Annotated in this window: 57 protein-coding genes (2 of these 57 only partly in view); 10 read left to right on the top strand and 47 right to left on the bottom strand. The window is 45.5% G+C overall.

All coding sequences use genetic code 11. From position 1 onward, the window contains the following. The 10 genes from CEF13_RS11890 to leuC form a co-directional block, all read right to left on the bottom strand. On the bottom strand, nt 1–234 hold the 5' portion of the coding sequence (locus CEF13_RS11890; protein ID WP_102710881.1) for an ABC transporter ATP-binding protein. Its footprint begins 1590 nt before the window's first position; only the first 234 of its 1824 coding nucleotides appear in the window; it begins with the start codon at nt 232–234; its stop codon lies beyond the left edge, outside the window. Beyond that, complete coding sequence (locus tag CEF13_RS11885; protein WP_102710880.1) at nt 234–2021, bottom strand: ABC transporter ATP-binding protein; 1788 nt, start codon at nt 2019–2021, stop codon at nt 234–236. Before CEF13_RS11885 ends, CEF13_RS11890 begins: the two co-directional genes overlap by 1 nt. A 294-nt stretch (nt 2022–2315) precedes the next feature. Beyond that, on the bottom strand, nt 2316–5990 hold the full coding sequence (locus tag CEF13_RS11880) for a dynamin family protein (RefSeq protein WP_102710879.1): 3675 nt from the start codon (nt 5988–5990) through the stop codon (nt 2316–2318). 11 nt (nt 5991–6001) lie between these two features. Continuing rightward, nucleotides 6002–6274, bottom strand: a complete 273-nt coding sequence (locus CEF13_RS11875) for an NAD/NADP transhydrogenase alpha subunit (protein ID WP_102710878.1) — start codon at nt 6272–6274, stop codon at nt 6002–6004. Nucleotides 6275–6279: 5 nt separating this feature from the next. Continuing rightward, nucleotides 6280–6975 carry an endonuclease III gene (nth, locus tag CEF13_RS11870; protein WP_102710877.1) on the bottom strand — a complete coding sequence of 232 codons (696 nt, stop codon included), beginning with the start codon at nt 6973–6975 and terminating at the stop codon, nt 6280–6282. Between the two features lie 161 nt (nt 6976–7136). Beyond that, a complete protein-coding gene (locus tag CEF13_RS11865) occupies nt 7137–9623 on the bottom strand; it encodes an S-layer homology domain-containing protein (RefSeq protein ID WP_102710876.1) in 2487 nt (828 codons plus the stop codon). An 81-nt stretch (nt 9624–9704) separates the two neighbouring features. Beyond that, nucleotides 9705–10241 (bottom strand): GerMN domain-containing protein, encoded by a 537-nt coding sequence (locus CEF13_RS11860; protein ID WP_102710875.1) that lies wholly within the window; start codon nt 10239–10241, stop codon nt 9705–9707. Between the two features lie 19 nt (nt 10242–10260). Further along, a complete protein-coding gene (locus CEF13_RS11855; RefSeq protein ID WP_102710874.1) occupies nt 10261–11664 on the bottom strand; it encodes an N-acetylmuramoyl-L-alanine amidase in 1404 nt (467 codons plus the stop codon). A gap of 158 nt (nt 11665–11822) precedes the next feature. Next, a complete protein-coding gene (gene leuD / locus CEF13_RS11850) occupies nt 11823–12422 on the bottom strand; it encodes a 3-isopropylmalate dehydratase small subunit (protein ID WP_102710873.1) in 600 nt (199 codons plus the stop codon). A gap of 28 nt (nt 12423–12450) precedes the next feature. Next, the gene (gene leuC, locus CEF13_RS11845) at nt 12451–13866 is read right to left on the bottom strand and encodes a 3-isopropylmalate dehydratase large subunit (RefSeq protein ID WP_102710872.1); all 1416 of its coding nucleotides are present in this window, start codon (nt 13864–13866) and stop codon (nt 12451–12453) included. A gap of 163 nt (nt 13867–14029) precedes the next feature. Between leuC and CEF13_RS11840 the strand changes: the two genes are divergently transcribed. Beyond that, nucleotides 14030–14923, top strand: coding sequence for a LysR family transcriptional regulator (locus tag CEF13_RS11840; protein WP_102710871.1), 894 nt, complete (start codon nt 14030–14032; stop codon nt 14921–14923). Nucleotides 14924–14925: 2 nt separating this feature from the next. On the opposite strand, the gene CEF13_RS11835 is transcribed toward CEF13_RS11840, so the two are convergent. Continuing rightward, complete coding sequence (locus CEF13_RS11835) at nt 14926–15726, bottom strand: carbon-nitrogen family hydrolase (protein ID WP_102710870.1); 801 nt, start codon at nt 15724–15726, stop codon at nt 14926–14928. 124 nt (nt 15727–15850) lie between these two features. On the opposite strand from CEF13_RS11835, the gene CEF13_RS11830 reads away from it, so the two are divergent. From CEF13_RS11830 to mtnB, 8 genes are all read left to right on the top strand, one after another. After that, the gene (locus tag CEF13_RS11830) at nt 15851–16312 is read left to right on the top strand and encodes a hypothetical protein (protein ID WP_102710869.1); all 462 of its coding nucleotides are present in this window, start codon (nt 15851–15853) and stop codon (nt 16310–16312) included. A gap of 86 nt (nt 16313–16398) precedes the next feature. Then, nucleotides 16399–17595: a pyridoxal phosphate-dependent aminotransferase gene (locus CEF13_RS11825; RefSeq protein ID WP_102710868.1), complete on the top strand. Its 1197-nt coding sequence runs from the start codon at nt 16399–16401 to the stop codon at nt 17593–17595. Between the two features lie 332 nt (nt 17596–17927). After that, nucleotides 17928–19034, top strand: coding sequence for a glutamate 5-kinase (gene proB / locus CEF13_RS11820; RefSeq protein WP_243864592.1), 1107 nt, complete (start codon nt 17928–17930; stop codon nt 19032–19034). Nucleotides 19035–19051: 17 nt separating this feature from the next. Beyond that, nucleotides 19052–20302 (top strand): glutamate-5-semialdehyde dehydrogenase, encoded by a 1251-nt coding sequence (locus CEF13_RS11815; RefSeq protein ID WP_102710867.1) that lies wholly within the window; start codon nt 19052–19054, stop codon nt 20300–20302. Between the two features lie 52 nt (nt 20303–20354). Then, on the top strand, nt 20355–21224 hold the full coding sequence (gene proC / locus CEF13_RS11810; protein ID WP_102710866.1) for a pyrroline-5-carboxylate reductase: 870 nt from the start codon (nt 20355–20357) through the stop codon (nt 21222–21224). Next, complete coding sequence (locus CEF13_RS11805; protein ID WP_102710865.1) at nt 21221–22450, top strand: 2,3-diketo-5-methylthiopentyl-1-phosphate enolase; 1230 nt, start codon at nt 21221–21223, stop codon at nt 22448–22450. The genes proC and CEF13_RS11805 overlap by 4 nt, the downstream gene beginning before the upstream one ends. Then, nucleotides 22450–23130 carry a 2-hydroxy-3-keto-5-methylthiopentenyl-1-phosphate phosphatase gene (locus tag CEF13_RS11800; RefSeq protein ID WP_102710864.1) on the top strand — a complete coding sequence of 227 codons (681 nt, stop codon included), beginning with the start codon at nt 22450–22452 and terminating at the stop codon, nt 23128–23130. The genes CEF13_RS11805 and CEF13_RS11800 overlap by 1 nt, the downstream gene beginning before the upstream one ends. Continuing rightward, nucleotides 23130–23783, top strand: coding sequence for a methylthioribulose 1-phosphate dehydratase (gene mtnB / locus CEF13_RS11795; protein ID WP_102710863.1), 654 nt, complete (start codon nt 23130–23132; stop codon nt 23781–23783). Before CEF13_RS11800 ends, mtnB begins: the two co-directional genes overlap by 1 nt. A gap of 60 nt (nt 23784–23843) precedes the next feature. Here mtnB and CEF13_RS11790 read toward each other — a convergent pair whose 3' ends face one another. From CEF13_RS11790 to CEF13_RS11680, 23 genes are all read right to left on the bottom strand, one after another. After that, nucleotides 23844–24845: an NADP-dependent oxidoreductase gene (locus CEF13_RS11790; protein WP_102710862.1), complete on the bottom strand. Its 1002-nt coding sequence runs from the start codon at nt 24843–24845 to the stop codon at nt 23844–23846. Between the two features lie 254 nt (nt 24846–25099). After that, nucleotides 25100–26443 (bottom strand): glycoside hydrolase family 26 protein, encoded by a 1344-nt coding sequence (locus tag CEF13_RS11785; protein WP_102710861.1) that lies wholly within the window; start codon nt 26441–26443, stop codon nt 25100–25102. A gap of 537 nt (nt 26444–26980) precedes the next feature. After that, nucleotides 26981–27658, bottom strand: a complete 678-nt coding sequence (locus CEF13_RS11780; RefSeq protein WP_243864591.1) for a DnaD domain protein — start codon at nt 27656–27658, stop codon at nt 26981–26983. Between the two features lie 25 nt (nt 27659–27683). Beyond that, nucleotides 27684–28895, bottom strand: a complete 1212-nt coding sequence (locus CEF13_RS11775) for an acetate/propionate family kinase (protein WP_102710860.1) — start codon at nt 28893–28895, stop codon at nt 27684–27686. After that, nucleotides 28895–29788 carry a 3-hydroxyacyl-CoA dehydrogenase family protein gene (locus CEF13_RS11770; RefSeq protein WP_424991971.1) on the bottom strand — a complete coding sequence of 298 codons (894 nt, stop codon included), beginning with the start codon at nt 29786–29788 and terminating at the stop codon, nt 28895–28897. The genes CEF13_RS11775 and CEF13_RS11770 overlap by 1 nt, the downstream gene beginning before the upstream one ends. A gap of 130 nt (nt 29789–29918) precedes the next feature. Next, entirely contained in the window at nt 29919–31412 is a 1494-nt protein-coding gene (locus tag CEF13_RS11765; RefSeq protein ID WP_102710859.1) for an AAA family ATPase, read from the bottom strand. Between the two features lies 1 nt (nt 31413). Then, nucleotides 31414–31944 (bottom strand): hypothetical protein, encoded by a 531-nt coding sequence (locus CEF13_RS11760; protein WP_102710858.1) that lies wholly within the window; start codon nt 31942–31944, stop codon nt 31414–31416. Nucleotides 31945–32058: 114 nt separating this feature from the next. After that, nucleotides 32059–32556, bottom strand: coding sequence for a cell wall elongation regulator TseB-like domain-containing protein (locus CEF13_RS11755; protein ID WP_146022703.1), 498 nt, complete (start codon nt 32554–32556; stop codon nt 32059–32061). A gap of 32 nt (nt 32557–32588) precedes the next feature. Beyond that, entirely contained in the window at nt 32589–33890 is a 1302-nt protein-coding gene (locus CEF13_RS11750; RefSeq protein WP_102710856.1) for an amidohydrolase, read from the bottom strand. Beyond that, entirely contained in the window at nt 33871–34527 is a 657-nt protein-coding gene (locus tag CEF13_RS11745; protein WP_102710855.1) for a redox-sensing transcriptional repressor Rex, read from the bottom strand. Before CEF13_RS11745 ends, CEF13_RS11750 begins: the two co-directional genes overlap by 20 nt. Continuing rightward, nucleotides 34524–37430 carry an ATP-dependent DNA helicase DinG gene (dinG, locus tag CEF13_RS11740; protein ID WP_102710854.1) on the bottom strand — a complete coding sequence of 969 codons (2907 nt, stop codon included), beginning with the start codon at nt 37428–37430 and terminating at the stop codon, nt 34524–34526. Before dinG ends, CEF13_RS11745 begins: the two co-directional genes overlap by 4 nt. Nucleotides 37431–37446: 16 nt before the next feature. Further along, a complete protein-coding gene (locus CEF13_RS11735) occupies nt 37447–38154 on the bottom strand; it encodes a hypothetical protein (RefSeq protein ID WP_102710853.1) in 708 nt (235 codons plus the stop codon). A 122-nt stretch (nt 38155–38276) separates the two neighbouring features. Further along, on the bottom strand, nt 38277–38660 hold the full coding sequence (panD, locus tag CEF13_RS11730; RefSeq protein ID WP_102710852.1) for an aspartate 1-decarboxylase: 384 nt from the start codon (nt 38658–38660) through the stop codon (nt 38277–38279). Then, a complete protein-coding gene (gene panC, locus CEF13_RS11725; RefSeq protein ID WP_102710851.1) occupies nt 38587–39537 on the bottom strand; it encodes a pantoate--beta-alanine ligase in 951 nt (316 codons plus the stop codon). The genes panD and panC overlap by 74 nt, the downstream gene beginning before the upstream one ends. Further along, a complete protein-coding gene (gene panB / locus CEF13_RS11720; RefSeq protein ID WP_102710850.1) occupies nt 39534–40445 on the bottom strand; it encodes a 3-methyl-2-oxobutanoate hydroxymethyltransferase in 912 nt (303 codons plus the stop codon). Before panB ends, panC begins: the two co-directional genes overlap by 4 nt. 246 nt (nt 40446–40691) lie before the next feature. Further along, on the bottom strand, nt 40692–41675 hold the full coding sequence (locus CEF13_RS11715; RefSeq protein WP_102710849.1) for a biotin--[acetyl-CoA-carboxylase] ligase: 984 nt from the start codon (nt 41673–41675) through the stop codon (nt 40692–40694). After that, nucleotides 41665–42972: a CCA tRNA nucleotidyltransferase gene (locus tag CEF13_RS11710; protein WP_102710848.1), complete on the bottom strand. Its 1308-nt coding sequence runs from the start codon at nt 42970–42972 to the stop codon at nt 41665–41667. The genes CEF13_RS11715 and CEF13_RS11710 overlap by 11 nt, the downstream gene beginning before the upstream one ends. A gap of 31 nt (nt 42973–43003) precedes the next feature. Beyond that, nucleotides 43004–44170: an N-acetyl-alpha-D-glucosaminyl L-malate synthase BshA gene (gene bshA, locus CEF13_RS11705; protein WP_102710847.1), complete on the bottom strand. Its 1167-nt coding sequence runs from the start codon at nt 44168–44170 to the stop codon at nt 43004–43006. 64 nt (nt 44171–44234) lie between these two features. Then, the gene (gene bshB1, locus CEF13_RS11700) at nt 44235–44933 is read right to left on the bottom strand and encodes a bacillithiol biosynthesis deacetylase BshB1 (RefSeq protein WP_102710846.1); all 699 of its coding nucleotides are present in this window, start codon (nt 44931–44933) and stop codon (nt 44235–44237) included. Then, nucleotides 44930–45352: a methylglyoxal synthase gene (locus CEF13_RS11695; protein ID WP_208414545.1), complete on the bottom strand. Its 423-nt coding sequence runs from the start codon at nt 45350–45352 to the stop codon at nt 44930–44932. The genes bshB1 and CEF13_RS11695 overlap by 4 nt, the downstream gene beginning before the upstream one ends. 29 nt (nt 45353–45381) lie before the next feature. Next, complete coding sequence (gene dapB, locus CEF13_RS11690) at nt 45382–46188, bottom strand: 4-hydroxy-tetrahydrodipicolinate reductase (RefSeq protein WP_102710845.1); 807 nt, start codon at nt 46186–46188, stop codon at nt 45382–45384. 5 nt (nt 46189–46193) lie between these two features. Continuing rightward, nucleotides 46194–46739 carry a tetratricopeptide repeat protein gene (locus CEF13_RS11685; protein ID WP_166742839.1) on the bottom strand — a complete coding sequence of 182 codons (546 nt, stop codon included), beginning with the start codon at nt 46737–46739 and terminating at the stop codon, nt 46194–46196. 54 nt (nt 46740–46793) lie between these two features. After that, entirely contained in the window at nt 46794–47129 is a 336-nt protein-coding gene (locus tag CEF13_RS11680) for a nucleotide pyrophosphohydrolase (protein WP_102710843.1), read from the bottom strand. A 176-nt stretch (nt 47130–47305) separates the two neighbouring features. On the opposite strand from CEF13_RS11680, the gene CEF13_RS11675 reads away from it, so the two are divergent. Further along, nucleotides 47306–48169 (top strand): YitT family protein, encoded by an 864-nt coding sequence (locus CEF13_RS11675; RefSeq protein WP_102710842.1) that lies wholly within the window; start codon nt 47306–47308, stop codon nt 48167–48169. A gap of 3 nt (nt 48170–48172) precedes the next feature. Here the strand turns inward: CEF13_RS11675 and CEF13_RS11670 are convergent, their stop codons facing one another. The 13 genes from CEF13_RS11670 to CEF13_RS11610 all read right to left on the bottom strand — a co-directional run. Beyond that, entirely contained in the window at nt 48173–49042 is an 870-nt protein-coding gene (locus tag CEF13_RS11670; RefSeq protein ID WP_166742835.1) for a sporulation protein YpjB, read from the bottom strand. 42 nt (nt 49043–49084) lie between these two features. Continuing rightward, the gene (locus CEF13_RS11665) at nt 49085–49714 is read right to left on the bottom strand and encodes a DUF1405 domain-containing protein (protein ID WP_102710840.1); all 630 of its coding nucleotides are present in this window, start codon (nt 49712–49714) and stop codon (nt 49085–49087) included. 103 nt (nt 49715–49817) lie between these two features. Beyond that, nucleotides 49818–50687 carry a menaquinol-cytochrome c reductase cytochrome b/c subunit gene (locus tag CEF13_RS11660; RefSeq protein ID WP_102710839.1) on the bottom strand — a complete coding sequence of 290 codons (870 nt, stop codon included), beginning with the start codon at nt 50685–50687 and terminating at the stop codon, nt 49818–49820. Between the two features lie 18 nt (nt 50688–50705). Next, nucleotides 50706–51377: a menaquinol-cytochrome c reductase cytochrome b subunit gene (qcrB, locus tag CEF13_RS11655; protein WP_102710838.1), complete on the bottom strand. Its 672-nt coding sequence runs from the start codon at nt 51375–51377 to the stop codon at nt 50706–50708. A 16-nt stretch (nt 51378–51393) separates the two neighbouring features. After that, nucleotides 51394–51927 (bottom strand): Rieske (2Fe-2S) protein, encoded by a 534-nt coding sequence (locus CEF13_RS11650; protein WP_102710837.1) that lies wholly within the window; start codon nt 51925–51927, stop codon nt 51394–51396. A gap of 241 nt (nt 51928–52168) precedes the next feature. After that, on the bottom strand, nt 52169–52591 hold the full coding sequence (locus CEF13_RS11645; protein WP_102710836.1) for a DUF2487 family protein: 423 nt from the start codon (nt 52589–52591) through the stop codon (nt 52169–52171). A gap of 183 nt (nt 52592–52774) precedes the next feature. Then, nucleotides 52775–52957 carry an IDEAL domain-containing protein gene (locus CEF13_RS11640; protein ID WP_102710835.1) on the bottom strand — a complete coding sequence of 61 codons (183 nt, stop codon included), beginning with the start codon at nt 52955–52957 and terminating at the stop codon, nt 52775–52777. Nucleotides 52958–52979: 22 nt separating this feature from the next. Then, nucleotides 52980–53486: a gamma carbonic anhydrase family protein gene (locus CEF13_RS11635; protein ID WP_102716348.1), complete on the bottom strand. Its 507-nt coding sequence runs from the start codon at nt 53484–53486 to the stop codon at nt 52980–52982. A gap of 104 nt (nt 53487–53590) precedes the next feature. Then, nucleotides 53591–54763: a hypothetical protein gene (locus CEF13_RS11630; protein WP_102710834.1), complete on the bottom strand. Its 1173-nt coding sequence runs from the start codon at nt 54761–54763 to the stop codon at nt 53591–53593. A 193-nt stretch (nt 54764–54956) separates the two neighbouring features. Then, on the bottom strand, nt 54957–55535 hold the full coding sequence (locus CEF13_RS11625; RefSeq protein ID WP_102710833.1) for a histidine phosphatase family protein: 579 nt from the start codon (nt 55533–55535) through the stop codon (nt 54957–54959). Nucleotides 55536–55620: 85 nt separating this feature from the next. Next, complete coding sequence (locus tag CEF13_RS11620; RefSeq protein WP_102710832.1) at nt 55621–56226, bottom strand: anti-sigma factor family protein; 606 nt, start codon at nt 56224–56226, stop codon at nt 55621–55623. Next, on the bottom strand, nt 56223–56819 hold the full coding sequence (locus CEF13_RS11615; RefSeq protein WP_102710831.1) for an RNA polymerase sigma factor: 597 nt from the start codon (nt 56817–56819) through the stop codon (nt 56223–56225). Before CEF13_RS11615 ends, CEF13_RS11620 begins: the two co-directional genes overlap by 4 nt. Nucleotides 56820–57103: 284 nt before the next feature. Beyond that, nucleotides 57104–57671, bottom strand: partial view of a UDP-glucose dehydrogenase family protein gene (locus tag CEF13_RS11610; RefSeq protein WP_102710830.1) — the final stretch only. 725 nt of this gene lie beyond the right edge of the window; only the last 568 of its 1293 coding nucleotides appear in the window; the start codon falls outside the window, past its right edge — the gene reads right to left on this strand; the stop codon is at nt 57104–57106.

Genomic DNA, 57671 nt, shown 5'->3' with positions numbered 1-57671 from the left:
AGGAGCAATCGCTTCATCAATCGCTAGAATGACAAGCGCAGGTACGCCGAGTCGAGTCATCGTTCCTAGAATCATCATGAAGATAACCGGCCGTAATTCCTTCGTATAAGGCTTCATGTACATAAATAAGCGGCGTAATTGCCCCCAGTTAAACGGCTTTTCGATCAGCTCGTCATCCTGGTAGATGAAGCGTGCATTCTTATTCGTAGCCTTAGCTTTGCTGCTTGCGCTCATTATATAGTACTCCCTTTCCGAACATGCGCTTGCAAGGCCGGAGTGGCTGCATCAAGCGGATAGTCTGCATATTGAATGTTGTAAGTTTCACGATAAGGTCCTTGCTGCACGATTAATTCGGCGTGCGTTCCACGCTGTACGATATGTCCTTCGTCAAGCACGATAATTTCATCTGCATGGCGAAGCGACGAAATGCGGTGCGCGATAATAAATGTCGTACGTCCTGCCATAAGCTCCTTGAAGCCTGCTTGGATTTCATGCTCGGTTTCCATATCGACCGCACTTGTCGCATCATCCAGGATAAGAATCCGAGGGTTTTTAATTAAAGCCCTTGCAATGGCGATCCGCTGCTTCTGGCCTCCTGAGAGCCCCATTCCTCGTTCGCCAACAATCGTATCGTAGCCAAGCGGAAGCTCCATAATGAAATCATGTGCTTTCGCGAGCTTAGCTGCATGCTCAATCTTCTCATCCGTAATATCGCGAATGCCGTAAGCAATATTGTCGCGGATAGACGCTGAGAACAGGAACGTTTCTTGGAATACAGGAGCAATTATACGACGCAGGCTGGCGACATCAAGGTTGCGGATATCAATGCCGTCAAGCGTGATTTTGCCATTTTTAACATTGTAGGCACGCATTAATAATTGAATGATCGTCGATTTCCCTGCGCCTGTCGCACCAAGGAACCCGATGACCGAGCCAGCAGGCGCATCAATTACAATATCGGTTAGTGCAGGTGATTTGTCCGGATAATTGAACGTAACATGATCGAAGCGGACATGCCCCTTCACACTGTCGCTGTTCAGTTCAATCGCATTTTCTATATTTTTGACATGGACATGCTCGTTCAGAAGGCCTAGAACTCGTTCACCTGACGCCTTGAACTGCGTGTAGTTGTTAATTTGAAAGCCAAGGCCCCACATCGGTCCAATAATATACCAGATCAAGCTGAAAAACGCGACGAATTCGCCCAGCTTTAGAGATTCATTAATGACGAGAATACCGCCAACTACAAGCAGGATGACAGCGCTTAAATTTGCGACAAGCTCCATAATTGGAAAATACTTCGCCCAAATTCTAGCTGCGCCGACCTGATTCGTTTGATAAGCTTCGCTTCGCACCGAAAACTTGGATACCTCGTGCGTTTCACGCGCAAATGACTTAACTGTGCGAACGCCTGTAATGTTTTCTTGAACCGCTGTTGTTAAATTACTCATGGCTTGACGCATTTCGCGGAATGCAGGATGAATATTTTTCTCGAAGCGAACCGCCGTGTAACCCAGTATTGGAATCGTTACGAGCGTAATGAGTGTAAGCTGCCAATGAATGTACAGCATCATTGCTCCGCCGAACACGATCATGAGCACCATGTTCAAAATTTGTGCAAAGCCAAAGCCGATAAAGTTCCGAATACCCTCTAAGTCTGCTGTCAAGCGAGACATGAGATCGCCCGTCTTCGCTTTGTCATAGTATTGGAAGGACAATGTTTGCAGCTTTTCGTACAAAGCATTACGCATACGATATGCAACCTTATTGCCTAGACGTCCTCCAAAAAATCCATGCAGAAACTGCATACATCCTTTAAATGAAACAACTACTACAACGGTTAATGCGACCATCGGAACCAAATCATACTTCTCTGGCCCAATTACATCATCGATTAAATATCGAAGTAAATTCGGATAGACAAGTCCGAGCGCCGTCGCGCACATTAAGCAAATGATCGAGGAGAACATAATTTTTCGTTCCGCCCAATAAAATGCTTTCAACTGCCTTAATACGTCCAAGTAAATCCATCTCCCCATATCTATTTTATAAGTATGAATGAATATTATCAGCATCGGTCAGGTGGAGCAAACGGTATAAATATGCATATATGTGAGTGAAACCGCTTAAACTGCCGAATTGGAAAATGAAAGAGGGTATTACTCCCAATTGGTCACGAATCGTGACATATATGTGCCAATTGCTCACTTTTTGCACAGAAACACACAATATAAAAAAATGCTTTTGCAAGGCAACTACTCCCTGCAAAAGCATTCAGCTTTAAATGAGATCATATGTTTGATAATCGTTTACATTTAGAGATCAATGAACGCCGTATAAAGCTGTTTCAATTCCTCCAAATTAGCGGTGCCCGAAAGTGAATTTCGTTTGCCTTCCGCATAAGCAAGCATATCTTTCTTCAGATGGTTTCCAGCTCCGTAAGCGGCTGTTTTCCATATATCTTCATATAGAGCCGTCCAAAGAAGAGTTTGCTCACCTATCCAGCTGTTCAATGAAGGAGCAAGAAGAGCTTCCAGCTCCTTGCGAAGCAAGGCTTTGCCGTCGCTTTCGAAGAAATGGCGAGGCGATTTAAATCGGCTCCACAGTAGCTTGGCATCAATCGTGTCCGCTTCCCATGCTGCTGGTTCATCGGGAGTAGGGAGCGCTGCTGCTGTATATGGCACAGCACTGTATGAAGCAATCGAAGCTTCAAGCCCTTTCGCGGTGCTGTCATATTGCTTCCCAAGCAAAGTGTGTACGCCCCTCTCCATGCGCAGAGACGTCGCAAGCATTTCCTGTGCGAGCTCATGCTGGATGGAACGCTGAAGCTCCAACCAGGAGGTCCAGATCGCTTTGCGCAAATCACGTCCGTCATCCTGCAGAGAAGAAGGATTAAATGCCAAATTGTAAAACTCGCCGAAGCGGTACTGAAGCCGCTGTACGACATAATATAGAAGCTCGCTAAGCTCCTGCTTTAACTGCTCAGGCATCATTCCGCCTTGCAAGGCGGCTATGCTCTCATCGGCTTGCTTCACGGCTAGATGAAGCTCAGCAAGCTCAGCTTCTCTCACCGCGGCATTGCCTTCAGCGCTCTTTAGCCAGCCGGCTAAGGTAGCTGCTGCACGCTGCAAGTCCTGTTCCGCCGCATCGATTGCAAGTCGTCCAAGATCATTCTGAATAAAGGATAGGAAAGATTGCTCAAACGCTTCAATACCCGAACGCTCCAGCAGCTCTGCATTCCCATCAACTTTCCCGTCAAGCGCTTGAAGGCTTGATACAGGGAACAGACGGGGATTGCGAATCGCATGCTGCAGCAGATTCGATTCCACATGCTTTAACACGCCTTCAAGCTCTTCCTGATCAGCTGCTAAGTCAGCGGCATTGACTAGGAAAAACATTTTGTCCAGCTCAAACTGATCCTTCACCCGTCCTAGCTGCATCAGAAACTGTCGATCCGCTTGGGAGAACGCGTGATTGTAATATGTTACGAACAGGACGGCATCCGCATTCTTAATATAATTAAAGGCTACTCCTGTATGTCTCGCATTGACAGAGTCCGCTCCCGGCGTATCCACCAGCACAATTCCTTGCGCGGTTAGAGCGCAATCGTAATGAAGCTCGATTTCGCTGACAAAGCAAGAACGTGATTCCTCCGCTACATATCGCTCGTATTCTGCTTGATCCACCGACAGCTGCTGACCGAGCAGCGCTTCATGCTGCTCCCAGCCAGCACGGGCTGCGCGCAGGAAGCTGTAATGCGGACGGCCGCCAGCCACGATAGAATCGGGGGACAGACGGTCAATCGCCCGCATTAGCGCTGCCGCGTCCGGAAGCTTAGTCGCAGCGGCATCCTCGCCGAGCAGCGCTAATGAATAGCGCACATCGTCCTCGATAGCCGCGCGCGACTTCATCACGATGCGTGCGGTGCCATGCCCGTGCTCAGCCGTAGGCGGCACGAGTCGGTTGATCGCTGCGGTCGTCGGATTCGGTGAGACCGGCAGCACCGGCTCACCGATCAGCGCGTTCGCAAGCGATGACTTGCCGGCGCTGAAGGCGCCGAACAGCGCGATCGTAAAGCGGCTGTCCTTCAGCCGCTTAGCTTTGCCCTGCATAGCCTGCGCAGCCGCCGCCATCGCCGCATGCGGCTCCAGCAGCTCTGCCGCGCTCGCTAAGCGCGCCGCTGCGCGGTGCTGCTGCGCAAGTGCGGCTCCGCCGCCGAGAGCGCTCTGCCCTGCGGCAGCGCTTCCGGCAGCGGCGCCCATGCCGCCGCTCGCGCGCGTCTTCGCCGCCGCTCGCACAGCCTTGGCCGCTTCAGCGGCTTCGCCAGCTGCCGCAGCAGCGGCACCCCGCACCGGTGCTTCGCCCGGCGCCGGCAAGGCCGGCCTTGCCGGCGCATGCGGCATCGCAGCTGCCAGCCGCGCCTCATGCTGCGCAGCTTGCTCTGTCAGCGCTGCGAGCGCATGAAGAGCATTAGCCTGCGCGCCAAGCGCCGCAAGCTGCTCTCGCGCCCGTGCGGCTTCTGCTTCGCCCGCCGCCGTGGCGAACTCTGTCAGCGCATCAATCAGCTCAAGCGCGCGCTGACGATAAACCCCTTTCACATCCGCGGCCAGATCGCGGGAATACGTCATCGTATATTCATTCCCGATGACTGCTCCAGCCTTGACACGCTCCACGAGCCAGTCAGACTCAGGCAGCCAGGCCAGCTCACTAGCTAAAGCTGCTTCCAGCTTCTCGCCATCATAGCCGATACGCTCCGCCTCGACCCGAAGCAGATGCTTCACATGCCAATCGATAGATGCGCTGATCAGGCTGTTCAGTTCCTCACGGAATACTTGCAAGCGCCGCTCCTGCTCAGCCGCTGTCTTAGCCCCCGCGAACAAAAGGCCAGTCTTAAAACCTGGTTTACGGCTCTCTAGGAAGGACTGAGCCAAATCACGCAAACCCGCAGGCGTTATATTGGCATTGTCGAGCAGCTTTTGAAGCTCTTTGCTTAAGTTGGCACGATAAACTTCATTCTGTTCCTCAACTTTGCTAATAAATGATCGTAATCCAGCTATTTCACTCGTTATGAGAGCAGCTTGTTCATCTCCTCCAGCCAGATCCAGCAGCCGATCACGTTCAGGCTCATTGTGATGATCGCGCCATTTCACATGCTCCGCTGCCAATTGCCGCAGCGATGCGTCAACACTATACGCGCAAAGCGGCTCTCGAAGCTCCTTCAATTGATTCAGCAGCTCCAGCAGCTGTTCCCATTCCTGATGCGGATGCTCCGGCTCGCGCGAAGTCAAATATACGATCCCTGCCGGCTCCAAGTGCCAAGCATGGAACGCATCCTCAACGCTCTTGCGATAACTTGCGAATGTAAGCTCCCGCTCACGATGTTTGTCAATTTGATTAACGATAAAGTATAAGGGCTTTCCCCAATCCTTCAACTGCTTCGCGAATGAGAAATTAATTTCGGATTGCACATGATTATAATCCATCACATAGAACACGACATCAGCAAGATGCAGCGCCGATTCCGTGGCCATTCTGTGCGCGTCATCGGTTGAATCAATTCCCGGCGTATCAAGCAGCACCGTATGATTCCCCAACGTATCGCTAGGATAAATAATAGATACAGAAGTAAATTGTTCGCCGTCTACGCAATAGCGATCCAGCTCATCGATCGGAACCTCGGCGTTGACCGCAGCGCCGTCGCGCATAATCTCGACAGCCGCATAGGCCCGTTCACCGCCTCGAATCGAAACAACGTTCGCACTTGTCGGAATCGGACTGGAAGGCAGCAGCTTTGCCCCACATAACCGATTGATTAAGGTTGATTTACCCGCCGAGAAATGTCCACAAAAAGCAACAGTAAGCCGACCATCGGTCAGCTTACTGTCAAGTTCTTGTGCTTGCTTTGCATGTAATGTATCTCCAGCAGCTTGCATGATGCCAGCTGCCTCGAATATAGCTCCCGCTATGCTTTGCACCGTCACTTCAGTCATCTGGCTGCTCCTTAAACGGCTTCCACTTCATTAGACGGCATGCAAATTTCAAATACATTGCCGTGTTGAAGGATCATAATATTACGCTGCTTATCTCTCATAACAACAACCTCTGGCTTAATGCGCATACGCTCAATGTATTGATCCGGCACATCGCCTGATCCGCTTACAGTGATGCCTTCAACGACTAAATCCTCATGCTCCTCAGGTGGTGATTCAAGCACTTGCTCGTAAATGTCAGAAAAAAGCTCAAAATTGTTTGTGTACACGGAAATACAGTTCATCTTCATCATCCTTCATTGGCTATTTTAGGTTTCATGCTCTTATTTTTTGTTTTAAATCCTGGCTTCATACGTAGCTTTCCTTCTTTGCACAAATCAAGCAGCGGACAGATCGGACACTGCGGGCTTTGTGCCTTACAATGATATCGACCAAAAAAGATAAGTCTATGATGTGTCAGCGTCCATTCCTCGCGCGGGACGAGTTTCATCAGCTTCTTCTCAACTTCAAGCACCGAATCCGTTTCCTTTGCGAACCCCAATCGCTTAGACACGCGATCCACATGCGTATCGACTGCAATGGCGGGAACACCAAACGCATTTGACATTACGACATTTGCTGTCTTGCGACCAACCCCAGGCAGCTCCGTTAGACCTTCATGGCTTTCAGGCACAGCCCCATCATATTTATCAATTACAATGCGGCATAGCTTTTGTATATTGGAAGCTTTACTTCGAAACAGACCGATGCGGCGAATATCCTGCTCCAATTCCTCAAGCGGGACGTTTAAGTAATCTTCGGGACGCTTATATTTTTGAAATAGAGTCGCCGTCACCTTATTAACTGTTTCATCCGTACATTGCGCAGACAAGAGCACAGCGATCGTAAGCTCGAATGGATTGCCGTGATTTAGCTCGCAGTGCGCATCTGGAAACATGTCCGCGATTATGTCCAGCACATGACGCATTTTCTGTTTCGCATTCATCGTCCTCTCCCCTAATCTAACACTATCGTTCAAAGTGTAGCGAAATTTGTCACGCTTAGCAACCGAAATCAAGCATATTCTATAAAAAAACTGCCCCTGAGGGCAGTTTTTTCACAAAATATAAATATCTTGAGGCCATTTCCCTAAATTTGGTTCTCTTTTTATTGCTTTACAATCGCAACAGCATTGTTTCTAAAGCTGTACACCGTAATGGCATCGCCAGCCTTGAAATTGGAAATTAATATCGCATTTCCGCCTTGCGTATATTTGGTGCTGCTCGTTACATTGAAATAATTTCGGTTATCAGAGCTAGTAACCTTCTCTGTCCATATTTGACCCGCGTTTGCATCATAGCTTGTGAATACGCGGCTTTCACCTACAGCAGCCGTAAATTGAATTTTGTTGTCATTCGTTTTAATGACTTCAACGTAATCGCCTACCGTTAAGAGGCTCGTATCCGCTCCTTGCGTAGTTCCCTTATTAATAACGAAGCCTTTATCTTCATTATAAACAATAGATTGTCCGGCTATATTCATTATGGCAACACTGTTTTTAGATACGGACTGTATGCGGCCAAATGTGACGTCAACCGTTTTAACCGTTGTAGCCTGAGTTCCTAAATAAGTCGCATCAACAATCGTACCTGGCAAAATCTGTTCGATGGTCAACTTAGCGCCAGCTTCATTGATCAGTTCTGAATTCAGAACCGGCAAATCAAAAGCAGCCGTTGTATTATTTTTCACACGAAGCCTTTTATTTATCGTATCAATGGAAATAACCTCGTATTGAATATTGCGATTTGCTTTAATGGTCGATACCCGGTCTTGATTCGCATTCAGCTCCAGCGTTAACAGTTCTCCAACCTTCAGATCACTGAAAGAAGCATTGGTTAAACCCGCAACCTCAACGTATGCTGCATTATATGGCAAGGAAACGTTCGCTCCGCCATCAATTTTTAAAGTAATTAAATTAGAAACAGAATTCAATGAAACTAATGTTCCGACATACTTGGTTACAAACTGCAAGGATACAATTGAATTTCCAGTATACGTAATGACAATTTTCCGGTTTTGAGTTAGCAAACTAGCAGCAGATGATAGAGAAATCGCATTGCCGCTATATTCAATTTTGGTGCGATCGTTGAAATATAATGCCTGCGCATTCGCACCGTTTGCATCTACAATCGTCAACAGTTTTTTATCGTATACGAAGCTTATGATTTGAGCTCCAGCGAGCGATTTCGCATTTCGATTAGTCACTTTAATTTTTGTTACTTTATCATCTGCGTTGAGCGTCAGCTCAACCTCATCCGCTTCTTTGATCAAATCAGAAATCGATGCAGCAGCTATTCCATTAATTTCAACCGTTACGGTGTTGGCCATAAATTTAGAGAGCAGGTTTGCACCCTCTTTTATCGTAATCAGCTCACCGTCCGTACCATAGAATGTACCTGCAGCAACAGTCGAGTTCGACTGTGCTGATGCAATGATTTTCAGAGCCATTGGCGTTTCACGGAAAGTATCCTGAACAATGCTGATTTGACTGTCTCTCTTGATTGCATTTAAGGCAATCGCTTTGCCTTCAGTGTCGACAACGACAAGTGAATCATTATAATTCACTTCAACCGGCTTATTATCTACCCAAACATACAGCTTCTTTTCAGATGGAATTACACGATCAAGTGTACCTGTCCATGTTTTGGAATAGGCTTTGTCGCCCTGCACCTCAACATACAATGCCTTTCCGTCTTTGGCGATAACGGTTATATCACCGTATTCGAGAAGCTGCTGCTTCGTAATGGGGGTCTCTGAATTATAATGATAATACAAAGTATCCGAACCAATCGCATAAGTTGTTTCTTTCTTATCACTGTAGACAGTTAGAGATGTATCCGTAATACGAGACACAATCCCACTCGTTTGCCCTTCATAATTAACAGGGTAAAGCTTTTGAGCGCGACTGAACATGGTTGCTAGGCTTGCTCTATTCACATCAGCTTTTGGATCAAATTTCACTGTCGTTACGCCTTTTACAAGCTCCAATTTTGATGCTAGGTTAACATACCCTTTGTAAAGCGAGTTAACCTGAGCCGCATCAGAGAAAGTGGATGCCGCATTCTGCATGCTAACAGCTTCGCTGTCTTTGCCGATAGCGCGAACCATCAGCTTCGTTACCCATTCGCGTGATGCAGGCTTTGTTCCCCAAGCCACTTTCGTATTCTTGGAAGCTAGATCATACTCTTCGCTCTGATCCAGTAATCCTTCTTGAAATGCCAACAAAATATAGGATTTGAAATAATTGCTTACTTTAAAAGAATCCGGAAATCCAACGCTGCTGTTTTTATCTACTTTATTGGCTAATCCCGCAAAACGGAGCGCCATAAGCACGGCCTCTTCTTGCGAGACGCTTTTGTTCGGACTAAATATATATGTATTGCCTGCAGCAGAATAGCCTTCAATAATGCCTTGCAGGGCGAGCTTTGCGATATGCTTCTCCGCCCAATGACCAATGCTTATGTCTGTAAACGGGGTCGTCAAAGCGGCTGCAGCAGCAACAGAATTTCCAGGAATAGCCATGCCGCTGCCTGCAATTAATGATACAGCAAGAGCGCCTATTACGATTTGTTTGCTTGTCTTTTTCAATGTCATAGATGATTTTCCCCCTGAAATTTTTTAATGACTTCAAAAGCAGCAAAAATAACCGCTTCTGAAGTCATCATGATCGTTGTCTTATTGTTTCTTCATTGGGTGTTCCAGCTCTACATGTCCCATCAAGCTTTCAGTCTCTTCACCATCAACTAACAATTCAATAGCTTGTACAAATTCGAATTGAAACAATGTTTTTTGAAGGGTGTCGATAACGAATAGCTCACCTGGAGCACCAAGTCTTGCTTCATCCGGCAAATGGATATCCAGAGTGACCTTGCCATCAGCCAGCTCAACCGAATTCACTTCAATTGGCTGCCATAAAGATGCTGTATGATCGCCAGCATCCTGCTGCAGCGCGGCGATCGCTGCCTCTACAAGATCCTTATCCGTTTCATAAGTAAGCTTCACTGATTTCTCTACTGTTTCAACTAGTTCTGTATCGGTTAGATATATAATAGCCTCGCGTTCTTTTGGCGCCGCAGTCGCTACCGGAGATGGTGAAGGCTCATTAATTGCGCTTCCCGTTTGGTTTCCAGGCTTTCCTTGCACGCCACAGCCCGCAATCGCTGCAGATAGAACGAAAACAGCAAGCAGCCCCTGTGCTTTGAATTTTTTCATTACACTGAACACCTGCCTTCTAATTTACTTTTAAAAATTCTTTAATTCCTGCTACCAACGCTGTCGCAATTTTCGTTTGAGATGCATCATTATAAAGCATAGTTGCATCTGAAGTATTCGTTAGGAAACCAGCTTCGATCAATACGGCTGGCATAGTCGTATCTTTAATAACCTTATAAGCGGCTGTCTTAACACCGCGATCTTTAATCTTAGTCGCAGAAATTAAATGCTTATGAATAATTCCAGCTAATGCAGAGCTGTTGTCGCGATAATAATACGTTTCTGTGCCTGATACTGTGGCTGCGGCAGAATTAGCATGAATAGACAAAAACAAGTCAGCCTTAAGCGCATTCGCGAATTGAACTCGTTCTTCTAAAGTTGGATAAGTATCGCCTGTTCTCGTCAAATGAACCTTGATTTTCGACTCTTTCTCCAGTAAAGTCTTCATTTTCAATCCGACGCTTAATGTGAATTCCTTCTCCCAGCGATTCAAAATACTTTTCGCACCGGGATCAGATCCTCCGTGTCCTGGATCAATGACAACATTTAATATTCCTGTGTTAGCAGGCGGAGTCACCGGGTCAGTAATAACTGGCGGTTTCACTGAAGTATCCCCATCCCCAGGCAATTCGGAAAGAGACATGAAATCCAGCCGGAATTCGCCTAAGTTTTCCGTCAATGTATAGCCTGTATCATCGCCGATTAGAAACACTACCCGAGCAATGTCAGGCGATTTGGAATAAAGGGAATACCGATAGCCCGTTAAATACGTGCTGTCTGTTACGGAAACCTCTACTTGTCCATTCAAGAATAAGGAGGACAAGCTAGACGAATAGTTTGTTGCCGGAAAATCAAAAACGATCCGTTTCGGATTTTCGAGATACATCGGTTTGTTTGTTTTCACTGTGCCTTCATAACGAATGGTGACGCTGTTGGCGCCGTCGAATGAAAAATCAGTAATCGTGCCGCTTGATTCTTCTGGAATAGAAACGGCTGGTTTCTCGTACATATGTACTTCCTTCTCCGTGTTCTTCCACTCTACGTTTAGTCCGAACTGCTCGCCGACAAAGCGCAGCGGAACCAGCGTCTTTCCTTTCACAACCATGATTGGCGTATCCATCAGTACGGATTGATCATTGACAAGAGCTTTGTTGTCATTCAGCTTAAGCTTAATAACGTCCTTCCCATTAATGACCGTTGCCGTTTTGGCTGTGTTGTCCCAACTAATTTGATAGCCCAATCCATCTGATATCGTCCGCATCGGAACAATTGTTGAATTATTAACAATTTGCGGAGCGACTTCCGATTTTAACAACAGACCATTCAAATAAAGCTTGGGGACGACCTCTGCAGCATGTCCTACAGCGGTGAACATCGTGAAAAATACCGACATAAACAACATAATGGATACAAATTTCTTCATTTCCCACCTCGATGACTGATATTGCCCGCATCGAATGAGTGCATTCGACTAATACAGACGTCAATATAGACGCAGCTTGTCAGAAAAAGTTGCGTTTATAGGAAAAAAAGGACAATCCGCCGTAGCCGGCTGGACTGTCCTCTTATTAAATGTGTAAATTAGCCAAGACGAGCCGCATGCTTTTTCTCGTAAGCTGTAATTTTATCCTCATGCTGAAGCGTCAAGCCGATATCGTCAAGACCTTGCAGCAAAAACTGACGGCGATGCTCATCAAGATCAAATGCAATAGTTAAACCATGATCATCCGTAAGCTGCTTGTTTTCCAAATCAACATTCAGCTTATAGCCCTCATGCTTCGCAGTGCGTTGGAAAATCTCTTCCACTTGCTCTTCACTAAGCTTAATAGGCAAAATGCCGTTTTTGAAGCAGTTGTTATAGAAAATGTCCGCATATGACGGTGCAATGATAACTTTATAACCATAATCAAGAATAGCCCAAGGTGCATGCTCACGTGATGATCCGCAGCCAAAGTTTGCACGGGATACGAGCACAGATGCTCCTTCATAGCGCGGCTTGTTTGGTTCGAATTCTGCGTTTACTTCACCATTCTCGTGAAAACGCCATTCGAAGAATAGAAATTGACCAAAGCCGCTGCGCTCAATGCGCTTCAAAAATTGTTTAGGAATAATGGCGTCAGTGTCGACATTGACCCGGTCGACCGGGGCGACGATGCCTGTAAATTGTTTAAACGGTTCCATACCTTATATACCCCTCTCTCACGTTCAATTAGTTCAACACTTCGGATTTAATTTCCCAATCGCGTACATCGTAGAAGTGGCCTTTTACCGCTGCGGCTACTGCCATTGCAGGCGATACTAGATGCGTACGGCCACCACGGCCTTGACGGCCTTCGAAGTTACGGTTAGAAGTGGATGCGCAGCGCTGGCCCGGCTTCAGAACGTCCGGGTTCATAGCAAGGCACATGGAGCAGCCTGCATCGCGCCATTCGAATCCTGCTTCTGTGAAAATTTTATCCAAGCCTTCCTTCTCAGCTTGAATTTTGACACGTCCCGAGCCCGGAACAACAATTGCCGTTACACGATCGCTTACTTTGTGGCCTCTAGCAATTTCAGCGGCAGCGCGTAAGTCTTCAATACGGCCGTTCGTACATGATCCAATAAATACATAATCGATTTCGATTTCGTTCATTGGCGTACCTGGCTTCAGATCCATATATTCTAGCGCAGCTTCAGCTGCTTTGCGCTCATTTTCAGTAGGCAGGTCAGCAGGGAATGGAACTTTTGCTGTAATGTTTGTTCCCATACCCGGGCTAGTTCCCCAAGTTACTTGCGGAATAAGAGCATCTACATCGAAATGAACAACTGTATCGTACTCTGCGCCTTCATCCGTAGTAAGCTGCTTCCAAGCCTCAACCGCTTCCTCGAAGTTAGCTGGCGAGTATTGGCGGCCGCGGAGATAATTGAATGTCGTTTCGTCCGGTGCAATTAGTCCGGCACGAGCTCCCGCTTCAATGGACATGTTACAAACGGTCATACGCTCTTCCATAGTCAAGCTTGTAATAGCCTCACCAGTGAATTCAATAACGTAGCCTGTTGCAAAGTCAGTGCCGTATTGCGCAATAACGCCAAGAATAAGATCCTTTGCCGTTACGCCTGGTTTACGTTTGCCGTTGAAGCGAACCTCAAGCGTTTTTGCTTTCGACTGCTGCAAGCATTGAGTAGCCATAACGTGCTCTACTTCGCTCGTACCGATACCAAATGCCAAGGCGCCGAAAGCACCGTGAGTTGAAGTATGGCTGTCTCCGCAAACAATCGTTTTGCCGGGATGAGTAAGTCCTAGCTCAGGCCCCATTACGTGAACGACACCTTGATCAATACTGTCCAGATCAAACAGCGTAACGCCGAAATCTTTACAGTTTTGAGTTAGAGTATCAATTTGCTGCTTGGAAATCGGATCCGTAATATTGAAACGATCCTTAGTCGGTACGTTATGATCCATCGTTGCGAACGTTAGGTCCGGACGGCGGACTTTACGGCCAGATAGACGCAAGCCTTCGAAAGCCTGCGGCGACGTAACCTCATGCACGAGCTGCAAGTCGATATAAATAACGCTTGGTTTTCCTTCTTCTTGATGAATGACGTGATTGTCCCAAATCTTCTCAAACATTGTTTTTTTCGCCATTAAATTCACCCCATCGTTTCATTGAATCTTCTGCATTTCTTAACTGAATCTACTATAGCATTTCCTTCTTCATTGATCCAAGATATAATATCTATAAGGTCTATAGATAATAACTATAACGAAATATAATATTACAACTCTATCAATAAAGGAGCTCCTACTCATGGAACTTAGACAGCTCAATTACGTTATTCAGATCGCATTAGAAAAAAACTTTTCACGAGCAGCGGAGAAGCTGCATATTGCACAACCTTCCCTTAGCCAGCAGCTCTCGAAGCTGGAGCAGGAGCTTGGCGTGCTGCTGTTCCGCCGAACGACCAATTCCGTTGAATTAACGCAAGCAGGCCAAGTGTTTGTCAATAAATCGCAAGCAATACTCGATGGCGTCGAGCAGTTGAAGCAAGAAATGGATGATATGGCTCAGATGCGGCGCGGACGTCTCGTAGTTGGCACGCTGCCGATTACCGGATCACATATATTGCCCCTTGTATTGCCTGTATTCGGTGCTCAGTATCCGCAAATCGAAATTGTTCTCGTGGAGGATACAACAGCCAAGCTGGAACAGCTTACCGCAAGTGGCGGTACAGATATAAGTCTGCTCTCCCTCCCGCTTATAGACAGCTCGCTGGCATGGGAGCCTTTTATGGAAGAAGAAATTTGCTTGGCTGTTCCCAATCAGCATCCACTTGCCTCGCGTGAAGGCTCGATCGACCTTCCTGAGCTTCAGGAGGAGCCCTTCATTGTACTCAAACGAGGACAAGGCTTCCGTCAAATTACTGTCGACTTATGTGAGCAATCCGGCTTCTCGCCCCGAATCGTATTCGAAAGCAGCAATATCGAAACCGTTCAATCCTTAGTTGCAGCCGGCATGGGAATTGCTTTAGTACCGCAAATGCTAACTCGTGCAGAAGGTTCTGAATTCACACCTACCTACTTGACCTTGACGACTAAACCGACAAGAACGCTCGTTATTGCAAGCCGCAAGGGCAGATATTTATCCAAAGCAGCTGATGCTTTCATTCAGACCTTGAACAAAACCGTTAATAACTTCAGATAAAGCTAGGCATTATAAATCGAAGGCCTGCGGTCTTCAAATACCGGAATTTTCGACCGAACCGCATCAACGAGCGCTAAATCGATTGTTGCATATAGGATTGTTTCTTCCTCGCCAGCTTCTGCAACGACCTCGCCCCATGGATCAAGAACCATGGAATGGCCGAAGAAATTAGAATTCCCGCTCGTTCCCATACGATTGCAGGCAATAACGAACATCTGATTCTCAATGGCACGAGCTGTAAGCAGGGTACGCCAATGGTGCAGGCGCGGATGCGGCCATTCTGCCGGTACAAACAGCAGCTTTGCCCCATCCAGTGCCAGCTTGCGGGCGAGCTCAGGGAAGCGGATATCATAACAAATCATCATTCCGGCCTCTGTGCCTTCTATATTGATCTTGCCAAGCTTGTCTCCTGCTGTTAAATATTTTTCCTCTTCCATTAAACGGAATAAGTGAATTTTTGAATAATCAGCAACTACATTTCCGCTGCGATCGAAGGCGTAGATGGTATTGAGCACGTCGCCTTCCTTCACCTCTGCAATAGATCCGCCAATGATATGAACCCCATGCTTTCTGCTGAAAGCAGACAAAAAGGATTGGGTGCGCTCCCCATGTGAATCTGCGATGGTTTGAATTTCTGTCAGCGCGTAGCCGGTATTCCACATTTCAGGGAACATGATCACATCCGGCTTCTCATCTTGGTTAACCGCTTCCTCCAGCATCTCATTTAGCTTCGCAAAATTGGCCTCAGGATTACCCGCTTCTATATGCATTTGCAGCAATGCAAGCCGCAATTTGTTATTCATTCGCTTTTCCTCCAAATATAAATTAATTTTTTCCTAATCATACCGTCTCATGGTTCTGTGTCAAGATGGGAACCGTAAGTACGAAGCCTTTCCCACTTTACGATAAAAAAGGAGAATGTCTGTCATGATTCCGAAACGACTAACTGCAATGCTCATAGCTTGCTGCTCTCTATTCTTGTACGCACAGGCTATTTCCGCTCATCCAGCAGCTTCTAGTTCTACTTCCGACACTGCACTCAAACCGGTGCAAGTATTTGACGTTGCAGCCGGTAAAGTTACAAAAACAGTTGTTAACGACCCTTCTATTCAAGAACAAGCTTCCGCTTGGATCGGCTCCGTCACCGGATTAGCTCCGCAAATTTCGAATGATGAAAGCTGCAGCTATGTGTTCCGAGTGCCGCTGGAGAAGGAAGCAACCATTAAACACAATGATATTTCAGTAACATCCGATGATCTTTTTCTATTCTACTGCAAGGACAAGCCGCCACTGCTGCTCATGTTCGACCATAAACGCAGGCCGTATTTATTTCTATTCAATGCGGATATAAAACCATTTATTCAGAAGATGGGAGTTAATGCTTCATAGGCAGTCCCCTTCTCTTCCCCTCCTATTCATGCTACATTAAAGCTATTGCCTATAAATAGCGATTTTGTCATGTGGAGTGTGAAAGTATGAAAACGCAAATCGGTCAACATCTAATTCAACCTGCAGATCGGATGAATATCCTTCCGACGCAATTTTTTGCTAAGCTGGTCGCCAAAGCGAATGCTCAGACGGCCAAAGGACGCGATGTAATCAATTTGGGACAAGGCAATCCGGACCAGCCGACCCCTCCCCATATTGTTGCTAAGCTGCAGGAGGCTGCAGCCAATCCTTTGTATCATAAATATCCACCTTTCAGCGGCTATCCTTTTCTTAAGGAAGCAGTAGCGAAGCGGTACAAAGAAGATTATAACGTAGATCTAGACCCTGCAACGGAAGTTGCGATCTTATTTGGCGGAAAAACCGGCCTTGTAGAAATTAGCCAATGTTTGCTTAATCCAGGCGATGTCTGTCTCGTACCTGATCCAGGCTATCCAGATTACTGGTCAGGTGTAGCTTTAGCAGGGGCAGAGATGTCATTTATGCCTTTGACCGAGTCGAACAGCTATTTGCCGGATTATGAAGCTATCAGTCCGGAAATAGCACAACGGGCTAAGCTGATGTTCATGAACTATCCTAACAACCCAACTGGTGCGGTAGCAAATCCTGCATTCTATGTGCACACGGTTGAATATGCCCGCAAGCACGGCATTGTGGTGGCAAGTGACTTTGCATACGGAGCAATCGGATTTGACGGCAATCAACCGATCAGCTTCCTGCAAACACCAGGCGCGAAGGAAGTTGGCGTCGAGTTTTACACCATGTCCAAGACGTATAATATGGCTGGCTGGCGAGTTGGCTTTGCACTTGGGAACGCTGAGATTGTAAGGCTCATCAACTTGATCCAGGACCACTATTACTGCAGCTTGTTTGGCGGCATTCAAGAAGCAGCCGCGCTCGCCTTAACCGAATCGCAGCAATGCGTTGCTGATCTAAATGCAATGTACGAAAGCAGACGCAATGCCTTGTACAGTGCACTTGATAAGATCGGCTGGAAAGCAGCTAAGCCAGGCGGTTCCTTCTTCTGCTGGCTGCCAGTCGCACCCGGACACACCTCGGAGTCATTTGCTGATTTGCTGCTGCAGGAAGCGGATGTTGTTGTCGCTCCAGGTGTAGGCTTCGGAACGCATGGAGAAGGCTTTGTGCGCCTAGGACTGCTAACGACTGAAGACCGTCTTCAAGAAGCGGTTGAACGGATCGGCAAGCTTAATTTGTTTAAAGCATAATCAAGCGTTTGCCTCGCTTTACAGCAATTGGGGATCGTGCTATGCTTAGTAGAATTGAACATGAAACGTGATGACGGGACTAGTAAGCATGAAGGGTCGCGATCAGAGAGTAAATTCCATGGGCTGTAAGAATTTACCGAAGGCCGCTTGCTGAACCTACCTCCGAGCGGTCGGCGATGAGCCGGACAGCGCCTTCTGTTATAGGCTTAAGCTGGGTGATTTTCTTTGTGATGATCATCAACAAAGGTGGTACCGCGGAAGCAAAGACTTTCGTCCTTTATGGACGAAAGTCTTTTTTGTTGTCACGAAACAAGCATAGGATGGGATTAATGATGTCAGAACGTGTAGTCGTAAAAATTGGCAGCAGCTCGCTTACGTCCGAGGAGGGCGGCTTAAACCGCGAACGAATTCAATATTTCGCTGCTGAGCTAGCTTCCCTGCATCAACAAGGTGATAGCGTCATGCTAGTTACATCAGGCGCTGTTGCCGCTGGTTTTCGTCAAATCGGTTATACAGCGCGGCCTAAGCTTGTTCACGAGAAACAAGCAGCAGCTGCGGTCGGCCAGGCGCTTCTCATGCAAGCCTATGAAGAAGCCTTTAGCCAGTATGGTATTGTTGCGGCGCAGATCTTGCTCACACGAGCTGATTTCTCTAACCGCCGTCGTATCCAGAATGCGTTGATGACCATTGAAGAGCTGCTTCGGCTTCGGGTTATCCCTATCATTAATGAAAATGACACAGTGGCAACCGATGAGCTTGTTCTCAAATTCGGAGACAATGATAACCTCTCCGCTCTCGTTGCAGCTATGACAAAAGCGTCAAAGCTGGTCATAATTACGGACATGGATGGCTTATATACAGAAGACCCGCGCATAAATCCGCAAGCCGTAAAGATCGATCGCGTCGATTTAATTTCAGAGGACATCATGAAGCTTGCAGGCGGTGCCGGCTCTTCTGTCGGAACCGGCGGAATGCGCTCAAAGATTGAGGCAGCTCGTATCGCTATGCGCGGCGGCGTTCACGCATTTATCGGAAAAGTACAGCAGAACGGCGATCTAGCGCTTGCTGTCGAAGGCAGCGGCAGAGGCACCTATTTCGACACCAAACGAAATAGCTTGCCGATGAAGAAGCAATGGCTTGGCTTCCATTCCATGCCGCAAGGACGAATTTCTGTAGATGACGGCGCAGTAACAGCTTTACTCGAAGGCGGCAAGAGCCTTCTACCTGCTGGCGTTACCGATACCGAAGGCGAGTTTCACCCAGGTGATGTCGTCGAGGTAACGAACCGTCTTGGAGAAACGCTTGGCCGAGGTGTTGTTAATTATGCAGCATGGCAAATTCAAGCAGTTGCAGGCTTAACAACGAAGGAAGTCAGACGTCGGGTGGACGTTTCCCGCATTGAAGTCATTCATCGGGACGAATGGATATCATTGAAATAATAAGGAGGAATTTATCAATGACCAGTGAAGTGATACAAAAAGCGACTTTGGCTCAGAAGGCCTCAGCTATTATGAATCGATTGACGACAGAACAGAAGAATACCGCTCTTATACATATGGCAGATGCGCTGCTCGCCGAGCAGGCTGCTATTATTGCTGCAAATGACCTTGATATTGAGCGCGGGCGTGAGCAAGGCACCAGCCCCTCCCTCCTAGATCGGCTAGCGCTGAACGCTGAGCGTGTTGCGGCCATCGCAGAAGGCTTGCGTTTGATCGCTGCGCTTCCTGATCCGGTTGGTGAAATGCTTGAGCAATTTGAACGCCCGAACGGTCTTAAGATTGAGAAGATTCGAGTACCGTTAGGCGTGATTGGCATGATCTATGAGGCACGTCCTAATGTAACAGTCGATGCCACTGGCCTTTGTTTAAAAACAGGAAATAGCGTCGTGCTGCGCGGCGGCTCTGCAGCAATCGAGTCTAACCGCAAAATTGTCGAGGTGCTCAAAAATGCGCTTCAAGCTACAGCGATGCCAGCTGATGCTATTCAGTTAATTGAGGATTCCGATCGGGCTTCCGTCAATGAAATGCTGAAGCTGAACGGCCTGCTTGATGTTGTCATCCCTCGCGGAGGCGCATCGCTTATTCGCAATGTTGTGGAGAACGCCACAGTTCCAGTAATTGAAACAGGCGCTGGCATTTGCCATACCTTTATCGATGCAAGTGCCGATTATGAAATGGCGGCAGACATTGCTTTCAATGCAAAAGTTCAGCGCCCTTCCGTATGTAATTCGATGGAGACACTTCTTATACATGAGACTTTCGCGGAATCCCATCTGATTAAACTTGCTGAGCGCTTTACTCAAGCAGGTGTTGAGCTGCGCGGCTGTGAACAGACAGTTGCAATTATTACCAGCGCTAAGCTTGCTTCCGATGAGGATTACAGCACAGAATACAATGATTACATTATGAATATTCGGATCGTACCTAATCTCGATGCAGCTATTGATCACATCAACCGTTTCGGTACGAAGCATTCCGAGTGTATCGTCACAGAAGACGCGTCAAATGCGGATCGCTTTATTCAAGAAGTTGATGCTGCTGCCGTATACCATAATGCTTCTACCCGCTTCACAGATGGCTTTGAATTCGGATTTGGCGCTGAGATAGGCATCAGCACACAAAAGCTGCATTCGCGTGGACCGATGGGACTACCTGCGCTGACATCTACGAAATACCGTATCTACGGCAATGGACAAATTAGAGGTTAAGCGTAACTCCCAGATCAACGAGAATTAAACTTATGTAACGGAGGAGAACGACATGTCCCTTATAACGCAAACCAGTATTCAAACGCTAAAGCTTTGTTTTTACGGCGCTGGCTCTATGGCCGAAGCCGTTGCGAAAGGCTTAATTAACGAAAAGCTGGTTGATGCGAGCCGCATTTCCATGCTGAACCGTCAAAATGCGGATCGCCTTCATACGCTTCATGAGGTGTATGGTGTGCAAACTGTTCTGCAAGGCTCAAGCAATGAAACGTATTTAAGTGAATCCGATATTATATTTCTAGCGATGAAGCCGAAGGATGCGGCTGAAGCCATAGCCGCAATTAAGCCTTTCGTATCGCCTAAGCAGCTTATTATTTCGTTCATTGCCGGCCTATCCATTACTTGCATAGAACAGCTGCTCGGCGGCCAAATTCCGGTTGTTCGGTCCATGCCGAATACATCCAGCACGATTGGACTTGGCGTAACCGGCATTAGCTATTCCGACCATGTAACGCCGCAGCAGAAGCTGATTACTGAAGCTATTTTCAAATCAATCGGCATTAACGCGGTTGTCGATGAGTCTCTTCAACAAGGGATAACCGGTGTTTCCGGAAGCGGTCCGGCTTATGTTTATTATTTCATGGAATCCATGATTGAGGCGGCCAAACAGCTCGGCTTTGCATCGGAAGAAGCGAAGGAGCTTGTTGTTCAAACGGTGCTGGGCGCGGCAGAAATGGTTCGCGCTACAGGTGAGGAGCCTTCTGAACTGCGTCGCAAAGTAACCTCTCCAAACGGTACGACACAGGCTGCAATTGAGCTTCTGGATAACAATCATTTCTCCGAAACGATTGTTAAAGCCGTATTTCGCTCTGCTGAACGTGCGGGCGAGCTGGGCGCTGCCATCGAAAGGAGCTTAAACGAATGAATGGAGTATGTATAGCTACTTACCGATCCTACGATGATAAAGCAGATTTCAATAAAAAAGCACTTTCCATAGCTGTTGGTTTGACGGTTGGCAGCTGGACAGAGCTGCCAGAAGCTCAAAAAGCCGAAATGGAAAAGCATCTTGGCAAAGTACTATCCGTCCATGTACATGAACCGGCTGATGCCGATCCAGGTGAACGGTATGCGGATATTCAAATTGCTTATCCCGATATTAACTTCAGCCGTGATCTGCCTGCTCTGCTCGTTACCGTATTCGGCAAGCTTTCAATGGACGGGAAGATCAAGCTGCTTGATCTTGATGTATCCGAGACATTCGCTTCGGCATTCCCTGGTCCCAAATTCGGGCTTAACGGCGTTCGCGACATACTTGGGGTTCATGATCGTCCGCTGCTGATGAGTATTTTCAAATCTGTTGTTGGATATGATCTGGCTAATCTACAGGATCAGTTCTACAAGCAGGCACTTGGCGGTGTAGATCTGATCAAGGATGACGAAATCTTGTTTGAAAACCCGCTTACACCGTTAGAAAAGCGTGTCGAGGCTTGCATGGATGCTGCTCGCCGTGCGGAAGCTGAAACGGGCCAGAAGCTGCTTTATGCGGTTAACTTAACTGGCCCAACGTCGCAGCTTGCAGCAAATGCTCGGAAAGCAATCGATGCAGGTGCTAATGCACTTCTGTTTAATGTGCTGGCGTATGGTTATGATGTCCTGCATGAGCTAAGCAGCGACAAATCGATTCAAGTGCCGATTGCTGCACATCCTGCGATGGCCGGCGCTATGTATCCTTCTCCGCATTATGGCATAGCTGCATCCTTGCTTCTAGGAAAGCTCATGCGTCTTGCCGGAGCCGATCTCGTTCTCTTCCCGTCGCCTTACGGCTCAGTCGTTATGCCTAAGGAAGAGAACTTAGCTGTCAAAGACGCCTTGCTAGCTCCGCTGCATGGCTTGCGCACCAGCTTCCCTGTTCCGTCTGCTGGCATTCATCCCGGACTTGTGCCTTTAATTCTGAAAGATTTCGGTACAGATGTCGTTGTGAATGCAGGCGGCGGCATCCACGGTCATCCTATGGGGACGGCAGCAGGCGGACAAGCTTTCCGGCAGGCTATCGATGCAACATTGAACGGTGTGCCATTGCGGGACGCAGCAGCACAGATTGGCTATGAGCCGCTGCAGGCCGCTATTAATGCATGGGGAGTCAAAGAATAATGAATGATAACCTTACAGCTAAGAAACGCATCGTTTTTTGTGATTTCGACGGAACAATTACAGTTAATGACAATATTATAGCGATTATCAAACATTTTAATCCAGATGGCTGGGAGAAAATTGCGGAGCAAACGATCTCACAGGAGCTCACAATTAAGGATGGAGTTAGCCAGTTATTCCGCCTCCTCCCTGCTTCTATGCAAAAGGAAGTTATTGATTTCAGCATATCCAATGCACGAATCCGTGATGGCTTCTCCGATTTTCTGGATTATTGCAAGGAGCAGCAAATCGAATTTTATGTAACAAGCGGCGGCATCGATTTTTTTGTTTGTCCGATTCTTGAGCCGTATGGCATTCCAAGTGACCACATCTATTGCAATAGCAGCGACTTCAGCGGAGAAAGAATTGAAATATTATGGCCGAATCCGTGTGATGAGCACTGCAATAATGATTGCGGCATGTGTAAAACAACAATTATGCGCCGTTTTCCATCGGATCAATACGAGCGTATTATTATAGGTGACAGCGTGACCGATTTTGAAGGTGCGAAGCTCGCTGATGTCGTTTTCTCGCGTTCCCACTTAACCGTGAAATGCACAGAGCTCGGCCTTTCGCATCATGAATATGAAACATTCCACGATATCATCAACTATATGAAAGACGAAAGGAAGACGTCTTAATGAGTTTTCAACAAATTGCTTTAGAAGATAAACAACGCGCTTTATTCGAGCTTCGCGACGTCAAGGAGCTGTTCGCCTCACGTGGATGGTTTCCTGGAACAAGCGGCAATTTATCGATCCGTGTTGGCGACTTCAAGCCCGAAGAGTTCCAGTTTGCCGTTACAGCAAGCGGCAAGGACAAAACCGTTCATACACCGGAAGACTACTTGTTCGTGGACCAAGATGGCAAGCCATGCGAGGCAACACGTCTTAAGCCATCAGCCGAAACGCTTATCCACTGCGAGATTTACAAGCTGACTGGCGCAGGCGCTATCTTCCATATCCATTCTGTATTCAACAGCGTAATTTCCGAATACTTCTGGGATCGGAAGTCCGTTCCGGTTGATGGCGTCGAGCTCATCAAAGGCTTTAACATTTGGGACGAAGAAGCACAAATCGAAATTCCGATCGTATCGAATTTCGCCCATATCCCTTCTATCGTGCCTGAGATCACCGAACGTATCGTCCCTCATATTCCTGGTATCCTCTTGCGCAAGCACGGGATTTACGCGTGGGGTGCAAATGCTTTTGAAGCGAAGCGTCATCTCGAAGCGTTCGAATTCATTTTTGAATATGTGTACCGTCTGGAGCTTTTGCAGCGCGGCTCTAAATAATCGAGTAGGTAGGGGGCGACTAGCCCCTACCTCACACACGCAGCATGGGGTGGAATGAATTTATTTCATTTTAATGACTACCTTTCCTTTGGCACTTCCGCCTTCAAGATATTTCAACGCTTGCGGTGCTTCTTCGAATTTAAATACCTTATCAATAACGGGCATAATGTGGCCTTCTTCAATGAATTTCTTGATTTTCTTTAATTGAGCTCCGTTCGGTTTCATAAAAAGGTAATGATAGCTCGTCTGAGTTTTCTTCTCAAGTGCTGTAAGCTTATGACTTACGATCGATAAAAGGGTTGTTTTCAACCAGCCTAATTGTGCTTCTTTACCAAATCTTGCGTTTGGCAGGCCGGAGATGGATACTATTTTCCCATTTAGCTTCAGTACCTGAAATGATTTTCTCAAGACAGTGCCCCCTAATGTATCATAAACAGCATCATACCCTGTAAGCAGTTCTTCAAAATTCTCTTTTCTGTAATTAATAATACGATCGGCACCCAGTGATTTGACCAGATTATAACCTTTATCGCCTGCTGTAGTGGCAACATAAGCGCCCATTAATTTGGCCAGTTGGATGGCAAAAGTGCCTACGCCGCCAGATCCAGCATGAATCAAAATTTTTTGGCCTTTTTGAAGCTTCAAAATATCGTAAAAGGCTTGATAAGTCGTCAGTCCAACCAGTGGTATCGATGCCGCTTCTTCAAAGTTCAAATTGCGCGGCTTCAGTGAAATATCATCCTGATGAACAGCTATATATTCGGCTAATGTCCCGATTCGACTTTTGCGGGGTCTCCCATAAACTTCATCTCCGGGTTTAAACTCATTTACCCGGTCACCTACCTTGACAACAACACCAGAAAAATCATTCCCCAATATTAAAGGCATATCATACTTCAGCAGAAATTTTACTTTTCCTTCTTTTACTTTAAAGTCGATAGGATTTAAGCTGGCTGCGTGAATTTCCACCAGCACATCATGTTCTCCGATGTCAGGCATTGGCCTTTCTGTCATCAGTAAGGGTACATCTTTTCCATATTTCTCGATGATCATGGCTTTCATACTTATCACTCCTGCTATGATTATTGGTTTAAACATATAAACGTATAGTGCATAATTTTAAATTTTCGAGTTTAGTTTCAACTTTTGAAATTATTATACGTGTACTTCGTCTGCAATGGAATTTAATATCATTTTTTGATATTAGTCACCCCTGCTACATTATAAACAGCCGAATAAGGAGCTTGTAGCCGCGGGGAGCAATAAAAAATAGAGGATAATCAGCTCATGTTTAAGCCAATTATCCTCTATCCGATTTACTTTTTCACCAAATAAATATTGGTCTCTTCTTTTAATTGTTCCAAATTAAGCTTATAGCCGAAATATTCCGCAACCTCGCGTAATGGAAGTCCCTGAATGACGTCCGGCTTGAGGTATCCGACACGTTTCACACTGCCTGATGTGAGTGTATATGTTTTGCTCTTGATGCCATCGGAGAGCGTAACTTGATTTTGTTTTTTGGTGCTTTTCAGACGAAGATAATTTTGGTAAAAAGAAAGATCAACATATAAACTCCCGTTTTTATAAAATAAAAAAGTGCGGTAAGAATAATTTTCCTTGCGTGGTTCTTGCACTAGAGCGCCTGCTATATCCGTCAAATAGTGTGGATTTTGAATGGCTTTGTTATAAACAGCTAGTACGTTTTTATCACTGGTAAGCGAATAATCATTAATTTTCCGACCAGCTGGCGCGTTAACCAGATTATTGACATCAAAGTAGTATATCGATTTCACACGCGGGTATTTAGTTGGAAGCACGTTGTATAGTCGTGCAATTTTATCCATTGCAAAATTGACGTGGTATTTTTTGTCGGTGATCGTGTAATGGGTCACGCCAAACTCAGATATTTGGATCGGCTTGCGATAACTGAACTCTTTGTACACATAATCGAGCAGCTCCAATGGGTCCTCTTTGTCCGCTCGCTGATTAATATCATTGTTATGGTACATGACGTTATAGATGTTGACGCCAACCCAATCCACATATTCATCACCAGGATAATACTTCATCATCGGTTCTTCAGGAAAGGTGAAGACCGTCCAAGTCATCATAACATTCGGCGCTGTTTTGCTCATAACGCTGTGAACCAGCTTCCACTTCTGTTTGTACAGCTCTTCTTTTCCTTTGCCAGAATATTCGGTCCAAGTGCCGTTCATTTCACTAGCATAGCGCAAAAAGATAGGTACCCCAGATTCTTTGGCGTCGAGTGCAAATTTCCTCAAATAGGCATTATCTTGTACATCCTGCAGGCCATTGTTCGGTTCCCAAGCGATATGCGGGAAACCACCCGCTGCCTTAACCTGCTCCACCCATTCTTTTGGGAAAGGACTTCCATAACCAACATAATAGAAATAACTGGCATGCTTTTTCTTTGTCCAGTCTGTAAATGTATCGATGTTGGCTTTAATCGTTTCATCTTGGATAATATATGCTCCCAAGTAAGCTCCTTTGATCGGCTCATACTTCGAAGGATTCTTATTGATTTGAGTGGTGTAGATTGTGACCTCTTTCGCATTAAAGCTTGCCGCCCATAGTGATGACGAGGTTGATAGAAATAGTATCGTGCCTAGTACTGAAGCTATCAAGGATTTCCATTTCACCTATATTTCCCCCTAGTTGTTTTTACAAACTCTAGGGAATTATACATAGTTTTTGAGATGAATACAATAAAATTTAACAAAATAATATATATTTATAGTACGTTACATTCCAATAATAAGGCATAATTTTCTCTAATAGCTTAATTCTTTAAATCAATGAACAGAAGCTAGTTGTAATAGAATTTGGCTAACGATTAACTGGAAAAGCAGCAGTTAATTTCGATCGTAGCAGCCGTTAGAGATCATTTAGCTGTATAAGCTCACGTTAATTCCAGCGATATCTTACAATTTACGATGAATTGCCAAAATTAGCTGTAGTAAATACATGTAAAAACAAATAATCGAGGCCAATAGAAGGAATAAATGGAGTTTATACAGTTAATTGATTTGGATGTGATCTCATTTGATATAGATAAGGAATATTCTAGGATCCTCCGAAATAGTAGGGGCAAGTCTAATCGAATAGCAATGGGCGGCCGGGTTTGAACGCATTACATCCAAAAAGTCTATCCAAAAAAAGAAGCTAAGCCCTTCGGCTTAGCTTCTCCCACGAAATTTCTGCGAATGAGCGCGTGCTTCATCTGCATTTGTTACTCGATTGCGACTCCACTCAATTAGTATGCGGTCAATATAGCGCAAGCTCAGCTTGCCGGCAAACACCGCCTCCTTAAGTGCGAAGCGGATGATCTCATCTGTGTAACGGTCTTGATCAAGCCAGCCTGAGATCGTCTCGCATTCCATAGGTGATAACAATCGACCGAGCTCTTGCTCGAACACGCTGAACAAATCCATTGCCGATGCAGATTGTGGCTTCATAGGCTGACGATCTGCCTTTTTCATCTCCCGCTTCTGCTCTGCTGTTAATTCGGCGGCCTTCAGCAGCCAGCCGCTCCAATTATAGCGTTCGGACTGCATGCCTGTCCCGCTGTCAACATAATCATCAATCGTCAGAAATCCGTCCTTTATCAGACGGCCAAGCGAATGGCCAACCTCTCGAACCGTAAGCCCCATCCGTTCAGCTAGTTCCTCCGGCGTCGGAAAATCAGTCAAATCCGCTTCCATATATACCATGATCTGCAGCATAAGCATCGCTTCTGTATCCGATAAATCAAGCTGGCGATACGTGCGCAGCAGCATAGCGGACACGTGAACGCCGCCCTCTTGCAGCGCAGCTGCCATGCCATGCGAATACGCCTTCCAAATCTCGTTGTTCAATGCCTGCTGCCTCCTATTTTTGCCTTTATTGCAACTTTACTTGGTTTACAATCCTATACGTATCTCTCGCAATGAGAAGTTCCTCATTCGTCGGAACGACAAGCACTTTCACGCGGGAACCCTCTGTTGATATTTCGCGAGCATCCTTGCGGCGCTCAGCATTTCGTGCGTGATCAAGCTCAACCCCAAGGAAGGAGATGCCCTCACAAACCGCTTGACGGAAGACGACGGAATTCTCGCCTACACCTGCTGTAAACACGAGTGTATCCAGTCCATTCATTGCCGCTGCATAAGCGCCAATATATTTCTTCACACGATATGTGTACATGTCAAAGGCGAGCTTAGCGTTTTTGTCCCCTTCATTCATCGCTTCTGTAACCTCACGCATATCGCTGCTTATCCCCGAAACGGCTAACATGCCGCTATGTTTGTTAAGCATAGAATTTACTTCGCTCAATGTCAATTCCTCTTTGTTCATAACGTAAGGCACAATAGCGGGATCCAGATCGCCGCTTCTTGTTCCCATCATTAGACCCTCGAGCGGCGTCATTCCCATGCTTGTATCGAGTGATTTGCCATCCAATATTGCGGCTAAGCTCGCTCCGTTGCCGATATGGCAAGTAATCATTTTGAGCGATTCCAGCGGCTTTTGTAAAAATTCAGCAGCTTGATCGCTTACATAAGAATGCGATGTTCCATGGAAACCGTACCTGCGCACCTTATGACGGCGATACAAAACGGTTGGTATCGGATATAAATAAGATGTATTAGGCATCGTTTGATGAAATGCAGTATCAAATACGACGACTTGCGGAACATCCGGCAAAGTCGTTTCAACAGCTGTAATTCCCATCATATGAGCAGGATTATGTAACGGCGCTAGATCAAACAGCCTGCGAATTTCATCCTTGACCGCTTGAGTAACAAGGACAGAGCTGCTGAATGCCTCACCGCCATGTACAACACGGTGACCCACTGCATCAATTTCATTCAAATGGGTAATCGTTCCAAACTCAGGATGCGTCAACATTTCGGCTACGCGCTTAACTGCTGTAACATGGTCTAATATTTCACTAACTTCGCGAACCTCTGGCTTATCAACCGGATAATGGGTAACAATAGATGAGTCCATTCCGATCCGTTCAACATTCCCGCTTGCAAGCACTGATTCATTACTCATATTAAAGAACTGATACTTAAGCGAAGAACTTCCTGCATTTATGACTAGTACTTTCATTAGATTCGATCTCCATCCATATCGTATTTGAAGAAGCCGGATCCTGTTTTTGCGCCGAGCTGTCCTGCGCGCACCATCTTTTTCAGCACAATAGACGGACGGTACTTCAACTCGCCGTATTCTCGGAACATCCGCTCCAAAGCAGCAAGAACAGAATCTAATCCGAAGCGATCGCACATTTCAAACGGTCCATGATGGAAGGAATACCCAATGCGCATGGCATTATCAATATCCTCTGCTGTCGCAACACCTTCCTCCAGGACATGCAGTGCTTCATTTATTAATAAGCATATAAGTCGAGTTGTAACGAAGCCTGGGGATTCGAATACCATGACCCCTTTTTTCTGAATAACTTCCTCGACGAAATGTTTGGTACGCAAGAAAGTCTCATCGGATGTCTTTAGTCCCCGAACAATTTCTACCAGATCAATTTTAAAAACAGGATAGATGAAATGCGTACCAATTACACGATCCGGCCTTCCGGTTACGCTTGCAAGCTCAGTTAAACTAAGCGTGGAAGTGTTGCTTGCCAGGATGGCTTCCGGTCCGCAAATTCGATCAATGGCTTCGAACACTAATTTTTTACTATCCAAATCCTCAGATATCGTCTCAATCACGAGTTCACAGTCGGCTAGTTTCTCATAATCTAAAGAAGTCTCCATTCGGTTCATCATAAGCTTCTTCTCTGTTTGAGTTAGCGCCCATTTCTCGATTTGCTTGTCCAAGCTTATTTCAATCATTTGCACACCGTGCTCAAGACGTTCTTGTGAACGCTCGATCATGATGACCTCCAACCCCTTGGAAGCAAGCATTTCTGCGATTCCCTGCCCCATCGTTCCTAGTCCAACGACTCCAACTTTTCTTATATTCAATGTATATGACTCCTTTGGCATGGTGATATAGCCCCTTATAACCTATTGAGGGAAAATCCTATCAAAACCTCTTCATTTCTATTATAACGGATTTCAAGAAAAAAAGAAGACGGAGCAGGACTCCGCCTTCAAATTGTAATATGTGAACAGATTATGCAGCTGTGTGTGCTTTCAGAAGACGTCGGAAATGTTCCCCGCTTAATGTTTCTTCAAGCAATAAGGTTTCCAGCGATTTTGTAAATACATCACGTTTCTGTTCTAATAACGTTTTGGTTTGAACCATCAGCTCGTCCAGAATGGAGCGATTGATGTGCGCCCATGCTTCCTTCGTCATCATGGATGAATCCACGATGCCTAAATCCGTTAACCCCGACTCTACTAATGTTTTGACGATATTGATAGATTGCTCGAAATCGCCCCGCGAGCCCGTACTTCTATCGCCATAAAACATTTCTTCCGCCGCAGCGCCGCTCAGCGCGATCATAATTTGTTCATTTAGAAATGGCTTTGTATAAAGATATTGATCCGCCTGCGGATTGTGACGAACGTAGCCTAAAGCTTTTCCGCGCGGTGAAAGGGCAACCTGAGATACACTGCCTGGGCGAACCAGCTCAGCCATAATGGCATGGCCCAGCTCATGCAGAGCAACACGCTCACGCTCTTCTTTTGTAGATTCACGATCTGTTTTCTCACCCATCATGACCTTGTCGATCGCCATTGTCAAATGCCGCTCCGAAATCATATCATCTTCAAAGCGCAGTGCATAGATTGCCGCTTCGTTCATGACACTTTCAAGCTGAGCACCAGAGAAACCAAATGATTCAGAAGCAATTCGATCTAAATTAACGTCTTCAGCTATAGGCTTATTGTTAGCATGAATGTTCAATATATGCAATCTGCCCTTTTTGTCTGGCAAATCAACCTCGATTTGACGGTCAAATCGGCCTGGGCGAAGCAATGCGCTATCCAGCATCTCCTTGCGGTTTGTAGCTGCTATCAGCAAAATTCGCGGTGATTCATTGGCATGTATGCCATCCATCTCGGTCAACAGCTGATTAAGCGTTTGATCGTATTCACGCTGCTGACCGCCGTCCCTCTTACCGCCAATAACATCAATTTCATCGATAAAAATAACCGCACTGCTCTTTCCAGCTTTGTTCGCTTTCGTACGTGCTTCCTTAAACAGATCTCTTACACGTCCCGCACCAACACCGACATACATCTCAACGAACTCGCTTCCTGAAGCTGCTAAGTAAATGGAATCGGTATATTGAGCTGCAGCTTTGGCAAGCAGCGTTTTCCCTGTTCCCGGAGGACCGGATAGCAATATGCCTTTCAACGGTCTTATGCCCAGCTTAGCAATTCGCTCTTGGTGTACAAGAAAGTCCAGCGCTTCTACAAGCTCCTGTTTAGCCCGCTCCTGCCCTCCGATTTGTTCGAAGGTAAAGGGAGTCATCTTCGCATTGGAACGCCCCTGTTGTCTTGGCAAGGCCGTCATCTTACCTCTGCTTCTGGCAGCGTAGACGACAGCAAAACCCAAGACACCCATAAGGAGTACAGGCACTACATTCAGTCCAATATAAATTAAAAAAGCAATTAGGACAGGAATAAAGCCGATTATTATTTCAGGCAAGTATTTACGCATATTACCACACCTCCATTTGACCTGGAGTACGAGGCAGAACTACATATTTTACTGCATCTTTATTTTTAATTGTAATATATACATTCTTATTATCCATCTCGGACGAAACAGTTACATCTTTATACGATTTGGCTGCATCGCTCATAGCCGTTGGTATTTCGGAATAAGCCTTGTTCTCCATAGCTTCGGCAACCTTGAATAAGGAAGCATACCATAGATCATCCAACTGCTTGTTTGGTTCTGTCTTAATATCAAGCTTAAGACGTCGGTCACCGAACACATCTTTTCCGTTTGCTGAAATAGATTCATAGATTTCTCTAATATTAGCTCCCGGTGCCAATACAACTTCAATAGTCACTTGGTCACGAGTAATAACTGGCTTTGTAGAGGAAACAACACCATCCATATTTTTAAAGGCCTGCTGCAATGGTGCAGCGATCGCCACTTGATTATAAATAGTCCACCCACCGAAAAGAACCAATACACTCACTACAGCAACAACAATTATAGGTATCATACGCGGTTTCTTCACTGATCCAATCCCTCCCGCTGCTATTTTTGTCTACAATAGTATATCACAATTGCTATACGAAAGTATAACATAAATAGCTGCAAGATTCGCTGTGTAAAAATAGGAAACGGAGCCTTACGGCTCCGTTTTGGCTGGCAGACGATAGCTGTTAATAAAGCTGCCGCTGTCAAATGCATAGAAATCATAGAAATAATGCTTCGAACGCTCGCCAGTGCTGTAATAGATTTCCCACACTGGCTCATCATCCAATAAACCTGGTTGGATTCTCTTAATTGTTGCATCAGGCTTGGAGGAATGGAATGAATCCTTTAAAGCTTGCCTGGAGATGCTGTCAGCTTCTTTAATAATCTTCGGTTCCATGTCATCCGCAATCCAAACAAATACATTTTGATTATCTTGATCTATTCCTTTAACAATCCAGCTCTTTTTATTCCATGCATGTGTGTAAACAGTCTCAACGCTTTGAAGCTGTGCAGCTTCTATCGCTTTCGTTTTCGCTTCGTTTGTTGCCGCCCAAGTTGCCGTCTGTATCTCGCGATAGTAAATACCGAACGCAGTACCAATGACCAATAAGGCAGCTACAATTACAAATATCCACCGATGCAGCGTCATGAAGGAACGACGTTTTCTAGCTGTTGAACGCATTACGCTTTAAGCAAGCGATCGAAGCTTGCTTGCGCCTCGTAACGAATTTTTTCTTCATCCAGCAAGGTGCATGAACCATTCTTCACTACTTGACGGCCATTGATCCACACATGCTGCACATCACGTCCTGATCCCGAATATACGAGATGAGAAACAATGTCCGTCTGCGGGTAGAAGTGCGGCTGCTCGATATTAATCGCTATAAAGTCAGCCTTCTTCCCTACTTTTAGACTGCCGAGCTCATCCTGCTGCCAAATAGCCTTAGCTCCATATACAGTGCCCATCTTCAATGCTTCCCATGCAGGGACTGCCGTAGGGTCACCTGAAATGCCCTTGTGAAGCAATGCTGCGAAGCAAATTTCTTCAAACAAATCCAAATTATTATTGCTTGCTACACTGTCTGTTCCAAGCGATACGGTTACTCCGGCACGAAGCAAATCAGGAACACGGGCAATTCCGCTTGCCAGCTTAAGATTGCTGACAGGATTATGAGATACATGTACTCCTTTGGCAGCAAGCAATTCAATTTCTTCATCGTTTAAGTGAACAGCATGTGCTACTAGCGAAGGACGCGAGAAGAAGCCGAGACGGTCCAAATGCTCTACAGGACGTACACCATAATCGCGAACATTCTGCTCTACTTCCGCTATCGTTTCCGACATATGCGTATGCAGCGGAAGATTATAATCATGAGCAGCCTGAACAAATCGCTCAATATATGCAGGAGGGCATGTATAAGGAGCATGTGGGGAAATCATCGTCGTAATCCGACCGTTTGCTTTGCCGTTCCAGTCACGGGCGAAGGCAATCGCTTCGGTAAGCTTTGCCTCTTGAACATCTGCAGGACAAAGCCCAATGACACCGCGTGTCAAAACACCGCGTATTCCGCCTTCCTCTACCATTTGCGCAACCTGATCCATTCGATCATACATATCGACAAACGCAGTTGTGCCGGAACGCAGCATTTCCACAATTGCAAGAGCACTGCCTGCGCGCGTGTCCTGATCCACATATTTGCCTTCCATCGGCCACATCTTCTGCTCCAGCCATACTTGTAGATTCTGATCATCAGAATAACCACGCAATAAGCTCATCGCTGCATGGCCATGTGTATTAATAAGGCCCGGCATAAATGCTAATTTGCTGCCGTCTATTTTTTGAACATCCTCAGACAGCTGCTGCGGTGCTTCTACTCCTAAATAAGTAATACGATCATCCTTAACAACCATATGTCCTTTGAATGACGGATTTGCTTCATCCATCGTAATAAACAAACCGTTCTCAATCCAAATCTGACTCATCCTGCACATCTCCTTCTCTTACTAAATAGTAGGCTAAGCTAAGCAATTCCTTAGTGAAATCCACATTATGTATCCTGATCTCGTCCGGTACTCTTAGAACAGCCGGCGCAAAATTGAGGATTCCCTCAACGCCTGCTTCTACAAACTGATTGGCTACATTTTGTGCTTCAAAGGCCGGCACCGTAATAATGCCTATTCGGATTTTTTGCTCCGCTACGGTTGAAGCTAGCTCGCTCATTGGAAGGACGTTTAAGTTATTAATGCTGGATCCGATTTTGCTGGGATGCACATCGAATACAGCAGTTATTTGCATATTATCCTTCGAGTACATATTGTAATTGCACAAGGCATGCCCTAAATTACCCGCTCCGACTAGAGCTACCTTAATCGTTTGATCTACTTTTAAAATTTGCCGAATTTTTTCAATTAAATAATCAACGTCGTAGCCTACACCCTTTCGCCCAAATTCACCGAAATAAGCTAAGTCCTTCCGAATTTGGGCTGGGTTTAGATCAAGCTTGACGCCTAGTTCTTGCGATGACACCGTTTGTACCTCACGATTATGCATTTCTTTCAATACTTGGAGATAAATCGGCAGCCGCCTTACGACAGCTTCCGATATTTTCGTTTGCCTCATCGCTTCTCCTCCTCTGAACTCGGCGCATCTTGAATTGTAATTGGCTCAACCAGGCTGTCATCCTTCAACCATTCACGCATCCTCAAAATCATTTGATCCGTATGCATCGTTTCAATTTTGGGACCGGGCAACGAATATAAGAAATGCTTTCCATAAAACGTATCAATTACTCTCGTGTCGTAGATGATAACGATTCCTTTATCCTGCGTCGTCCGTACAAGCCGCCCAAAACCTTGTTTAAAGCGAATGACTGCTTGAGGGATAGACAGCTTCATAAAAGGATTTTGTTTCTGCCGCTGCAGCATCTCAGCCTTTGCCTCTGCCAGTGGATGGTTTGGCGGCTGAAACGGAAGTCGTACGATCGCTAGACAAATGAGTGCCTCACCCGGAATATCGACGCCCTCCCAGAAGCTGCTTGTTCCGAGCAGCACAGATTCCGGTGTTTGACGAAAGCGTCTGGTCAATTTAGTGCGGTTCCCGCTGTCTATTCCTTGTCCTAACACTTGTATCCCTGCCGAGCTTAGCTGCTCCTTAAGGGGCTCATACACCTGCTTCAGCATCCGATATGAGGTGAACAGCACCAGCATTCTGCCTTTTGTCTCCTTAGCAGCATCAGCTAACGATTTCACAAGCATTTCTAAATATGCAGCATCTACTCCTGCACCCTTTAGAACAGGAAAATTGCGAGGTATGACAACAAGCGCTTGATCACGATAATTGAAAGGAGAGGGAAGCTGTACCGTCTTCAATCTGCCTTGCTCTTCGTAGCCAGTTAGGCCAAGCTGCTCTTCTGCGTACTGGAATGATTTCTGAACGGATAAAGTGGCTGAAGTGAGCACAATGCTTTCTTTTACGTCAAAGAAATACTTTTGCAGCTGCGCGCTTACATCAACGGGTACGCCGTAAAGCTGAACAGAACGATAGCGATAGACGCTGCTCGCTTCAATCCAGAATACCGATTCGGCAAGCTCAAGCTTAATGAATATGCGAAGCTCATCCTTCACCCGCGTTAAATCGCGAACAGCACCGTTAAGATCCGTAATAATAGCTTGCACAGCAGGATCATCGACGCGATCCTTTATATCGGTAATCATTTTATCAACGGTTCGAACGACCCGATTAAGCTCCGTATGAACATTGCCTTCAACATTAACTGCATCCTCCCAAGTAGCTGGGAGAGAGTTTTTCTTCAATCGGCATACCGATTGTCCATTATCGGTTGGACCGTCCGATGAGGTAGCCGTAAAATTGTAAAACATCTCGAATAGCTTATCCCAATGCTCCTTCACTTCATTGAATACCGGAATTACAGTATCAATAGTTTCCAGCCATGAGGCTTGATGTGCATCATCCTCGAATAGCAGCTTCTGGCGAAGAGCCGGCAATAATCCTGAACGATTATCTTTAAATAAGCGCTGTACGACATGCGTCAACGAGAAATAATTGATCTGCATGCCCAGATGCTTGCCCGCAACCTCTTCTACATGATGTGCCTCGTCAATAATAAGATGAGTATAAGCAGGCAGCAAACGATGATCGGCTTGAATGTCTGTGAATAGCATGGAATGATTCGTAATTGTAACATCAGCAATATTGGCCTCATGTTTCGCTCTATGATAGAAGCAGCGTTTAAACCACGGGCATGCACGATTTAAGCATGAGTCAGAATCACTCGCTACAGTTGACCAAAAATCTGCCCCTTTATTGCCAAAGTTAAGCTCTTCTTGATCGCCTGTTTCCGTCTCGCCAAGCCATACAACCATTTGCGCTGCTGTGACGGTATCTTCTATTGGAGATACCAGATCCTTGGTATTCACTTTGCCTTCAAACTTACGTAAACATAAATAATTGCCGCGTCCTTTAAATATCGATGCTTTAAACGGAAATGGCAGCACGTCCTCAAGCAGCGGCAAATCCCTTTGTCTAAGCTGCTCCTGCAAATTTATCGTATGTGTGCTGACAACAACCTTCTTCCCGTTACGGACACCGTAATAAAGCGCCGGTATGAGATATCCGAGTGATTTGCCTGTACCCGTTCCTGCTTCAATTAGAAGGTGCTGATTGTTGTCTAGGGCGCTGTATACCTCGTGAAACATGGCAACCTGCGCTTCTCGTTCTTCGTATGACTCAAATTTCTGTTCAAATCTCAGCTTCACATCAGCCAAATAATTCTCGAATGATACATCCGTTAAAGGCTCGCTATTGCTGCTATCAGCGCGTGGCGGCTGCTCATCTGACCATTCTCTAACCTTCAACGCAAATTGGTTGAAATAGTCGTACTCATTGGATTCAAATACGGTACGTATTTCCATTTGCTGCTGTGTATGCTTAATAAGCCAGCTTAAGTCGCTATCGTCATCCACAAGCGCGGATAGCCGCTGCAATGTAAGCAGCGGCATCTTGCGAAGCTTTTGGAGTGATTCAATCAATATGAGCGCGGTCGCCATTGCATCGCTATCCGCACGGTGATGCTGCTCATGCGTAATGCCGAATAGCTCAGAAACGGCTCCAAGCTGATACGTATTAATGGTAGGATAAATAATACGCAATAATTCAATTGTATCCAGCTTGCGGCCCCCAAAATTTCGGTAGCCGCAGCTTCTAAGCGCCTGATTAAGAAAGCCGGAATCAAACCCGACATTATGAGCGACGAGCACAGCACCATCCATTAACGTAAGAAGCTCAATAAGCACCTCATTAAGGGTTGGGGCATCCGCAACATCCGAGTCCTTTATTCCCGTTAATTGTGTAATGAACTCCGGTATTGAGATGTTAGGCCGAACAAAGGAGCTGTACGTGTTGATGATTTCAAGCTCATCTGAAACAATGACCAGCCCAACCTGTATGATGTCATCCTCCGTGCTGTGTCCCGTCGTTTCTAAATCCAATACTGCAAATTTCATTTATTCCCCGATCCTCTCACAAACAGCACAGCTCCGTGCTTCCGAAATATAACGATAAATGCTTAGGCGTTTCTTGACATGATTTCAAATTACTTACTGGATCCTTGAAGCTCGGATAAATTTCATGCGCTTTAATAAACAATTTCTCCGCTTGCGCTAAATTGGTATGCACCGCTTGAATGCACCCTAGCGCATTATAGCCCATCGCAAGCCATTTAGGAAAGTCCGTCAAAGCGATTAGTAATTGAAAATGCCTTTGCGCCTCGTTCCAGTTCTGAAGATGCATGTAAGTCATACCCAGGAATAGTCTCGCCAAATTACATTCCGGTGCTTCATTAACTGCCATTTGAAATTGTGAAGCTGCTTGTGCAAACATAAATAACTTATAATAGCCTTGTCCCTTGGATATAATAGCTGCCAGCTCATCCGTAATTTCCAAATCTGAGATGTTGCAGGTTGAAACAGAAGCAGCATGAACCATTAATGGCTGTTTCTTTACTTCCTTCGCATTCACAGCTGCCTCAGCAAGAACATTCTGTTGATCCTTGAAATCGGTGAACTTCTCTTCGAACTCAAGCCATTGTTCAATAAAAGTGTCACTTACACCTTTAAGCTCTTTCATTTGCAGCTCATACAGCTTTTTTTCTTGTTCTCCTGCACCATTGTACTGTTCAATAATTTGATCAAGCATGTCATTCATCGAAGAAAACATATGCTGAAACATACCGCATCCCGCCTTCGCCAAAGAATTGAGGAGTGTTATGATCATTTTTTGTTTTATCGCTGCTTTTCATTCGGGATGTCAGCCTTTACATAATGCAGGGATTAACGCGCTGTTTAATCTAATTAAAGGATAGTGGAATGAAGCTCTTGATTCAGCATGTGCAAAGGCCGATTTTCTTCATTCAGAATGGTAATAATTGGTTTGTGTTCTCTTGCCTCCGCATCGGTCATCAACGCATAAGAAATAATAATGACCTGATCGCCAGGTTGAACTTGCCTAGCAGCGGCACCATTTAAGCAAATAACGCCCGAGCCTCGTTCACCAGTAATGACATACGTCTCGAATCGAGCGCCATTATTATTGTTAACAATTTGGACCTTTTCATTTTCCCATATGTTGGCCGCATCCATCAAGTTCTCATCAATGGTAATACTACCTACATAATTCAAATTCGCTTCTGTCACGGTTGCCCTGTGCAGTTTGGATTTCATCATCGTTCTGAACATTGTCATTCACCTCCATTGCATGCAATAAGCGATTATCTATTAGGCGTGTATTTCCAAATTTGACCGCTAATGCTAATATTAATGATTGATTAAGCGAACTTAAAGAAATGCTGGCTTCCGGTTCCTGCAGGCTTGGATAAAGCAGCAATTCTGCATAATCCAGCACTCCGTCTTTCGCCTGAGCCAAATAGTCCTTTACATTAGTCAGCAGCTGCTCTGATGTCATATCGGATTCTTTCGACCATACCTCAGCCTGCTGCAGCGTTTTGGACAAGACTACCGCTTGCTGCCGTTGTTCAGCAGTTAAATAAACATTGCGTGAGCTTAGTGCAAGCCCATCCGGCTCTCTGACAATTGGACAAGGAATGATTTCAACAGGAAAATTAAGATCCTTCACCATTTGCTGTATAACGGCCACCTGCTGAGCATCCTTCATTCCAAAATAAGCACGGGTTGGCTGTATCAAGTGAAACAGCTTGCTAACTACCGTACCGACCCCATCGAAATGGCCTGGGCGCGAAGCCCCGCACAGACGATCTGTTATGCGATTAACAAGAACCGTGGTTAATGGCTTCTCGGGATACATTTCCTGTACAGATGGCATGAATACAAGATCCGTTCCATATTGCTCTGCTATAGCCAAATCACGTTTCTCATCTCTTGGATAACTGTCCAAATCCTCATTGGGACCGAATTGAAGCGGATTTACGAAAATACTAAGCACTACGACATCATTTTCCAGCTTCGCTTGTCGCAGCAAGCTGGCATGACCTTCGTGCAAAAAACCCATTGTTGGAACAAATCCAATCGATTTATTTTCTTTACTTAGCTCAGTCAAATGCTGTCTTAATTCCTGCTTCGTTCTGCAGATGTTCATGAGCGGTGAACTCCTCTCGCTGCTGTGTCTGCTTGAACATCGTTATCTTTATCCGCATTGTTCGAGCCGCCGCCATATAAGCTTTGAACGGCTGCAGGCGGTGCCGAGAATACGTGCTGCTCTGACGGAAAAGCTGCTGATTTAACCTCTTCCACATACGTATGAATCGCATTTCTAATCGTTGTTCCAATGTCAGCATAGGTTTTCACAAATTTTTTCTCGAAATAAGGCGATGAATATTGCAAAATATCATGATAAACAAGAACTTGGCCGTCACAATAGCGCCCAGCGCCAATTCCTATTACCGGTATGGAAAGCTCTTTGCTAATCAGGGCTGCCAGCGATTCTGTCACGAGTTCCAAAACAATACTGAATGCGCCAGCCTGCTCTAATGCTTTCGCATCGTTAATTAATCGTTCAGCTTCCTCATCCAGCTTTCCTTGAACCTTATATCCACCAAGCTGATGAACCGATTGCGGTGTAAGACCGATATGTCCCATAACCGGTATACCCGCCTTAACAAGTGCAGCGACATCCGATGCCATATCTGCGCCGCCTTCAAGCTTAACCGCCTGCGCGCCGCCTTCTTGCATAATTCTTGCAGCATTTCGAAGCGTTGATTCGCGTCCGATACCGTAAGTCATGAATGGCATATCGGCCACGATGAACGTTTGCTGAGCCCCTCGCGCAACAGCTCGTGTATGATAAACAATATCGTCGATTGTTACAGGAATAGTCGTATCGTAACCAAGAACGACATTTCCCAGCGAATCGCCAACAAGAATAACGTCAATCCCTGCTTCTTCAGCAAGCTTTGCTGAAGGATAATCATAAGCTGTTAATACGGAAATCGCATTGCGTTCCTGCTTCATCTTCTTCATATTCGTAATCGTCAGTCGTTTCCTCATCAGCCTAATCCCCCTATTCAATATTAGGATAAACACAAAAAAACCTTTTAGCCGCTGCTAAAAAGGTCCCCAAACTGAAAAGGAAACGATTGCTTGTCGTGCTTCCTTCTGTCTCGGTCCCTACGGCTCAGAGCAGAGTGTGCATTCCCATTTATTCGCCTTGCCTTGTACATTACCAGTGCAGCTTCATTCGAATGCCGCCTGATAATTATAGTTTAACAAAAAATAAGCATTCCGTAAACGGAATCAATGACTCGCCAGCGGCTCTCCCATTTCGGCAGAAAAAACAGGCTTTATGGTGCCATCAGCAAGTTCAACTAGAATGGCTCCACTGCTATCAAGTCCAGTTGGCTTGCCGATTATTTCCCCTTGCGGCGTTATTAGTCTTGTTGCCTTGCCAAGTGAAACCGACAGAGCCTCCCACAACGTAATAATAGGATCGAAGCCCTGCTCTTTGTATAACATATAAAGCTGCTCCCACTCTTTCAGAAATGCTGCAATAATATCGACGCGGTCCCATTTCTTCCCGCCTGCAATGGATAGCGAGGTTGCCTTTTCCAATATTTCTTCAGGATAATCCTCTTTATCCAAATTAACGCTAATGCCAATACCGGCAATAACATAACGGAGACGCTCTTCCTCAGCAGAAGACTCCAACAATATTCCGCTAATTTTTTTCCCATCAATAAGCAAATCATTAGGCCATTTAATACCAATGGGCAGTGAAGTGATTCGTTTAAGACTTCTGCATAGTGCAACTGCGGTCAATAAAGTAAGCTGAGGGGCGAAATGGATCGGAACAGATGGACGGAGAACCATACTCATCCATATGCCTTTACCCTGCGGCGACACCCAGCTGCGGCCCATACGGCCTCTGCCGTTCACTTGCTGCTCAGCTATAAATAATGTTCCCTCGGCTGCACCCTCTTCGGCAGCTGACCGGGCCAGATTTTGAGTTGATTCAACAGAGTCAAAGTGCTGAATTGCTTTGCCGAATGTATTGAATTGCATTTGTTCCCTTAAATCTTTGATAGAGAGCTTGTCCGGCACACTAATCAAACGGTAGCCTAGCCGCCTAGAGGCTTCAAATCGATAACCGGCTGCTTCAAGCTTGCGAATTTGCTTCCATATCGCTGTTCGGCTTACGCCTAGCTTTTGACTAATAAGCTCCCCGGAAACATATTGATCTGGATGAGCTTCGAACATTTGCAGCAGGGATTCATTTTTCATATTGATGTTTATGCACCTCATTATCCCATAATAATACTTGTTCCAGCAGCGCCGTTTTGTTATTAGCAAGCTCACCGCTTGCTGCCATAAACAACAAACGATTCAACCAATCACTTACCCACGGTCCGGCTTTTCTGCTCAGATGTGACGTAAGATCTTTGCCGCCTATGTCAAGCTTCTTCAGCGTAGAAACGGGAATTGATTTCATCCATTCGTTCAAACGCGCTAGACGCTCAGTCAGCTGCCTCAGAGACGGTGCTCCAATGACCTCCACAGCCTCTAACCATTCTTCAGCTGTTGCTTCACCATATTGGATAACTGTTTCAATCCAGGCTTGTCGAAGCTTAGACTCGTCGTCTGACTCTAGAAACGGATACATCCGGTGGTGAGCAGCTATAATCGCCGCAATAGATTTGCTGCGATGGTTTGAGAACCGCAGCACACGAAGAATATGTGCAGCTGCATCGTTTGTCAGCTTCAAACCTATGCCAATTGCAGCCCAGCGCAAATCGACAGCATGAAGCTCATTTAATCTGGCAAAAGCTTTCGCGAATGTTGGGAATCGGTGTATCCCTCTTAAATAATGATCAGACTCACTCGGAAACGGCTCCTTCAAATGCAGCAATAGTCCTGAAGCAGCTATGAAATGCAGCGCACGCACCGGCGCCTCACCCGCTACCATTTTATCCAATTCTGCTCCTACGCGTTCCATTGCAACATATTTCAACAATTCACGATGCGAAATAATGGCCTTCCACGTCTCAAAGGCAGGAGTAAGTCCATATGCACCAATAAAGCGTATCGCTCTAAGCATGCGCAGCGCGTCTTCTTGAAAGCGCGCATCCGCATTTCCAACACAGCGAAGGATACGTCTTTCTAGATCGAGAAGGCCTCCGAATGGATCCTGCAGCTCTCCGTCCTCCGTCATCGCCATCGCATTCATTGTGAAATCTCTTCGCAGCAGGTCTCCTTCAAGCTCTGTAATATAAAGCACGCTTTCCGGCTTGCGATGATCCTCATATGCCGATTCCTGTCTAAATGTAGTTATTTCATAGCCTATATGCTCATGAATGACTGTAACCGTGCCATGTTGAAGACCCGTCGGAACACAGTGCTCGAATAATTCAAGCACCTGCTCTGGACGGGCCGAAGTTGCAATATCAACATCCTTAACGGGCCTGCCGAGAACGGTGTCCCGTACGGAGCCTCCTACAAACACAGCTTGGAATTGATGTTCTGCCAGACGTCTTATGATTGGCAATGCGGTTACAATCGGTTCCGATAAAGAAAGCTTCATACGCGGCACCTTCACTCTCAGCCGTTATTCCTTATGTCTCGCTGCATACAGGAATGGGCAGATCCGCCTCTATTCCAAGTACACGATAATAAATCTGCTCGTATTCAGTCGTAATGACATCATTGCAGAACTCATTTCTAGCTCTAAATAAACATGCTTCCTTAAACTGCGAATGCAGCTTCTCATCAAGAAGCAGCCTCTCAGCATAAGCAGCCATGCTGTCCACATCACCAATTGGTGATAAGAAACCCGTTTCCCCGTGCGTAATGAGCTCTGGAATTCCTCCAGCATTCGATCCCACTGTTGGAACACCGCATGCCATTGCTTCAAGCGCTACCAGTCCAAAGCTTTCTTTCTCGGAAGGCAGGAGCAGCAGGTCGGCCATAGAAATCACCTGAGCAACATCATCCTGCTTCCCTAGGAAATGAACGCGCTCCTCCAGACCAAGCTGCCGTATGCGGCATTGAATTTTGGAAAGCTCAGGCCCTTCTCCAACGAGCAACAGCTTGGATGGAACCGTTTGCGATACTTTCGCGAATATATCTACAACATCGCTCACTCGTTTAACCGGTCGAAAATTTGAAATATGCATCAAAATTTTCTCATGCGGCTCTGCATAATCCTGCCGGAGCGAGGTAATATCTCTAGGATAATAAACTCGTTTATCGACAAAATTGTAAGTTAAATCAATCGGTGTCGTGATATCGAGCAAATTTCTTGTCTCTGTAATTAAATCATTTGAGACCGCTGTTACTGCGTCGCTCTGATGTATCGCTAGGCGTATTAAATCTTTAAGGGACTCATCCTGCGCGAGAACAGTAATATCTGTACCATGCAGCGTTGTCACCGTTTTGAGCCCATCACCGTTCATCTGTTTAGCTATGTAAGCACAAACAGCATGCGGGACAGCATAATGCACATGAAGCAGGTCCAACTGCTGCATCTTGGCAACCTGAGCCATTTTGCTTGCTAAAGCTAGGTCATACGGTGGATATCGAAATACGTAATAATCATTTACCTCGACTTCATGATAGAAAATGTTTTTATGGAAATGTCCAAGCCGGAACGGAATGCTGTGAGTAATAAAATGAATTTCATGTCCGCGTTCAGCAAGCAGCTTGCCTAGCTCGGTTGCCACGACACCCGATCCACCCAAGGTAGGATAACATGTTATGCCAATCTTTAGTTTTCTAGCCATTCTAGTCGCACCTCCTGTGTTCGTCACGTGATCCTATTATATTCAACAAGAGCTGTACGAATTGTCAAAATAATTTTACGGCATGCGGCCGTTTGATAGCAAAGCCCTCGGCATACAATAAACCATTCGCTTGTCCCAGCAGCGAATCACGCGCTTCGACACGTTCCACATAACGGTTCGTGAGCGGAGTAGCTACGCGATCTGCGCCAGCCGCGGCCGCATCGAATTGTGATCGATATGCCAGAAGCGAATCACGCTTCATCTGCTGAAATTCGCTAATATCTACGATTAGCGATACTTGATCAACATCATTTATATAATAATAAATAAGCTGCTCTACTTGAACTGCAGGCAAATCCGGCATATATCTTCGAAGCTTGGCGTTAAACACAGCCTCTTCAATCATTCTGCTGCATGCCACATGATCTGGATGACGATCTACCCAGTAGGGCGCGAATACAACCCGCGGCTTCCATTGGCGGATTTCTGCAACAATTCGTTCAATCTGATTGTTCGAAGAAACAAGGCCGCGGTCAGGCAGCCCCAGATTAGTTCGTGCGCTAATTCCCAATACACTAGCAGCCTTAGCCGCCTCCTGCTTTCGCAATTCAACCGTGCCATTCGATGACATTTCTGCTTCCGTAAGATCGCAAATGCCTACGCTGAGACCAGCTTGTACATGCTTGGCAATCGTCCCGCCCATACCAATTTCCGCATCATCTGCATGTGCGCCAAATACGAGGATATCGAGAGCTTCGCTCATTCTTCGATACCTGGCTTATATTTATGCACAAGCTCGCGCCATGCGAAATCTCCACGCTCCAACGCCTTAACAAGCAGCTCGGCAGTCGCAACATTAGTCGCCACAGGAATTCCTTGCACATCACATAAACGGAGCAAGGCAATAATATCCGGCTCATGAGGCTGCGCCATCAAAGGATCGCGCAAGAAAATAATAAGATCCATTTCATTCTGTGCGACTAATGCTCCGATTTGTTGATCTCCTCCAAGCGGGCCAGACATGAAGCGGTGTATCGATAGGCTCGTCTGCTCCATAATACGAGTTCCTGTCGTACCTGTTGAATAAAGCTTGTGAGGAACAAATACCTTCTCATAAGCGATAACAAAATTAACGATTTCCTCTTTCTTCCGATCATGCGCAATAAATGCAATATTCAACATGCAGATCCCCTCTCTCGCTGCGAATCAAATTAGTCCATCATATGTTCAAAGCCATAAATCAAGCCGCTATAATTCATAACCTTTTTGATCGCTACATTAACACCTGGCATATAGCCTGCTCGATCATAGGAATCATGACGAATTTTTAGTGTCTGTCCATAACCCCCGAACACGACCTCTTGCTGCGCAAATACGCCTGGCAGTCTGACGCTATGTATACGGAATCCATTGTAATAGCCGCCGCGCGCCCCTTCAATAACTTCCTCTTCTTTCGGATTGCCCTGTCTAAGCTCTTGACGGACCTGCGAGATCAGCTCGGCTGTTTTAATGGACGTGCCTGAAGGAGCATCCAGCTTTTGGTCTCCATGATATTCAATAATTTCTACATGAGGCAAATATTTAGATGCCTCTGCTGCAAACTTCATCATTAGAATCGCTCCTATAGAGAAGTTTGGTGCAATCAGGCCACCAATGCCTTTTTCCTTGCAGAGCTCGTCCAGCTCATCGATTTGCTCCGGTGTAAAGCCTGTTGTCCCAATAATCGGACGTACCCCGAACGCGATCGATGTTTTCGTATTGCCGTAAGCTGCACTTGGCACCGTGAAGTCAACCAGCACATCCGCCTTTGAATGGCTAAGCGCATCCTCAAGGGTAGGGCTGACAATTACCCCTGTATTCGGTTTACCGGCAAATAAACCCGCATCAACAGGACCAGCTGAAGGAGCGACGGCAGCTACCAATTGAAGTGTCTCGTCCTCCAGCACCATTTTTACAACCTCGCGGCCCATTCTCCCGCTCGCGCCGATTACTGCTACTCTTATTTTTTGTGTCGTCATGCTTATCACCTATTCCTTTTTCTTTTACGTGCTTTTATGCCGCCCTGAAGCATTCGCCGTTTTCGATTCACATCCGCAAATAGTCTTCGAGCCGCCGAATGGCTGGGATCAAGCCGCATCGCTTCTCGCGCATTGATTGTCGCTTTATCATATTGTTGAAGAGAGGCATATACAACACCGAGTGTATAAAATGCTTGAAAGCTGAGCGGATCCATAATCGACGCTTTAATTAGTATTTCTACGGCTTCCGTCAGTTTCGGCGGATTAGCAGCTAACAGCAGATCGGCATCCAGGAGCAGCAGCCTTGCTTCAACTGTCTGCAGATGATAACGGTATTCATCATGCTCAGGATCCAGCCTGAGCGCGTCCTCAGCATGCAGCTTCGCTTTGGCCCATTTGCCGCTTCGCGCGCATGATACGGAACAAATATGATGAAAAGACGCTTGATCAGGTTCAAGTTCAATCGCCTGCTCAAACCAAAAAATCGCTTGCTCGAAATCGCCGTTAAAGATGAATTCGTAAGCCTTTTTAATGCAGCTCTCCCCATCCATCTGTCCATCCTCCTTGTACACAGGTTGATGGTACAGCATATGTAAGGTGCTTGTTTACTGTTCGGTCAATTTCTTGGTCCATCGATTTGCATCTCGTGTATTAAACTTATGCATAACTTTATTATGTGCTTCAGTTAAATCAATATTAAGCGAATTAGCGAAGCAAGATAGAATAAACAGAATATCACCAAGCTCCATTTCCACGGAATTATCCGCCTCATCCGCCTTTTTGGGCTTTTCGCCGTAGAAGTGATTTACTTCCCGTGCAAGCTCGCCCACTTCCTCAGACATCCTCGCCATAAGAGCGAGCGGACTGAAGTAGCCTTCTTTAAACTGAGATATATATTCATCCACTTCTCGTTGAATATCCGATAAAGATTTCTGTGACATTGATCTGATTCCTTTCTGCCTTTAGCTATACAATCCTATGTTAACGTAAACGGCTATTTAAAATCAATGTTTTTCGATCAGCCTAATTGAGCCATACTATACAATACAAAATTCCTTATGTTTACCCATTAAACAATTGGAAGCCTTTGTTAAACAATGAAGTTAGGAGTGCTACTATGAACCGCACGCTTGAGCAATTGCGCATCATTGTCCCTATTCTAGTCGGCACAGCGATCTATGCATTCGGATTGCATTATTTCGTGCTTTCCAATCAATTAATGGAGGGAGGCGTCACTGGAATTGCCGTTCTGCTTAACTACGCAGCAGGGTGGCCGCTGAGCATTTCTACTTTAGTATTGAATGTCCCTTTGTTTTTTCTTGGCTGGAAGGCGCTCGGCTCCGGTCAAATGCTTTATACTTTGGTAGGGATCGTTTCATTGTCAGGCTTTCTGGCGCTGATGGAGCAATTGATTAGCCGCGAATGGCTCATTCCATTCCAAAGCTCTAATGATTACATGCTAGCAGCTTTATATGCTGGCGTATCGCTAGGCACTGGCCTGGGGATCGTATTTCGCTTTGGGGGTACAACCGGCGGCGTTGATATTGTGGCGCGTATTATCACTCGTGCGAAGGGCATCAGTATAGGTCAAATAATTTTATCCTTTGATGCCGTTATTATCGGTATTTCGCTGCTTTATATTTCAATTGAAAAGGTGCTGTACACATTAGTAACCGTATTTATTGCCTCCAAGATCATTGATTTCATTCAAGATGGCGCCTATGCAGCCAAAGCCTTCTCCATCATCTCAGAGCATGGAGCAGCTATTGCAGAGCAAGTGACGAAGGAGCTTGATCGCGGCGTAACTTTAATTCCGGCGAAGGGAGCCTTCTCTGGACAACAAAAAGAGGTCGTCTATTGCGTCGTTCAGAGACAAGAAACTCGCCGTCTCAAAACGATTGTGCGCAATATCGACCCGCTTGCTTTTATTGTCATAAATGAAGTGCATGACGTGCTTGGCGAAGGCTTCAAAGTAGAGTAAGGATTAAGGAAGCGGCTTTATGCCATAAGGATTTAATTTATATTTTCTCCACCCGGAATAAGCAAGAACAGCAGAAATAACAGTCCCAAGCAATAATGCCCAGCTGATGGGATTAGCCGAAGCTATTGGAGCAGCTGCAGGCATAGCCGCCGCTTGCAAGCTCTGGTCGTACAAACGCATAATAGATTCCTTCACAGCCTTCAACGATTGATTGACCATCGATTTATTCGCTGCGCCTGCTGTGTTCGACTCCAAGAGCAAATTCGTATAACGAATGCGCTCCTTCAGCTCAGCACCGTGCCTGCTTCCATATAGAAGATTAATGACAGGCTCAATCCGTTCAGCGTGCTCTTGTAATTTATTCATCGTTGCACGCGCAGCTGCTGCCGCATCTCCCGTCTGACGCTTCCAAGCCTTCTCTGTAAGCGATAGGTCCTCCATCATAATGGTTTCATATTGCAGCCATAATGCATGTTCAGGACGCACGAGCGCATCTACAGCAAGCTTAATTCTAGCCGCCTCCTGCATCCAGCCTGAGCTAACCTGCCCGCTTGCAAGTTTTTTCTGAATGCTGCTTGCATCCTTAGTGATGGATAACCATCCTTCACGTTTTCCGGCTGCGTACTTTAAATCACCTTCAACCATACGCTGAAGCTGCTGCACCTTTAAGTAACCTGCTTGGCGATTATTCGTAAATGCAGCTTCATATAAAGAATTAGCTGTCTCGTCCAATTGATTCAGCTGTTCATAATAGCTGGAAGAAACAAAAAATGAATGTATGCTTGGGGCCGCTGTACTGCCCCAGACTGAACTTGCTGTACCGATCATCATGACGATACATATGACGAATGGAACAATAAATCGTATCTTCATGGACATCCCCCCATAAATCACTTTATGAGGGGATGTCCAAGGTTATACCTTCTTTCTATACCGCCATACAACTAATGCTGCGGCTAAGCTAAAGAAAGATAAGCAGTATGTAAATGTGCGAACCGCAGGCAAATCATCATAAAGCTCGCTCGCGAGATAAGGGAAAACATCATACGTATAATCCACAGTATCATTTAGAAGAAGCCACCCTGTTGCCACAACCAAAGCCCCAGCTCCCGCTCTCATGAAACGGAAATACAGAAGTGCCTCGAGTGCCATTCCCAAATGTGATGCAATCAGCATGAAATGCTGCCACTCCAGCTCCGAGCCCTGCCATGCGCCTGCAACGATCATGGAGACTGCCCAAATACCGTATTTCACTGAGCATACTACTGCTAATGCCTCAATTATGCTGCGGACGATAGACGTAAAACGACTCGGATTTCTTAATGGAAACAATAAATAAAGCAGTGCTATTGTAAAAAATAAACTTGCAGTTGGAGAATCCGGAACAAACACAACCTGCCAAAGCGGCTGTGTTTCCAAAGTGGATATCATTTGATTCTCATACCAGATGTAGCCGTATATAGTTCCTAACAGATTTACAAGGAAAAGTATCCATAAAAATGAACGATTAAGCAAAAATTCGCGGCTCCAAAATACAGAGAGCATGACGTATCACTTCTCTTTCTCAAGTTAAATTGAGTTTCATCCTAATAAGGTTCAAAAAAAACCTGACCGCATAATACGATCAGGTTTCTTAAAGGACAAAGATTTACTCCGTTGCCGCTTTCTGTTTGGACAGCCATGTTGTTAGCTGATCAATTTCATCGGCTGACAAAGTATCTTTGAATGAAGGCATGCCGCCACGGCCGTCAGTGACAACCTGTACAAGCTGTTCCTTCGTCAATCTATCGCCAACGCCGACTAAGCTAGGAAAGTTTGCTTGACCTTTCAAATCTGCTGCATGACAGCCGATACATTGTTTCTTGGCAATCGCCATCGCCGGATCATTGGCATCCACAAGCGAAGCCGTAACTGCCGGTTTTTGTGTGTAGTTCGGACGCTCTTTACCTGCTTCCGCAGCTTCGCGAGCTTTCTCTTCACGTTCAATATGCTCAGGAACTTGACCGTTGATTTCCAATTGATGCTGGTAGTGATCCCAAGAAACAACTGTCAAATAAACGCAAGCTACAAGCGTTAGCCCCATCAATGAAGAGGCGATTGGACGGCGATAGAAGCGACGCTCCTTGCCAGTGTCCAAGAATGGCGCAAGCAGCAATGAACCGAACAATATTGCTGGAATACCTACCGTACCGAGCAAAATATAATCTTGCGATACGTACGGATATTTCAAAAATTGATACAAGAACAAGAAATACCAGTCTGGCATTGGTATGAAAGCCGCGTTCGTTGGGTCTGCCGGATAGCCGAGCGGTGCCGGCTCTGCAATAACCCATACTAGAAAACCGACCAAAACAACGCAGCCGACCATCCATTCCTTCAGTAGGAAGTTCGGAATAAATGCTTCCGATTTCCCTGGGAAGGAGGTATAGTCTGGCGGAATATTTGGATGGTTGCTTTTCTTCACACGCGAGTCGCCTACATAGACAACCTTCTCATTCGAATTATGACCGTGTGCCATAAGTAAGCCTCCCTTCGCTTAAAGTGGTCCCGAAATACCTTGTTTCCGAATCATGATAAAGTGAGCCGCCAACATCGCAATCAAAGCGCCAGGCAAGAAGAATACGTGGATCGCAAAGAAACGAGTGAGCGTTTGCGCGCCTACGATATCACCGCCATATAAGAATGAAGCGAGATATGGTCCGATTACCGGTACGGATTCAGCAATTTGGACACCAACTTTTGTTGCGTAGTAAGCTTTGTTATCCCAAGGAAGCAGGTAGCCTGTGAACCCTAGGCCTAGCATGATAAAGAAAATGAGCATTCCGACTACCCAGTTCATTTCCCGCGGCGCTTTGTAAGAACCAGTAAAAAACACTCGAAGGGTATGTAGGAACATCATAACGATAACTAAGCTTGCCCCAAAATGGTGCATGCCGCGAACGATTTGTCCGAATGCAACCTGATGCTGCAAATAGTCAACGCTTGCATAGGCATTAATAATATCCGGAACATAATACATCGTTAAGAACATACCGGATAAAATTTGAATGACCGTAATAAAAAACGTCAAGCCGCCGAAACAGTATACGAATGCAGAGAAATGATGGGCAGGGTTAACGTGCTCAGGCACCTCATGGTCAGCCACATCTCTCCATAGCGGCGTAATGTCAAGACGTTCGTCGATCCAGTTGTATACACTTTTAAACATCTGCAGTACGCCCTCCTTAACTCGTTCTTGTATTCGGCTTTACCGGACCCAAGTAAACGAATCCGTTTTCTAGCTTCACTTCGTATTCATCCAATGGTTTCGGGGCAACCGCTAAGTTTTTCCCGTCTTTCGTGTAACGCGCGTCATGACATGGACAGTCATATTCGCTTTTTCCTTTCGTGTTCCAAGCAATTGTACAGCCCAAATGCTTACAAACTGGTGAAAGGGCAAAAATATTGCCATTTGCGTCTTTAGAAATCCATGCAGAAAGCTCAGGATCACTCACGTACCAACCATCGACTTGATGAATTTTAAATTTAAAATCTTGAGGCTCGTTCGTAATTTTGCTCTCTTCCACAACTTTTACGTAGGTTCCCTCACCCTTTTTCACTAAGAGCGGGTCAACCGCAAAACGAACCATTGGCAATACCGCGCCACCCATCATGAATGCAGTTGTGCCGCCGAGCGTATATGATAAAAATTGACGCCGGGACATTTCTTTGCGTTGAACCGGTTGATGCGCGGTCTCGTGTTGTTCATGGTTACTCATCTTCTGTTCTAACCCCCTTTGCCAACCATATCTCGCGTTTTGCCGCACGGCAAAAACACATGACGAACTAGGACATAACTTATAATAGCCTAGGTGCTAAGGAGCGTCAAGAATATGGCTGGATATTTGCGCCTTATCAAATTCTCGTTCATAAATTTGTTATTATTTTGTCACATTTGACCTTGTCTGGCATTTGTTTTCCCCAATTTTTGATTATATTATACGACAATTGCAATTAAGTTCAAATGGCTTGTCCACTCCATAATGTGCGAATAGCATTCGACAAATCTGCAGAATTAGGATGTGTTCCTTCTTCATCAGGTGTGAACACTAAATCTGCTGCAGGACAAGCAAAAGATAAATTCCGATTCGATGTGACGACAATAATATATCGAAAACCCGATTTTTTAATTTTGATGCACCAATCATTCAACATCTGCATAAACTGATCCTTGTCAGTAACATAATGCCATGCTGGATATGTAACAACTCTGCCTTTGAACGGGATTTCAACTAAATCCATTATATCCCTTAGGCTCTCAAGCATTTCCGTTGCCTCATACGGACTTTCGTTGCCTGTCATCCCTGTGACGGGGAGCATGCAGGTGTCCAAATAGGGGCTTAGCTCCTCCCATTTCTCTTTTGATATTTCACTAAATTTCATTCTTCATATCCAACTCCTTAGCATGATGACCATTTACATTATTTCTATGTTAACTCCAAACCGCCTTCTTGCCAAACATTATATACAGAAAAAGAGCTCTCACAGCTTAAGCATAGCTGAACCAGCCGCTTAATCATGAAAGCTTCAATCTACTCGTCTAATCGAAGACTACAGCAAAAGTCACTATCCCTTTAATGCATTCAACTGCTTCGCAAGACGATAAAACGTATCCTCATCACCTGCAGCCAATGCTTTGTCAATTGCGCTATGAATTTGTTCCGTTTGAAATTTGAGCACCGCATCATCCAGCACGAGCTCAGCAGCCAAACCTAGCATAGCTTCATAAGTTACTTTCATATTGTCCATAGGATACACCTCCAAACCGGCGTTAAGAGATCCTATATTCTAATCCTTTGGTCACGTAGCTCTCCATCGTCTTTCTCATACGCTGCAGATCGTTCTCCGTTAATTCTCTTACGACTTTGGCGGGTGAACCGATAGATAGAGTATAGGGTGGTATTTTTTTATTCTCTGTAACAATCGAACCGGCTCCTATTAAAGCATATTCACCAATGTCTGCGCCGTTAAGTACGATTGCCCCCATTCCAATTAATGTGCCCTTGCCTATCATACAGCCGTGTATGATTGCAGCATGCCCAATAGACACTTCATCCTCTAATAGCAAAGGCTGATTCGTATTGACATGGCCGACTACACCGTCTTGTATATTGCAGCTTTGGCCTATTTTTATCGGCGCAAGATCACCCCTCAGCACCGCATTGAACCAAACTGAACTATGCTGTCCGATCGTAACGTCTCCAATGATTTTCACGCCTTCTGCCAAGTAAGCATCTTGGTGGACAACAGGCAGTATTCCCTTATACGGCAATAACATCATTCATCCGCTCCCTCTATTGTTTCAAGTATAAGAATCTATAAGCCATATTCTTATACTCTAGCTTATATTTCTTTATTGACCAAGAGCGGGATTCAATACTATTACAATGTGATTGGTTTATAATCTTCAAGATTTGCACCCGTTATAACCGCTCTGCCTGCCTTTGTCATTTTGACAACAGCTCCTTTATAAGGATGTTCACCTAAACGAAGAAGTCCAAGATGAACCATCATCGTCATAATTCGCTGCTCAAGAATCGAATTGCCGTCATCGTAATAGAAGGGTTTTATATAAGGGACCAGCACATTCCTTAATGAATCCAATGTTACCCAATCTACTGCGAGTGCATTTATCCAATGAACAAGCGAGAGCAGATTCGTTATTGGACCTTTATACAACTTTAGCCAGAATCGATACATTTGCTCTAACTCTCCAACAGTCCGAGTCATAACGCGCTCCTCGCCAGCCGAAGTAAGCATTAATAAATTCTGAGTTTCGTTGATGTACTTGGTGTAATAACAAAAATCATAAATGAACGAGAGACGGTTGGGATACTGATTGAAATGTCTTCCATATCCGAACCGCCAAGCGCCTTTGGCTGGAAGCTCCTCCTGTACGCCAAAGCTGCTCAGCAACTGAAGAGTAAACCTTTTGTACATAGAACCGTCCGCAGTCAGCTGAACCTCATTATGCTTCGTGAAATACAGCAGATGAGTAACATCGTCAGACAATAGCATTTGTTCATCACGATATACAGATGGCTCATCCGTATAATGAAGCTCCGATGCAAATCTTTTCGCTAGCGATTCACGAAATCTCGTCTTTAAATCATTGGGCACTTGGAACAAATAGCGATTAGGACCGCTATATCCGTTAAAAAGCCAGCCTTGATGCTTGAATTTCGCTATCATTTCCCTTGGACTAAGCGGTTTATCAAGCAATTCCGCCTTTTTTTTGGTTCGTTTGTTTTTCTTAGGCTGCTCAGTTTCAACTTTGATTGGTTCTTCTCCAAAGCGGCTTTGCTGAACCCGCGCGATTAAGTCTTCTAAGCTGTAGGAGCTGCGAGCCTCAAACAACAGAGAATTAAGAAATCTTAGATCCTCCAGCTTCATACTGCTTATTTGCGCCTCAAAAACATCCTTTCGACTTACGGTAGAGAGAATGGATTGTATCAAATCGTTCTTGGAGTGACCATTGCACTCGCATTGGTAAACGTCTGCAATTCTGCTAAGCTGCTGAATATCCGCATAGCTCAGCATATCCGATAAATTCATACCTCTCTCCTTTCTGCAGAGCCCGCTCTTATAAGAATGGCACTCAGTCGTAAGCGTATATGCGATTGTTTAGCGTAAGTTATTCTCATTATGGGAATTTTTTTTTATTTTTATAACCTGAATTGAAGCGGAGTATAAATAAAAAAGAGACCCCACGTCGAATTTGACGTCAATGGTCTCATATATTTTCGGTTTATTTGATTAAATGTTTCGTGCAATTATAAAGCTGCGGATGCCATTTCCCATCACGATGCTCAAGAATAGAATAAGATAAATTGGTTAAATGCTGATCCTCCAGCCCCTCACAAAGCTCAGAGAGCAGCTGGGCAAGAAAACTGCCATGGGAAACAACGAGCAAATTGCGTTCAGGATACTTCTGTTCCCACTCCAGCAATGCTTGCATGCCCCTTGCTTTTACATCTGCATCCTTCTCAACTCCCGAGGCTACGTTGCGCCAATCCTTGCCCCAGCGTTCATAGCGCTCCTGCTCCTTCGTTCCTTCCACCTCACCGAAATATCGCTCTCGCAAGCGCTTGTCGCCTTCTAATAACGGAATGCCAAGTTTCTCAGCTATGATTTGAGCTGTTGAATAAGCGCGCTTAAGATCACTTGATACAACTGCATCCCATATACGCACTTCTCCAGTCAGCCGATCAGCTAAAGCCATGGCTTGATTGATTCCTTCTTCATTAAGAGGAATGTCTGTTTGGCCTTGTATTTTCCCTTGCGCGTTCCAATCTGTTTTCCCATGACGTACAAATCCGATTAACACAAGCGTATTCTCCCCTTCTCTTTGTTTCTCCTATATGAAAGAAAAGCTCCCGCAGGAGCTCCTTAGCATAAGAAGTATATATAGGCTAATTCTTTGTACGAGACAGCCAATTCAATATGAGCAAAGCCATTACGATGCCGAGCAAAGACAGCGCGACATAATATTGAGGGAATGCGGGTACTACCTTTAACACGAAGGGATCACTTATACTAGCAACCGGCACTTCAGCATAAAAGCCTGCGGAAATAACCATCCCGTCACCCGCGGCATTAGCTGTATCAATCAAGCCTGAGAGCTGTGCAATTTCTGCTTTAGAGGAACTCTCTTGATTGTCAAAGACGAATACAAAAAAAGCACAAGCAAACATGGCCATACAAGCTGCAATGATAAGCGCAATGTTTCGGCGAAAGGACTTTGAGAAATGATAGCTCTTATGCGTAACCGGCATCAGCCATGCTTGTTCTGCGTAAATGCGCTCCATCACATTACGGTTCACATGCTCTGTCGGACCTAAGCTCTCCGCCTCATCCGATAGGAAACGAATGATATCTTCGCTTTCCTCCCAGAGCTGGAATTGATCAGCACAGTCTTTACAGTCCAACAAATGGCGGTCTATAGCTTTCCGAACTTCATCCTGTTCCGATAAATCCCAATACTCGCCAAACTTTTCTTGCGCATCGTTGCAATTCATCTTGTATTCATCCCTTCGAATTCTTCCATCAGCGGCGATTGACCGAAGTAAGGCTCCAGCTGCGTCTTTACGCTTGCTCTTGCTCGGAATAGCAGTGATTTAACAGAACTGACCGTTTGCCCTAATATATTTGCAATTTCTTGATAGTCCAGCTGGTCATATTCCCGAAGAATAAGTGCCGAGCGTTGTTTCTCTGGCAAGCTATTGATTGCTTCGCGAACCATTGCCATTCGTTCCTTGCGCAATAAATGCTGTTCGGGCACTGCATCCAACGCTGCTACAGGCTCAAAGCCTGATTCATCGAGCGATACATGCGCATTTTTTTGCTTGCGAAGCTCACTAAGTACTGTATTACGTGCAATTGTATATAGCCATGTTGAAAAAGAAGCGTCCAGTTCACGAAACGAATGAAGGCTACGGTAAGCTTTATAAAATGTTTCAGAGCACATATCTTCCGCTAGAAGCTCTAACTTCGCACTCTTTAGCATGTGATAAATAAAGGCTAATATTTTTCGTTGATAACGCCGCATAAGCTCGGAATACAGCTCAACATTGCCATCCTTTATCTCGCGTATTAGTTGGGAATCAGTCATGACAGGCGAACCTCCTCCACCTGCGGATTATTCCCGGACGGTTCTACAGTATAGTACCGATCCAAGAACGAAAAGTTGCGGTCTTTATCATAAAAAATTCAAATAATACGAGTCTTCATATAATTCGAGTCTCGAGGCCAAATTCCTGCTTCATTCGACAAAAGGATAAAATACAATTTTTTTACAAAACAAATAGTTAAATGACAAAAAAAAACACCTGTAAAGGTGGCTCGCACGCTAAGCGAGGAGATTCTGATAGATATTTATGATCGTTTATACGCTAGTCAACTATAACCTACTCCTTGATAAAAATATCCGATATCTTTCATTTTACCAGCATCCAGTACATTTCGTCCATCAAATATATTGGGCTGGTTCATGGCCGCTTTCATTTCTGCCCAATCAATGCGTTCAAATACCGACCATTCTGTACATAGAAATAGTGCATCAGCACCATCTATCGCCTCATCCATATCTTTGCAGCATTTGATTGATTTGAAATGAGAATTCGCTGGAAGCGACGCTACAGGATCATATACATAAACATCGGCCTTCTCGCTGATCAAGCTTTCAATTAAACGAATCGACGGAGACTCGCGTATATCATCCGTATCCGGCTTGAAGGCTAAGCCTAATATAGCTATTTTTTTATTTGCTAAATCTCCGAGACGTTCGCGTGCTTTGCTTAATAGCCACAAATGCTGCGTCTGATTTACGTATACTACCTTCTCCAGCACATGAAGCTCGATGTGATTTGTTTTGGCCGCTTGAATCAATGCGGATACATCTTTAGGAAAGCATGACCCCCCATAGCCAATACCTGCTTGAAGAAAGCTTAGCCCAATTCTCGGA

Source organism: Paenibacillus castaneae, from assembly GCF_002884445.1.
GTDB classification, from domain to species: Bacteria; Bacillota; Bacilli; order Paenibacillales; family Paenibacillaceae; genus Pristimantibacillus; species Pristimantibacillus castaneae.
The sequence above is the reverse complement of the archived record's forward strand: the minus strand, read 5'-3'. Positions and strand labels throughout refer to the sequence as shown.

Excerpts from the sequence above, each read along its gene's own strand:
- CEF13_RS11640 (WP_102710835.1), bottom strand. The coding sequence starts at position 52,957 with ATGGACAATATGAAAGTAACTTATGAAGCTATGCTAGGTTTGGCTGCT.
- mtnB (WP_102710863.1), top strand. The coding sequence starts at position 23,130 with ATGAGTTTTCAACAAATTGCTTTAGAAGATAAACAACGCGCTTTATTC.
- dapB (WP_102710845.1), bottom strand. The coding sequence starts at position 46,188 with ATGACGACACAAAAAATAAGAGTAGCAGTAATCGGCGCGAGCGGGAGA.
- CEF13_RS11805 (WP_102710865.1), top strand. The coding sequence starts at position 21,221 with ATGAATGGAGTATGTATAGCTACTTACCGATCCTACGATGATAAAGCA.
- CEF13_RS11695 (WP_208414545.1), bottom strand. The coding sequence starts at position 45,352 with ATGTTGAATATTGCATTTATTGCGCATGATCGGAAGAAAGAGGAAATC.
- CEF13_RS11755 (WP_146022703.1), bottom strand. The coding sequence starts at position 32,556 with ATGACGCTGCATCGGTGGATATTTGTAATTGTAGCTGCCTTATTGGTC.
- CEF13_RS11830 (WP_102710869.1), top strand. The coding sequence starts at position 15,851 with ATGATTCCGAAACGACTAACTGCAATGCTCATAGCTTGCTGCTCTCTA.
- CEF13_RS11660 (WP_102710839.1), bottom strand. The coding sequence starts at position 50,687 with ATGGCACACGGTCATAATTCGAATGAGAAGGTTGTCTATGTAGGCGAC.
- CEF13_RS11765 (WP_102710859.1), bottom strand. The coding sequence starts at position 31,412 with ATGCGTAAATACTTGCCTGAAATAATAATCGGCTTTATTCCTGTCCTA.
- CEF13_RS11860 (WP_102710875.1), bottom strand. The coding sequence starts at position 10,241 with ATGAAAAAATTCAAAGCACAGGGGCTGCTTGCTGTTTTCGTTCTATCT.
- dinG (WP_102710854.1), bottom strand. The coding sequence starts at position 37,430 with ATGAAATTTGCAGTATTGGATTTAGAAACGACGGGACACAGCACGGAG.
- CEF13_RS11835 (WP_102710870.1), bottom strand. The coding sequence starts at position 15,726 with ATGAATAACAAATTGCGGCTTGCATTGCTGCAAATGCATATAGAAGCG.
- CEF13_RS11865 (WP_102710876.1), bottom strand. The coding sequence starts at position 9,623 with ATGACATTGAAAAAGACAAGCAAACAAATCGTAATAGGCGCTCTTGCT.
- leuC (WP_102710872.1), bottom strand. The coding sequence starts at position 13,866 with ATGGCGAAAAAAACAATGTTTGAGAAGATTTGGGACAATCACGTCATT.
- nth (WP_102710877.1), bottom strand. The coding sequence starts at position 6,975 with ATGAATGCGAAACAGAAAATGCGTCATGTGCTGGACATAATCGCGGAC.
- leuD (WP_102710873.1), bottom strand. The coding sequence starts at position 12,422 with ATGGAACCGTTTAAACAATTTACAGGCATCGTCGCCCCGGTCGACCGG.
- CEF13_RS11665 (WP_102710840.1), bottom strand. The coding sequence starts at position 49,714 with ATGCTCTCTGTATTTTGGAGCCGCGAATTTTTGCTTAATCGTTCATTT.
- CEF13_RS11670 (WP_166742835.1), bottom strand. The coding sequence starts at position 49,042 with ATGAAGATACGATTTATTGTTCCATTCGTCATATGTATCGTCATGATG.
- panD (WP_102710852.1), bottom strand. The coding sequence starts at position 38,660 with ATGTTCAGAACGATGATGAAATCCAAACTGCACAGGGCAACCGTGACA.
- bshA (WP_102710847.1), bottom strand. The coding sequence starts at position 44,170 with ATGGCTAGAAAACTAAAGATTGGCATAACATGTTATCCTACCTTGGGT.
- CEF13_RS11735 (WP_102710853.1), bottom strand. The coding sequence starts at position 38,154 with ATGTTTCAGCATATGTTTTCTTCGATGAATGACATGCTTGATCAAATT.
- proB (WP_243864592.1), top strand. The coding sequence starts at position 17,928 with ATGTCAGAACGTGTAGTCGTAAAAATTGGCAGCAGCTCGCTTACGTCC.
- proC (WP_102710866.1), top strand. The coding sequence starts at position 20,355 with ATGTCCCTTATAACGCAAACCAGTATTCAAACGCTAAAGCTTTGTTTT.
- CEF13_RS11685 (WP_166742839.1), bottom strand. The coding sequence starts at position 46,739 with ATGGATGGGGAGAGCTGCATTAAAAAGGCTTACGAATTCATCTTTAAC.
- CEF13_RS11645 (WP_102710836.1), bottom strand. The coding sequence starts at position 52,591 with ATGAAATTTAGTGAAATATCAAAAGAGAAATGGGAGGAGCTAAGCCCC.
- CEF13_RS11620 (WP_102710832.1), bottom strand. The coding sequence starts at position 56,226 with ATGAATTGCAACGATGCGCAAGAAAAGTTTGGCGAGTATTGGGATTTA.
- CEF13_RS11815 (WP_102710867.1), top strand. The coding sequence starts at position 19,052 with ATGACCAGTGAAGTGATACAAAAAGCGACTTTGGCTCAGAAGGCCTCA.
- CEF13_RS11800 (WP_102710864.1), top strand. The coding sequence starts at position 22,450 with ATGAATGATAACCTTACAGCTAAGAAACGCATCGTTTTTTGTGATTTC.
- CEF13_RS11770 (WP_424991971.1), bottom strand. The coding sequence starts at position 29,788 with ATGCCAAAGGAGTCATATACATTGAATATAAGAAAAGTTGGAGTCGTT.
- panC (WP_102710851.1), bottom strand. The coding sequence starts at position 39,537 with ATGAACATCTGCAGAACGAAGCAGGAATTAAGACAGCATTTGACTGAG.
- CEF13_RS11710 (WP_102710848.1), bottom strand. The coding sequence starts at position 42,972 with ATGAAGCTTTCTTTATCGGAACCGATTGTAACCGCATTGCCAATCATA.
- CEF13_RS11650 (WP_102710837.1), bottom strand. The coding sequence starts at position 51,927 with ATGAGTAACCATGAACAACACGAGACCGCGCATCAACCGGTTCAACGC.
- CEF13_RS11840 (WP_102710871.1), top strand. The coding sequence starts at position 14,030 with ATGGAACTTAGACAGCTCAATTACGTTATTCAGATCGCATTAGAAAAA.
- CEF13_RS11745 (WP_102710855.1), bottom strand. The coding sequence starts at position 34,527 with ATGAGGCAAACGAAAATATCGGAAGCTGTCGTAAGGCGGCTGCCGATT.
- CEF13_RS11635 (WP_102716348.1), bottom strand. The coding sequence starts at position 53,486 with ATGTTATTGCCGTATAAGGGAATACTGCCTGTTGTCCACCAAGATGCT.
- CEF13_RS11750 (WP_102710856.1), bottom strand. The coding sequence starts at position 33,890 with ATGAGTCAGATTTGGATTGAGAACGGTTTGTTTATTACGATGGATGAA.
- CEF13_RS11825 (WP_102710868.1), top strand. The coding sequence starts at position 16,399 with ATGAAAACGCAAATCGGTCAACATCTAATTCAACCTGCAGATCGGATG.
- CEF13_RS11855 (WP_102710874.1), bottom strand. The coding sequence starts at position 11,664 with ATGAAGAAATTTGTATCCATTATGTTGTTTATGTCGGTATTTTTCACG.
- CEF13_RS11715 (WP_102710849.1), bottom strand. The coding sequence starts at position 41,675 with ATGAAAAATGAATCCCTGCTGCAAATGTTCGAAGCTCATCCAGATCAA.
- CEF13_RS11615 (WP_102710831.1), bottom strand. The coding sequence starts at position 56,819 with ATGACTGATTCCCAACTAATACGCGAGATAAAGGATGGCAATGTTGAG.
- qcrB (WP_102710838.1), bottom strand. The coding sequence starts at position 51,377 with ATGTTTAAAAGTGTATACAACTGGATCGACGAACGTCTTGACATTACG.
- CEF13_RS11880 (WP_102710879.1), bottom strand. The coding sequence starts at position 5,990 with ATGACTGAAGTGACGGTGCAAAGCATAGCGGGAGCTATATTCGAGGCA.
- CEF13_RS11875 (WP_102710878.1), bottom strand. The coding sequence starts at position 6,274 with ATGAACTGTATTTCCGTGTACACAAACAATTTTGAGCTTTTTTCTGAC.
- CEF13_RS11680 (WP_102710843.1), bottom strand. The coding sequence starts at position 47,129 with ATGTCACAGAAATCTTTATCGGATATTCAACGAGAAGTGGATGAATAT.
- CEF13_RS11630 (WP_102710834.1), bottom strand. The coding sequence starts at position 54,763 with ATGAATTTATCGGATATGCTGAGCTATGCGGATATTCAGCAGCTTAGC.
- CEF13_RS11675 (WP_102710842.1), top strand. The coding sequence starts at position 47,306 with ATGAACCGCACGCTTGAGCAATTGCGCATCATTGTCCCTATTCTAGTC.
- bshB1 (WP_102710846.1), bottom strand. The coding sequence starts at position 44,933 with ATGAGCGAAGCTCTCGATATCCTCGTATTTGGCGCACATGCAGATGAT.
- CEF13_RS11790 (WP_102710862.1), bottom strand. The coding sequence starts at position 24,845 with ATGAAAGCCATGATCATCGAGAAATATGGAAAAGATGTACCCTTACTG.
- panB (WP_102710850.1), bottom strand. The coding sequence starts at position 40,445 with ATGAGGAAACGACTGACGATTACGAATATGAAGAAGATGAAGCAGGAA.
- CEF13_RS11775 (WP_102710860.1), bottom strand. The coding sequence starts at position 28,895 with ATGAAAGTACTAGTCATAAATGCAGGAAGTTCTTCGCTTAAGTATCAG.